This is a genomic window from Streptomyces sp. NPDC046308 (assembly GCF_055588065.1).
Window position 1 is genome coordinate 1 of sequence record NZ_JBVJFB010000010.1, and the last position, 56,022, is coordinate 56,022.

A 56,022-nucleotide genomic window follows, 5' to 3' on the forward strand; every position below is an offset into this window, starting at 1 on the left:
GCCGCATGGCCGGCAACGAGCGGATGACCGCCGAAGGCCACGCGGACCAGGCCAAGGGCAACGCCCGCCAGGCCAAGGAAGACATCAAGGACACCCTCCGCCGCCACTGAACCACCCCCGCCCGCGGCCCTGAACCGCGGCACCCGCTGGGCCCCGACCAACGCCCCCTGGTCGGGGCCCAGCCGCGTACCGGGCCGCACATCCGAGCAGCAGCTGTGCCCGGACGGTCGACTCCTCGTTTGTGAGCCCGACCGGAGAGTCGGACGGGGCCGCAGCGTGGGCCTTGCCGAAGACGGCGTTCAGCAGGCCGAGGGAGGCTGCTGGTTGCTGAGGGCGATGGCCTGCTCGGCGAAGACGTCGGCGATCGGGAGGGCGGCGCCTTCGTAGCCGAGGGCGCTCGCGGCGCGGCCGCGGACCCAGACGCGGGTGGGGGGTGTCGTCGGAAGCGGTTTCCGCGGAAGGCGCCAGGTCCTTCCAGGCCCGCCTGGACCGCCTGGAGTCTTCGGCGGTGACGAACCCTGGTCGCTAGTGCTCTCGGAGCTACGCGAAGGTTCCAACGACAGTGGGCGGGTTCGTATCCGAGGATACGAACCCGCCCACTGTATGTGACATGGCTCACACATTTGAGGCAGGTCGCTGCGAACAACCGGCCTCCGAAGCCCTCCAGGCGAAGGAGTAGCTGTCCCGCCCACTGTCCTACGAGAAAGGGTGCGACGCACGCGAGACGGACGGCCCCGGACAGCGCCGGACGACAGCCGGCTTTGCACTGCATTGCCGTCAGGCTGCCTGAATGCCCCTGCAGGCGCGTGACCAGGACGCCTGCCGATGGAGCCTGCCGGACAGTTTCGGACACCTGCGGACGACTGCGGACTTTCACGGACGCGCCCCGGACGACCACTGGGGTCTGGAGCCTGCTCGACGCGTACCGGACCAGCTGACTCCGGTTGATGAAGTCTCGCTCCTCAGCGCTTCAGACAACTTGCTTCAAATCAAGGGCTATTGCTCTCTATGTGTCCCGTCAGCATGCTTGAAGAAGCACTTCCGTCTACGGAAGGCGTGAAGGTCTGCGAAACCCTCACGCCGCTTCAACACGGACATGCCCATCGAGAAACCCTCCAGGCGACCCACCACACAAGGACTGCTGTCACATGTTTTCGTCTCAAAACTGGTTTCGCCGGCCTGTCGCCGCGCCAACTGGCTGTGTCCCGACACCCGAGGTACCCCGTAGCTTCGGGCTCGCCCACGCGCTCACCCTCATCACCGTCCTCGCGGCTGCGAGCGGCCTAGCGTGGATGTGGGCCGACGGTCACGCTGCAGAAGTCATCGGCGCTGTTCTCGCCGCCGTACTGACCGAGCTCATCGTGGCTCCCGTCCGCCGCAGCATTGGCCACCTGCACCACAGGAGCCAGCGGTGAACACACGCGAGTCCCTGGCCTACGAACTCCGCAAGCTCGTCAAGAAGGACACCACCAACCTGGCGCACCTCGCCTCCATGACGGGAATCCCCCGAGTCTCGCTCAGCAGCATCCTCAACGGTCGAAAGTTTCCCTCCAGCGCAGAGCTCCGCCGTCTCCTTGAAGCTCTCGGAGCCCCTGCCGAACTGGTCATGGAACTGCAAGATCTACATTCCGAGGCGCGGCATGAGGCTCGTGGCCCAGCCACGGCGGGAGCCGCCAGTGCCGGCGAGGGCGGCGTGATCATCACGGGGGCGCAGAACGTCACCGTTAATCCGGCCTCGGGTCAAGGAACCCAGACAACCGGCGCCCACGCCATGTACAGCAGAGAGCCTATGCCGCAGTACGGACGCCCTGACCCGTTGCCGATCCAGACGCCGATGGATTTCATCGCGGCTCTCACAGCTGTTCACGTCTGGGCTGGTGAACCCTCCTACCGTCGGCTGGAGAACGTCAGCAACGGCCAACTCAAGCGCAGCACCATAAGCGACATGCTCAAGGGCACGAAGCTCCCATCGTTCGACCGCTGCATCGCGTTCCTCCGAGCCTGCGGCATTGCCAACATCGATGACTGGGTCTTCACATGGCGTCGCCTCAAAGCCCTCGACCGCCCTGAGACCACCCCATGGCTGCCCGGAACCGCTGGCTGACGGACTGCCAACCGCTGAGGCACCTTCACTGCCCGGTGCTCTGCCACTTCGGTAGTGGGCGCACACGCGGGAGCCCCCGACCGGGGCTCTGTCGCAGGCGGCCCGCCTGCGACATCCGCGGTCATCTGGACTAGCCCGGCCCGTTGTTTTCCCGAGGATGGTCACGCGGGCGTGCCCCGTATCGTCCCTTGTGAGCGACGCGGCCGGGTTTCTAGCCGAGCCAGACGATGTCCAGGACGGACAGGTGCCGCAGCATCCGGTTGGCGAAGTAGATGACGGACAGGCGGCCGGCGGACGCGATCCGTACGTCTTCGCCCTCGATGTCGTCGGGGTCCCACTGGCGGTAGCCCCACGGGTCGGCCGCGGCGGCGTCGAGGAGGTCCCAGACCGTGTCTTCGGCGTGCTCGGGGAGTTCGGTGAGGACCTTCGCGGCCGGCGTCGAAAGTCGGACCGCGTACGGCTGCGGGTTCACCGGCGCCGCCGGCCGCGGAGCTCGGCCATGTCCACGAACCCGGACTCGTCGTGGCCGGAAGCTACGAACGCATCCACCGCCGGGGCGGAGACGAGACGCGCCTGCCACACGTGAACGACCTCGTAGAGGGTGGTCAGGGAGAACGTCCGGCGCGACTCCTCCAGCGCCGCCGCCCACTCGGCCTCGAACGCCGGCACCCACCGCTCCGCCCGCCGATCAGCCCGCAGCTGCGCAAGGAGTTCGGCCGGCGCGCCCGGCGCGGGCGCATACGGGGCCGCGGGGGCAGGGGTGCGGTCGGGCTGGGCGCTCATCGGCTCCTCCTCGTCGGGGTGCTACCCGCCACGGTAGAACGCCGTGGCCCCGGCCGGGGAGGCCCGGACGGATGCCGCAGTCCGGGCCCGCCTGCTGCCGCGCCACGGGACCGGCAGCAGGCAGGACGGAACAGCACCGTCACGCCGAGGTCTTCGCGGCCTCCATGTGAGTCCGCCCGATCACCGGGCCGTCGTGAGGCCGCGTGCCCGGGACAGGGTGGTGCAGCGGATCCCGCCGCCAGGGTGCCACTCCAACACCGCGCCCACCGCGTCACCGTGCTCGACGCACCGGGAGACAGGAACCACCCCGCCGCAGTCGTACCGCGCGCACACGCAGGCCTCCCCCGGGCCCGCGTATGGGACCCCGTGGCGGACCACCCCGCCCGTAGGCCCCGGCCCGGCGGTGCCGCGCAGGCGGGCGGGCCAGGCCAGCGTCAGGCGCAGGCCTTCCGCTCCCGACCTAAACCGCTCGATCACCCGGACCTCCCCCAGCACCGCCAACAGCGGCGTACCCGGCACGGTCAACCGGCTCACCGACGCGCCGAACGTCCCTGCCGTCAGGGCGGCGAGCTCGTCGGCGTCCGTATCGGTGGACCAGCCGGACAACTCGTCCTCCCCTCCGGCGTCGTCGGCCAGGACCAGGTGCGGGTCATCGAGCCGGAACCGGAACGTACGACGCTCGCCGCCGTGGACGACCAGCGAGGCCGCTGGCATGGCCACGGCACGCCGATCTTGTCGTGGTCCAGCAGCCACGCGACCACCGCCGCCCGGTCGAACTGCGGATGCACATCCGTACCGCCGGCCGGGTCGGGAAAGTCGTCGTGCCGACGTCGCCAGTTCACCACCGCGGCCCGCCCGACCCGCGTCATCCGAGCCACCTCCGCCAGCAGCACCCGGTCCTCGCCCGGCACGACCGGAGTGAGGGCGGCGAGCGGGGAGCGGCGCCCCGCGGAGACGGCGCGCACCGCTCGCCAGTCCACCGAGGGCCGGGTGACGGGGAGCAGGGCGACGTCCTCGGCGGAGTAGAGCGGGACCGTGGTGATCCCGCCGTGGTGCTTGTAGTCGATGTCGACCGAGCCGACCGGGGTGACCCAACCGAGGCGGACCACCTGGTCGAAGTCGACGCGGCGGACACCGAGGCGGACCGCGGCCTGGTCCGGGCCCAGGGGCACGTGCCGGTCGAGGAGGGCGGGCAGGTCCCGGCGGCGGGCGAGCGTGTTGACCTGGTCGGGGTGGACGTCGGGGAACGCGATTTCGCCGCCGAGGTAGACCAGCAGGCCGGCACGGACCAGGTGTCCGACCGCGGAGGCGGTCACCCGCGGCCGGCACCGCAACGGCTCCCCCAAGGCTTCCGTCAGCCGGTCCGCCGCCCACCCCGCACCCGCTACCCGCAGCGCAGCCCGCACGGCCTCCGGGTCGGCGGCCTCCACCACCGCACGCGACCACCAGCCCGGCCCGACGTCCGAGGCCGGGACCAGACCTGAACCCGTCGCCCAGCGCCACGCCGCCACCGGCACCCGCAACCGGCCCGCAGCCTCGGACTCGCCGAACACCTCACGCACCACACGCCCCAACGGAATACACCCCGATCCACACCACAACGACCCGACCACCGGACCGCGCCCGAAACATGACGAAAGATCCTTATTGCTGTCAATAGCCATGATTTCGGGGCAAGTTGGAGGCACACCGCACAAGCCGCCTACGCGTACGCGAGGGCCCGGATTCACCCGGGCGGGGGACAGCAGCGGCCACGGAGGGCTGCGGTCGACCGGGTCTGCGCGTCGTCACCGCGCCCGGGATGGGCCTCACGCTGCGGAGCGCACGGCGATGTACGAGACGTTTCAACCTGTCCTGCCATCGGGCGGGCCGGAGGCAAGTTGCCTGCGGCTAGGTCACGTTCATGCAGGTCAGAGAGCTATGGAGACTTCAGGCCCGAGAAGTTCAGAACTTTTTCAGATCTTGTGTGACATTCGCAGGATTCCCCCGCACATGAGCCCGTACAACAAGTCGACTGTCGTCTCCGGCTTACGCGCGACAAACCAAGATCGTCGCCAGTCCGACGCAGTCCAGAACCGGGGAGATTTTTATGCGTACGGACGAGATCACTCAGGCCGTGGACGCCTGCCTGTCCGACCGAGCGGACCGGATACAGCAGGGCGCCGCCTTGGTCGAAGAACTGTCGCACTACGGCTTCGAAGGGCCGGAGTACACGCTGTTCCGTGACGAGCTGTGGTTGCGGAGCGAGCCGATCCTGAAGGGCATGCTCCGCAGCGGCGAGCTCGGTCGGCTCTCGATCAAGTACCACCGCGGGCGGGGCATCACGCTCTGGATCAGCGCCGAGGATGCTGCCGCCCTCAAGGCCGATGCCGCCGCCCGCGACGAGATCCTCGTCGACATGCAGATGAACGCGCTGGAGACGTTCCGGCGCAAGGCGCTGATCGAAAAGGGGTGGGACCCGAACTACAACGGCCCCCGGGGGCCCCGCAGCCTGATGTCGTCCTACATCGACAAGTGCATCTGGGAGTTCGGGCGGCTGTTCAAGGACTGGGCGCAGGAGCGGTTCCGCCGGCACAGGTCGTACGCGCTCAGCGACGTCGGGGAGGAGACGCCGGGCGGGCGCAGGGGGATCGTAGGTCTGCTCCAGGCATCCCGCTACGTGGCCGAGTTCGAGGCAGACCGCTTCGTCACCGGGTTCGAGGAGATCTTGGACCAGCAGAAGGTGGAGACCCAGGCGATCATCCGGCTGACCATCGACGGCTACCCGGACGCCGAGATCGCGGACAAGCTGAAGATCACCAACGGGGCAGTGCGCATGCGCAAGGTCCGCTTCCGGGAGGTCATCTATCAGGCCGCCCGGGAGCGGCGCATCTGGATCCCCGAGCAGCTCCACGCCAAGGCCAAGATCAACCCCGCGAAGCAGCAGGCAGGTGCCGCGTGAAGACCCCTGCCCCGACGACCCCGACTCCGGCTTTGTCTGTGGAGGCCGGACGGTGAACAACATCCTGAACGACTCGCTCGCCGAGCTCATCGGGGGGCTGGCTCTCGCCGTGGTCCTCGCCGGTTGGGCCTGGATCCGGCGCACGCGCCGCGCCGCTCCGCGCCCGCAGGAACAGCCGACCCTGCCTCGGCAGGCCCGCCGTTACACCCTCCTCGACACCCCCGGGGATGACGGGCAGCCCCGGCACCTCCTCAGTACCCTTCCGGCCGGCACGGTCGTCACCTGCACCGCAGGCGGCGGGCCGGAGCGCTTCGAACTCACTGACGCGGTCCTGCCCGACGGCTCCTTCGCCGCCGAGCCGCTCCACCGGTTCCAGTAGCACCATCGGACCCAGCACCGGATCCGACGCATGCGCGGGTAGGCGCTCCGCGGCATCGCGAAGGGCCGCCACCCCACGGGGTGGCGGCCCTCGGCCTGCGCTGCCCTACGGGACCTGGGTGAACTCCACGTCGGTGCCGCCGCAGCCGGCCACGATGTGCCACCAGGGGAGAACGCCATGAGCCTGTCCACGCTGTACGCATTCCTCGGCCACGACCTCCTCGGCGACGTCGTCGCCGCGGTCCTCGTCGCCGGGACCGGATACCTAGCCAAGAAGATCCGCAGCAAGGCCCGCAACCGGAACGACGGAACTGACCAGCCCCGCTCGTAGCCGAAGCGCTGCCGGCTGCTGAGTCCGCGACGTCACGCCGCCAGGGGCGCCTTCGGGCGTTCCGGGCGGCGGTTCGACTGCCACGTCCGGCCGGGCCCCGCGGGAGAGGACGGTCCACGGCCTTCCAACCGGCGTTGCTGCGGGGTTGTCACTCTCCTGGGTGAACGTGAGGGGCCTGGGGGGAGAAGTGGGGGGTGCGCGTCGTCTGGGGGGCGAGGACGCGAGGGTTCCGCGTCCTCGTGTCCCACAGATCATGGAGATCCACGAGATGACGCTGTCGGAGTCGACCGGGTATGCCCCGGCCGTCGTGAGCGCGGTGCCCGCGCTGGGCAGGGTGATGCGTCCGAGCCGACGCGGGGCCGGTCGCCGAAAGTCCCCCGGGGCGGATGCCGCTGAGGATCTGGGCGGCGACACCGTCTCTGCCCGCACCCGCGGTGCGGGCACGGCCGCGCTGACGGCCGCGGCCACCGCGGTGGCGCCGGGTGCGGGCGGCACCGGTCCGGGCAGGGAGCGGGGCCGGTGGTAGGCGAGCAGGCCTCGGAGGAGGTGGTGGTGCTGGCCGTGGACGTGGCGCAGCGGCTGTACGAGGCGTACGTGCCGTTCATGGAGACGGAGCCCTACGAGCTGCGTCAGGAGTTTCGGACGCTGCCGCTGGCGACGTGTCAGGACGTGGCGCAGGAGGCGTATCTGAAGGTGGGCCGTGCCGCCGCGGAGGGGAAGCTGGACGCGGACACGGACGTGATGGCGTACCTGCACACGGCCGCGCGCAACCTCGCGGTGGACAAGTACCGCCAGCAGAAGCGGCTGCGGCGACACACAGTCCTGATGGGCGGGGACGCGATGGACGTGCTCCCTGCCCGGCGGACGCTGGCGCAGGAGGACCGCGAGGTTCTGCGGGAGGTCGTGATTCCGCAGATTCGGAGCATGCGCGACAGCCAACGCCGGCGGGTGGTGGAGCTGCAGAGCCGCGGGCTGAGCGATCGCGAGATCGCGGTCCTGATGGAGATATCGGTGGAGCGGCTGCACAACCTGCGGAACAAGGCCGTCACGCATCTAAGGGGCAAGCTCGCTGGGCATATTCGGGACGAGTACCGCAAATCGAAGAAGAGCAGCGGGGAGAAGGACAGGTGACGGATGTGAGCAGGTACGAAGGCCCCTCCGGCGGGGCCCAGGGCCCGGATCCGGTGGTCCCGGCCGGGCTCGCGGACCTGCTGGACCAACTCGCCGGGCCCAAGGACGCCTGGGATCGGCCCGACGGTGACTTCGGGCCGCTGGACGACTCCTACGGGCTGAGCCAGGAGGAACGAGAGCACGCCAACTCGATGTACCGGCTCGGCTCGAAGGCCCTCGTCCGCGGCGATCTGCTGCGGGCGGCGAACTGGCTGGGCTCTGCGGCCGAAGCCGGGCACCCCGGGGCGATGTTCCGCATGGCCGCGCTGACCACGCGCGCCGGCGGAGCGGTGGACGATGTGCGGTTCCTGGTCGCGGAGGCGGCCCGGCACGGGCACGGGGATGCCGAGCGGCTGCTGGCCGGGACGGTCGGGCGCAGGATCAGCGGCACGTGGACGATGCAGGACCCGGAGTTCTTCGACGAAGTCCGGATCGGGATGGGCAAGCCGCTCGTCCTGCACACCGGCCACGGCGACGAGAACCTCGGCGGTACGGGCGGGAGCACGAGCCGGGCGGACGGTCCGCGGCTCGTCCTGCTGCCCCAGACCCGCGTCGAGCAGCCCGGCCCGCGGACTGTGCCCGGGCGCCCGGCCGGACTTAGGTCGGTCCCCGCAAGCCGCAGCGCCCGCACGGCGGCGGCCCAGGCGCCGGTCGTCCAGCCCGACCCGGCAGAACCGAGCAGGCCGGACGCTGCCACGCCGCCCCCGCACCGGGAGGCGGAAGCGCGCGACAGGAGCGCCGGGGCCTGGGCGGTGGGAGTGCTGCGGCCGGCGGCGCTGACGGAGATGTCCAGGAGCCGTCTCGTGCCCGCCGACACCGCGCAGCAGTGGAAGGCCGCCGTCCGTGCGCTGGACCTGCTGCTCCACATCGAGGCGGTGCAGGGCATCGCCAGTCGGACGCTGCGGCGCCGAGCGCAGCTGTCGGCCGCCGCGCTCGGCTTACTGCTGGAGCTGCTGCGCAGCCAGCAGTTGGTCACCACCGTCTCCGGCGTCCACTTCCCCGGCCCCGTCCTGGCGATGGCCCGCCGTGGCGACCCGCCGGAGCGGCTGATCCAGCAGTCCCTGGACCGGCTGCGCGACCAGACCCGGGCGGCGATCTACATCAGCACCTACGCCGGCGGGCAAGTCGTCGTGCCGCACTACTCCGAAGGGCCGCTGGCCCCCGGGGTGCAGCAGTGGGTGGACTTCCGCGACACCGCGCACGCCAGCGCCAACGGCAAGGCACTGCTGTCCCAGCTCACCTTCGAAGGGCGGATGGACCACCTGACCCGACACCAGCAGATCAAGCTCACCGACCACACCATCACCACCTCCCGCGAGCTGTTCGACGCCCTCGACGGCGGCGGACCCCACGCCGCGCAGTACGACTACCGCGAGTACTCCCGGCGCAACGTGTGCGTCGCGTACTCCGTCGGCACCCCCGGCAGGGCCACCTGCGTCGCCCTGTCCCTGCCCTCCGGCGAGGAACACCGCCTCCGGCAGGCCGCACGGGTCCTGCGGACCCACTCCGCCGGGCTCCTCCTGTCCCTGCTGCTCGCCGAACAGGCCGGCAGCCGCCCTCCCCTGTCCCTGGCGGACCAAGCGCCTCTGGAAGGAGCCGGCGCGCAGGTCCGCCTCCCCGTCCGCCGCTAGCAGCGGCAGACCGGGGTCCGGGCGGGCACCCCTTCTCCAGCGCCCGCCCGGACCCAACACACCGCGGCCACGGCCGGCCTCTGCCGAGGCGAACCGCAGCGCAAGTGCCGCCCAGCAGACGCTTCGACGCGCCGAACCGCCCCGCGCGCCGAGCTGCGGCGAGGTGCGCGAGCAGCCCCTCCATGCCCGCGCGCACGGGTCCGTCAGCGTGCCCTCCGGGCCCCCGGCACCCACGGAGGTCGGGCCTGCTCCCCCACCAGATCCACGTCCAACGAACACCCCTGCGAGGTACAGCGTGTCCCTGACCACCCCCAATCCACCCGCGACCCCGCCTCCCGCCACGCCGGCCGGCCCCCAGGAAGGGGGCGCTCCCGCCCCGAACCCGTCGAAGACCGTCAAGGTCATGGCGATCCTCATCGCCGTCCTCTCCGGGACGCTCGGCGCGCTCCTCGCCTTCATGCTCACGCGTCACCTCGGCGCGAGCGAGCTCGTCGCGATCGGCTCGGCCGGCGCCACCTTCCTCGGCGTCTCCGCAACGGTGAAGTACATCGAGGAGAAGCTCGGCCTCCTGTAACCGCTCACCTGCAGACCTCAACTACCCCGGCGTGCGTCGGCGGCCCGGAGGAACGTCTGGACCCGCGCGTGGCGGTCATCCCTTCAGTGGATCCCCGTACGCGACCGGGCCGCGCAGGGCAGCCTGGACGTCGCGGTCCGGCCGACAGGCGGCCGACCGCGCTGCCGGAAGCAGGTGATCGTGGTGGACAAGATCCTCAACACGCTGAAGGCCGCGCACGAGGGGTCGGTGGGAGTGCTGCTCGCCGACGGCACCGAGCCCGGACCCGTCTACTACGACGTGGGCAGCGGCGCGCACATGCCGTCGACGAAGGAGTGGCACGCCTATGACGGACGGTTCAGCCGCCCCCGCGCCGCCGCCCTGCGGGGCAGCTGCACGTGCGGGTGGCGGGGGGCGGCCGAGTACCCGCTCGACTGGGCCGCCCTGCGAGCGGACCGGCCGCTGTACGAGGCGGACATCGACCTGTCCGGTCCGATCGCGGACTACGGCGCCCACCTGTCGGTGATCCGGGACGCCGCCGTGCAGCTCCCCGCGGACCTGACCGGACTCCTCGCCCAGCTCGTCGGCTAGCTCGGTGGGCTGGCCGACGAGGAGCCGCTGGTGGCGCTGAAGGCGCTCGCGGACCTGCGGTACGTCATCGCCGAGGTCGGCCAGGACGCGGCCTACGAACTCGCCGCCCAGCAGGTGCCGATCGAGGAGATCGCGACCGGGCTCGGCACGAGCGAGGCCGCGGCCCGCACCTACATCAACAGCTACCTCCACCCCTGAGCCCGCCACGGCCGGCCCGGTCCATCACCGGCGGCAACGTTCCGGCCGCGCCATGGAAGTGCTCATCTATACGGGCAGGGCCAGTCGGGAACCGAGGCGGAAACGCATCTCGCCGGCCGCGTGGCGGATCTCCTCGGACTGCGTGCCGTCCTCGAGCACGCCGAGGAGCACCATCAGGGCCCGGGCCTCGTCCCCGCTGATCAGCTTCAGGCGCGGCTCGGTCACGCCGTCGAGGAGCACGTCCAGCATCTCGTCCATGCAGACACCAACGCCCGGCCGCACGCCGGAGTCACCGGTCTGCAGGCCGGCCTCGGTGCCTCACAGCTCGCCCGCGCGATGACGCTCGCGCGACGAGGCGAGGTGCGTCAGCCGCTGCTGTTCTTACAGCGGGCCGACCGGCTCGGCGCGGGGGCCGGCGTCGGGGTGGCGGACGGGCTCGGCGTCGGCGACGCCTCCGGTGTCGGGGAGGTGTCCGGCGTCGGCGACTCCCCCGACATGGAGGAGCTCGACGGCGTCGGGAAGCCGCGAAGCAGCGGATGCCCCGCGGGGACCGTGATGAAGGCGGCCGGCTCGGCAGCGAACGCCACCGATCGGGCCCTGCCGTCGTCGTGGAACGAGACAGCGTCGGCGTTCAGCCCGGCGGCTTGGGTACGGCCGTCCCGGCAGTCGCCGGGTGTCCCGGTGAAGGAGTCGCTCACCAAAATCGTGGCCGCCGCCAGGACCGCGACAGCCAGCACCGCGCCCGCAGGGCGTAACCAGGACGCCCTGCCCAGACCCTGCGGCAAGCCGACGCGTGCACCCCTGCTCTTGGTGCGGTGGGGTTCCGCTCCCTCAGGCGCCGTCGTGTTCCGGGCCCTTTCGAGGAGCTCATCGGCGTCGCGACGGGCCTGCGCACGGATGTCCTCTGCATCGGCGTGCGCGCTCGTACGGATCCGTTCGGCTTCTGCGTGCGCTTCCGTGCGCAGGGCCTCGGTGTCACGGACGGCGGCGTCGTGGGCCTGGCGGGCTGCGGCCCGCGCCCTTCTGGTCGCGGCCTGGGCCCGGCGCTGGAGCAGCTTGGCGTCCTGCCAGTGCCCGCGCCATTCCTGCACGAGGGCGGTGTCGGCGCGGAACTTCGCGGCGGCCGGCTTGTCCAAGCCGCTGGGGGTGGTGACGACCCGGAGGTATTCCAGAAGCGCGTCGAGGGTGGGCAGGCGCTTGCCGGTGAGCATTTCGTTCAGGCCGGTCGTGGTCAGGCGTGGCCGCACCGAGGCGGCGGCGACCGTGTTGTAGGAGGGGGTCCCGCCGGATATGTGGACCAGGTTCAGCTTCTCGGCGAAGGTGTGCAGCGCGGTCTCGTACTTCTCGATCGCCTCACGGTCCTGCGGCTCGACCCCGGGTGCTTCGGTTGCCATCAAACCCCCCTGCCTGTGCGGAAAAGCCACGCTAGAGGGCGGTGAAGCCGTACGTATGCGGATTGCGCCGAACGCTTCCGGCCGCTGCGCCCCGTCCGAGAACGGCCCGCTTCCCGACGGCCGAAGCACAAGATCATCCGGGTCCGGGCGGGCACGTACGGATCACTGGGAAGCAGGGCTTCAGGGCGCTCTCCTGGAGTCATGACCGACACCGGAACCACCCCGCAGACATCCGAGCCCTCCCAGCCCCCGGCCACCCGCGAACCGGACCCCGGTACGCGCTGTGTCCCCGACGCCGTGGTCCTGGTCGCGCTCCTCGCCACCTGCGCCGGCATCTACCTCACCGTGGGCGAGGCCGGCTTCGCCGGCGTCATCAGCGCCGTCGCCGCCCTCTACGGCACCTGGCGCGCACGCCGATGAACCCGGTCGACGGCCTCCGCGTAAGCCCTCGCTCAGAAGCCGACGGCGACGCGCTCGCCGACCGCGACAGCCGCACGTCGGCACCCCGCCCGCACGGCGGCCAGATCCGCCCGTACGTCAGGCCTCCGCCGCGATCGGGCGGCCGCGGCCGCCCGATCGGCGGCCGCGTGCAACTCGGCCCGCGCGGCCGCACCGTCACCGGGGAGCACCGTGACCTCGGCCGCGTCCGCGACCGTCGCCACCAGCCGCGCCAGCTCGGCCGGCCCGGACGCCATCTGGTGGATGTGCACGCCGAGCAGCCGGGGCGCCCATCCTGCGAGGGCGCCCCGGATCTGCTCACACAGCCCGTCCATCCCCGCGTGCGGGCCGTCGGGCGCGATACCGGCGCTCATCTCCCCATGGTCACCGCCACCACCGACAACACGCCTCGGCCCGTGCTCGACCGCCCCTACGGGGCGGGGGTGAACTCCACGTCGGTGCCGCCGCAGCCGGCCGCGATGTCCAGCAGCCGGTCCCGCTCCATCTCGTCGACCGCGAGGCCCCAGCGGAGTTTGGTCGCGGTCCACTCGGCGCCGTACCGGCACAGCGCGTCCGGAGCCGGCGGCAGCCACTCCGCCGGGTCCTGGTCAGCCTTGCTCCGGTTCGAGCGGGCCGTCACGGCCACCAGCGAGGCCGGCTGGCCCTGGTCGTTCGCGTACGCCTCCCGCCGCGCGGCCGTCCACGCCGACGCCCCCGAGTCCCAGGCCTCGGCGAGCGGGACCATGTGGTCGATGTCCAGCGCCCCGGCCGGCGTGACCTCCCGCTCGTCGTAGTACGACCACCAGACCCCGCCGGTCAGGGTGCAGCCCGGGCCGATCTCCGGGTACACGATCGCCTCGGCCAGCAGGACCTCGGCGCGGGTGTTGCAGCCGTCGGCCCGAATGTCGCCGGCGTTCCAGTGCCGGAAGGAGGTGCGTTGGTAACCGGTCCGGTCCTCCACCGCGAGCGGGAGCGCGGACACCGCCACCCCGATCGGCAGAACCTGCGGCACAGCAGCAGCCGGAGCGGCCGGGTGTGCGCTCGCCCGCACAGCGGCCGGGAGCGAAAGAGTCATTGCGAGGACAGCGGCGGCCGCGACAGCGGACCGCTTCATGATCATCATGGGCTGGTTCTACCGGCACCCATCCCGTCCGGGACAGCCCGAGCCGGGCGATTCACCCGCCCGCGCAGGGCAGTTCACCGGCGAAACGCCACTGCACACCCTCCTCCGGCAGCAGTGCGGGCCGCCGCCCGATGGGGCGACGGCCCGCACTCGCGGCCGGTATGCGGCTGTAGCTGCATGCTCCAGCTACGGGTGGGTCCTCGCGCAGGCTCTCCGGCATGGGTGCCCGAGCTGCGCGCGGGGGTTAGCGGCGGCGGCCCCAGGTCTCGGTGTCGACGGTGCGGCCGCGGTCGTCGCGGAGGGTGGCGGTGTCGGAGCGGTTGTCCCAGACGTAGTCGCGGCGGTCCTGGAAGAGGTCGGTGCGGGTGTCGCGGCCGTTGCCGGTGTGGATGCGGATGGTGTCACGTGCACCGATGCGGACGTTGTCGAAGCGGTAGCGGTTGCCGTCGCTGTCGCGCAGCGTCCAGCCGCGGAGGTTGATCGGGTTCCGGGTGGTGTTGCGGATCTCCACCCACTCCGCGTTCAGGGAGCGGTTCGAGCGGTCGTCCCGTCCGGGGCTGTCGGCCTGGACCCGGCTGATCTCCACCCGCGGCCGCTGCTGGTGGTGACGGTCACCGTCATGGGCGGCCGCCGGCAGCGCGGCGGCGGAAACGATGGCGCCGGCGGCCAGGACCGTGGCAGCGACACGGCGCACGGAGGAAGAAGCAGAAGACATAGGTGGCGCTCCCTCAAGAACAGCCCTCCACCAGCCGAAACACAGTGGTGAAGCGCTTTCGGTGTCGACCCGGTTGAGCCGAGGACCCACACTCTCGACCCGACACGACCCCGGGCGCACCACCTGAAGACGCCGGTTAACCGGACACAGACATCTCCGTCACAGTCGTCTGCATACGGCACATATTCCGCCGAACGTGGCCCTGACATTCACTGACTGCTACACCCATCCACCCTGGGAGCCACAACTCCCCATCTTGCGCTCCGGCGCACCACCGGGCGCACTTCTCCGCCGCCTCACCCGGCCGGACCAGTGGATCAAGTAACAGCTGTTCTGCGGGATTCTTCGCGCACGGGCCCGAACTTCGCACACACTCGCGCCCTCGTGTAGCCGATCGTGATCGGCGGGAGAGTGGTTCGGCTGCGGGGCGGGACGCCGCCCGTTCGGTGGCGGGGTGCGTCCCGGCGGTTAGCCGCCGGCCGCGGCCGGGCCTCGCCGGACCGCGGCACGTCCGCCGCACCCACATCCAGGCGCAGCCGCTGGAGCCTGAGCGGGTGGCGGAAGACACCGCCGTGGTCGATGGCCCGGTCGGCTCTGACCTCGGCGACCAGGACAGGGTGGACAAGGGTGGCGTCGAGGGCGTCACGGCTCCCCCATGGCGCCGACTGCGCCCCCGTCCACGGATGCCCGGGGCTGGCTGCGGTGAGGTGCTCGGCAACCTGCCGGGCCCTATCCGGGCGCAGGGGGGCGGTCCGACCGACGAGTCGTCGTCCCTGTGGCCGCCTCCGGATCTTGGCTCACCCCTGATACCCCGGTAGGTAGCGGCCGTTCAGGGGCTTGCCCACTATCCCCTCCACGCGCCTTTGCAGAGATGGCCCCCGGAGCGGGGGCCTTCCTTCCCCCTAGATCTGACGGCCACCGATGTGCGTGGGTCGGAGTTCAGCAGAATTCTTCGCGTCAGCGTCGCCTTCACCTGTTGCGTGTTCGCAGGCGGACGGAGCTGAGTGGTGGAAGTAGGCGCGCGAGGCATCCCATGCCAGGGTCAGAGCCACAATCGCAACAACGGCTACAACCTGCACCGTTCCCCGCGCGAAACCGCCTACTACGGCCCCCAACCCTCCGAGGCTGATCAGAATGGCCCCAGCCGCCGGAATTTTGGGCACTTTCACATAGTTTGCATCTAAGGTCATATTTGCCCCACCTATCCCGAATGGCGTCAATGTTCGTTTGCATTCGACGCTACCCGGGGCACTGAAAAGCAGAGGGAACCGTTCACCCGACCGGATGGCATATTCCATCCAGGTCTTCTGCGCGGGGCGGCTTCGGGTGTACCGTCCTGACCCTTTTCCGACAAGCGACCTTCCTCAATCTGGGTAGATGTTCGCTCTATCGCTTGACCTCGTCCGCTCGCATCTCCAGCCGCCGGCGAAGACCAGGTCAGCGCGGCAGCGGCCATGGGCATCGTCGTGGTCGTGAATCACGCTCCGGCACGGACCGGCTTCTGCTGGCCCTCCTGCAGCGCGGCACGGCAGGGCACGCAGAGGGAGTTCGCGCGGACTCCGTAGCGGCAGCAGGGCTGCCGGCACTTCGCGCAGGGGCCGATCTGGGAGGGGGCGCAGGTGAGGGCGGGGATCCTGCTGGAGGGCTGGGGTGTGCTCATCGGGGTCCTTTCAGCGGGTGCCGGTGGCGGCATGAACGTTTTAGCGTCGGGCTGGCCTGTTTGTGAGGGTGGCGGGGCGGAGTGTTCCGGGGCCGTAGCGGGCGCGGGCACGGTCGGTGACCGCTTCGAGGGCGAGGGCTCGGCCGTCTGCGGGGTCGAGGGTGAGTTGCTGGGTGGCTTCATGGGCGGGGCGGAGGTCGTGTGCGCGCAGGCTGATGGCGCGGACGCGGGCGCGTTGGAGGCCGAGCTGGGCGTAGAGGTCGTGGGTGGTGGTGGCGATGGGCCGGGTGTGGGCGGTGGCTTCGGGCAGGGTGCGGGTGCGGGTGCTGTGGGTGCGGTCGGCGTAGCGGACGGTCAGGGCCAGCCCGCCCGCAGTCTGCTGGCCGTCGCGCAGGCGGGCGGCGACTTCTTCGGCGAGGGAGAGCAGCGCCTGGCAGTGGGTGGCGGGGTCGAGGATGTCGTGGTCGAAGGTGCGGTCGGCGCCGAGGGACTTGGGGATGGGCTGTGCCTGGACGGTGCGTGGGTCCTGGCCGTGGGCGTGGGCGTGGAGGGTGCGGCCGGTGGCGGCGCCGAGGAGCCGGACGAGGGCGGTGAGCGGGGTGTCGGCGAGGTCGCCGATGGTGTGCAGGCCGTACGCGCGGAGCTTGCCGGCGGTGGCCGGGCCGACGCCGTGGAGGGCCGCGACCGGGCGCGGGCGCAGCCACTGCTCGATGTCACGCTGCTCGATGACGGTGGTGGTGCCGAGCGGGGTGACGGTAGCGGCCATGGTGGCGAGCATGCTATTGGAGTTCCGTCGGGTTCCAGATCGGGCCGAGGTAGGTCGTTCGGGCTGTTCACCCTGGTCAAGGGCCTGTCGGGGCAGTGCACACTATCGTGTGAAGATTCGCTAGTTCCTCCTGGATTCCAGGAGTCCCAGTCGTAATTTGCGTGCTCGTGGCGGATTCCAAAACCCGTCGCTTCACGCTGATCGGCCGAGGCGACGCCCCCAGCGAGCCGGTCGGGCTGGAGCCGGGACTGGCTGATGTGCTGACCTTGCAGCGCCGGGCAGCGACTGGGGTGTTGCAGGACGATGCTCGGGCGCTGTTCCAGGACACGCTCGCGGAGTACTGCTGGGCGCGGGACGTCGCTGGCCTGGCCGCGACCACGCTGAACCGGTTGGTGCAGCCTGTGATCGAGGTCTGCTCCTTCTATGACGTCGTGCCCTGGGAGCTGACCTCGCGGGCCCTGGACCAGTACTTTGCCGGGCCAGGCAAGCGGGCGCATTCCACCAACCGCCGCAAGGTCACGCTGATCGACCACTACTTCGCGTTCCTGGAGCAGCGCTACGCCGGGGAGATCGCGCGCCGGTTCGGAGCGGTCGTGGAGTCGCCGGTCGACGCGTTCAACCGGCCGCGGCATCGGGGTGACTTCGGGCTGCGGATCCCGCCATCGCCGGCGGAGACGAAGGCGTTCTTCGCGGCCTGGCGCCAGGAGCTGGCCCGGGCGCGGAAGTACCCGGTGGCCGTGCGGAACTACGTGATGTCCAAGACCGCGTACATCTCGGGCGTGCGGGCGACGGAGCTGTGCCTAGTCCGGTTGGGTGATCTGTTCTGGGACCAGGGGCAGTGGGGCCGCTTCCTGGTGCGGGGTAAGGGCGCGCGGGGGTCGGGGCCGCGAGAGCGGATGGCGTTCATGTTCGCCGAGGGACGCGAGCTGCTGTGGTGGTACGTGGAAGAGATCCGGGGCCTGTTTCCCGATGATGCGTTGGACCCGTATGCGCCGCTGTTTCCCTCGGAGCGTTTGCCGTCGTCGCTCGCGGATGTGGCGGTGGCGGCGCCGGTGCATCCGGACACCTTCCGCCGGGCTCTGAGGGCGGCGTCGTTGGCGCACCTGACGGGCACGGTGACGGTGCTGTTCCCGCATCTGCTGCGGCACGCGTGTGCGACGCACAACTACCAGGCCGGGATGCCGTTGTGGGATGTGCAGGTGCTGCTGGGGCACGAGTGGCCGACCACGACAGTCGGCTATCTGGCCAGTGCCCAGGGGGATCCGGAGCGGGCCAGCCTGGAGTCATCCCGGCGAGCGGTTCGCCGACTGAGTGGGGAGACGTGAAGCGGTGAAGTGGAATCTGCGGTGGGTGGCGGCCCAGCGGGACATCTGGCGGCCCAGCCAGCTGAAGATTGCGTTCGAGGAGGTCGGGTTCACGCCGTCGCTGAGCAAGGTCGCGGCCTTGTGGTCGGGTAAGCCCGTGACACTGCGGCTGGACGACCTCGACATGATCTGCGCTGCGCTGGGATGCGAGGTAGCGGATCTGCTGCACGCCGAGCCGGTCGCAGGCGCCGACGCCGGACAGGAGACGCTGCAGCAGGCGGCTGGACAGAACCCGCGGGCCGGCAGCGGCAGCCGCCCGATGCCCCGCCAGGGCGTCCCCGGGGCCGTCCGGCGCGCCCTCCCTCCGAACTAACACCTGGAGGCCGGGATGGGGACGGGTTCGTGCGGGTTGTGTGCGATGTGGGGCATGATCACGACCATGGGGGTGTGCCGGGAGTGCCGCCGGGAGACCTACGTGATGCGCCAGGGCCGCCTGCGTGAGGGGGAATGTCGACGGTGCGGGTGGGCAGCGATGGTCGGATCGGATGGCACATGCCGGTGCTGCCGTATCGCCGTCCGCCTGGGGCAGGATGAAGAGTGGCTGGCCGCAGAGCTGAACCGCGAGGCACTGACGCCCGGCCGACCGCTCCAGCTGGCCGTCGAGGTCGACGGGCTGCGCCTGAACGCCTTCCCGCTGCGTCAGCCCCGAGGACATCGGCCGGTGAAGCGGCCGACATGGGCACGTAAAGCCCCACCCGTGCCGGAGAACGATGCGTCCGTGTGCGTGGAGGAAGTGCCCGGCCAGCTCGGCCTGTTTACCCCCTGGCCCCGCACCTTCACCCGCGAGCACGCCCGCCGGATCGCCGGCCGCACCCTCCCAGACCTCCCGGCCGTGGTCGCCGAGCTCAGGAAGTTGGCGGCCGAACGCGGGACCGGAGGGACATGGATGGAGCACACCAGTGGAGGCGCCGGCCTCGCTCTCGCCTCCCGGCCGCCCGACGAGCACCTGGTTCGACCCGAAGCCCTCGTCGACCTGCCGCAGATGCGGCCCACCATCCACCTCGCCCTCCAGCGCGCCGGACTCCTGGCGCCGGCTCGGCCGCGGCTGGTGCCCGGCTGGATGTCGAAGCGCAGGGGCAGCTGCACCGACTGTCTGGCCTGGACGAACGACGACGACCAGCGTTGTGCCAAGTGCCTGAACTGGCGCCGCACCCACTCGGCCCACGCCTGCGATCGCTGCGGGCGCCTGCTGCCGGTGCGCGACGGACACTGCCGCAGGTGCCTCCTCCTGCTCGCAGAGACTGAGTACGACCTCGACCGCATCGCCCTCGACGGCGCTGATCAGCTCTGGTTCGGCGGCGTCTTCGCACCGCGCCTGCGGACGAGCGTCGACCGTACCGGGCGGATGGCCGGGATCTACGGCCGGCGCCGCCTGCAGACCAAACGCCTCGCACTGGTCCGCGCCACGCGGGCCGCCCGGCCGGTCTCCGAACACCTCGCCGTACCGGGACAGTTGCCGCTGTTCGTCATGGACCGGGACTGGTCCGCCTTCCTCGCCAGGCCGATGCCCGCACTCACCCCGGCCGCGACCCGCCTCGTGGACGGCTTTGCCGCCCACATCCGCACCCGCAGCTGGAACAAAGACAGCCTCCAGGCCAGCCTGCGCGCCTTGCGGATCCTGACCGCCCACTTCGGCGCCGACGCCCCCCTGCACGAGGCCGAGATCCGCCACCTGGCCCGCTACACCCACCTCGCGGCGCCGCGCGTCATCAACTACCTCCGCAGCGCCGGCCTCCTCGCGTCGGACGCGAAGTCCGACGCGCACCTGGCCGGAGCCCGCCGCCTCGCCGACCAGGCGCCCGCCCCGTTCCGGGCAGGCACACACCAGTGGATCGACGTGCTGTGCGCCGCCGGACCTCGGCCGAGCTGGCCCCTGGCGCCCTCAACCGTTCGCAGCTACGTCCGCAAGACAGCCCCCTGCCTGAAAGCCTGGCACGCCGCCGGAGTCGACGACTTCCGGGCCGTCACCGTCGACCACGTCCAGCAGGCCCTGGCGCCCCTGCGCGGCGAGGCCAGGAAGTCACTGCTCACAGCCCTGCGCTCACTCTTCCGCGCCCTCAAACGCGAAAAGCTGATCTTCCGCGACCCCACCCGCACCATCGCCGTCACGACCGCCCGGCCCCTGCCCCGTCCCCTGGCGGACGACCAACTCGTCGGCGCCCTTGACCGCCTGACCTCAGCCCGCGACCGGCTGACCCTGGCCCTGGCCGCCGTACACGCCCTGAGCGTTCACGATCAGCGCGGCCTCCTGCTCGACGACCTCGACCGCACCCGCGGACTCCTTCTCGTCCGCCGCGCCGGGGGAGCCAAGCACGTCGTCTATCTCGACGAACTCACCCACCAACTGGTGACACAGTGGCTGGCCGAAAGGCACCGCCGCTGGCCTGCCAGTACCAACCCCTATCTCCTGATCACCGCGCAGACCTCCGCCGACGACAGCCACCCCAAGGCGCATTCCAACGCCATCAACAAGCCTCTGAGACGGATCGGCCTGCAGGCCAGCCGCTTGCGAGCCGACCGAATCCTCGACGAGGCCAAGCACACCGCCGATCCCGTCCAGCTCATCAAGCTCTTCGGCCTCTCGCCGGCCACTGCCTGGCGGTACGTGCGCGCTGCACACCCTGACCGCATTCACCGGGGAAAGGGGCTCCGGCCAGCGAGCCGGCCGACCATGCCCTCGGACGGTCCCGGGGCGGGCTGACCACGAAGATCCACCTCGCCGCCGACGGCCGCTGCCAGCCGCTGGCCTTCGTCCTCACGCCGGGCCAGGCCGGTGACGCGCCCGGCGTTCCCCCGGGTCGTGGCCGCAATCTGGGTCATGAGGCCGAAGGGCAGGTCGTGAACCCGTCCGGTGATTGTGCTGGCCGACAAGGTCTATTCGTCGCGCGTGATCCGCGAAGCTTCTGCGCAGACGCAAGACTTGCGTCAAAGATATTCGTCCGGAGGCGGGCATCGGGGAAACAGCTTCCCCTCCCCGCGCTTCTTTGCATCCCGTCGAATCTCCTCGACGTAGTGGACGGCATCCGTCTTTTGCAGGAAGGACCTGGCCTCAAGGCCCCAGTAGTCAAGCCCTGCAGGGGTAGGACCGAAGAGACGGGCGAGACGGTCGCCAGCCTTCTCAGCCCAAACATCTCGGTAGCCTCTTTGGCTGGGTTGGGGTTGGGGCCTTGACTCAATGAGCCCCAAGGCGGCTGCCAGGTAGCTTACTAGCAGAGCCATTCGACGGTGCCGTCCCGCGGTGTCGATACCCGGGATCCGCGGGCGCTCCTCGATGGCCTGGGGCAAAACGATTGAGGTACCGCGACCGAGCATGTAAACCAAATCGGTGGGGATCCATGAAAAGGCGCTGGTGTCATCGTTCCAACGCGCGACGAAGGCGACTTCCGGATCGGTGAGAACAGACTGACCGGAGGATAGGTGGTGCAGGGCACGGTGTACTGCCCCACCCGCCGACGGCATGGTCGCGGGTGTCGAGTCAACCGAGCCATCGATCACCGTCGCCAACCGGTGGCTTCTTCCCGTCCACGCCGGGTCCCCGGCCAACTCGCGGGAAACTTCTTGCGCCGCCACTGTGGCTGCGGTAGCAAGGGTGGCCGGATACTCGGCATTGCCGAGGAGGACTGATGCAGGTGTCCGTTGCAGTTCGTCTAGCGCTTCAACGGCGTCGTCCAAGGGGAGCCCTTGCTGCCAGGTGAGATCCGCTGTAGCGAGTAGGACCCAGCCGAAGGGGTGAAGGAACGCCTCCAACAGCGGCCGTTCGAAGGAGGACACCTTGAGGCCTGCGCGATGCCGCAACGGCACCATGGCCTTCCGCAGCCTCTCTGCCTCATCGCGATCACTGGGGCTGTCAGGACTGAGTGGGTGCAGATCCCGGCGCTCCGAGACCTTCGACCAGAACTGCCACTCGACTTTATTGCGATCTACAGGAATCTCAAAGGGCAGTGTCACGTCCAGGGAGCGTATGGGTTGGAGATCGCACAGACGGCTGACGAAGGCACCGGGCAGTTGGATCTCAGGAGGCACCTCCTCGTGGATGTGGGTCTGCAGGTAAGAGACCCGTAGCCGGTTGACCAGGATCTGAGTCTCGCTGACCATCTCCTTCTCCTTCCGGTCTCCGTGCCGCTTCGACTACAATGATCCGTGGTGCATCGGGCGCACGCCTGCGGGAGTAACGGAGGTATGCGGATCGCAGGGCGCGAACGGATAGGGCCTATGGTCTGTCTCACAGCTGACCTGTCTAGACGTTCGTTTCACCTGTCCCGACCACCAAGCTCCCTACCTACGGGGTGGGGAGCGTAACCAGAATCGCGCTAAGCGGTTTTGGCCTGCAATCTCTCTCTGACCCTTCGTGAGCACACGTCTACTCGTAGTAGACGAGGATCGTCTGCGCCTGGTGGGCCTCCTCAGGGTTGGCAATCACCATGGGGTGACTGATCCATTCCGATCCAGGGGCTTCGCCGTAACTCCCGTCAAATGTGCTGTCCTTGGCTGCTTCGAGTGCAGCGGCTTTCAGATCACCTGAACCCTCTGTCTCCACTTCCTTCTGGACGATCTCAATAAGACGGTCCGGCTTGGCGAAGCGGATCGGCGGCGTCAGCACCACGGCCCCTCGGTCATGGTGCACCAGCAACCCGAACCGCTCCTCAGGCACCTTGAAGACTGTCCGTTTGAAGCTGTTCTCGTGTCGAGCTGCAGCGCGGAGAACGTCTGAAGGCTGACTGTCCCAATTAATACGCGGTCGGCGAATTCTGTACAGGAACCTCGCCATCAGAGCCAGCACTCCAGCAACTAGGGCAGCCCCCAGGCTCACGAAGAGCAAGTCCGACCAGTCATAGGCTCCCTGAAGGTTGTTTAGGTTGAACCACTTCGCACCCGCCCAGGCGGCGGCGAACGAGATGATTGCCGCTAACAGTAGCCAGAGCTTGTTGTCCCAAACGGTTGAGAAGGGATTCGTTGCTGGTAGACCAAGTTTTTTGCGATCGTCAACCCAAACCCACAACCAGGCCAATACTGCTAGTACACCTGGAATGATGATCGTCAAACCGCCGCCAACTACACCCGATACAGAATCGCTCCCCGCCATATCAACGTTAATTTCACGTGTGGCGACAACCTCAGTTGCGCCGGCCTCGGTCTGGCTGGCGGGCCGGATTTCTGCCACCACGACTACTGTGGTTTTCCCGCGATGGACAGGTCGCTTTGCGTAGACCGCGATGTGCACCCACCTTGAATGCCCCGGCGCCACATCCAAGGTAATAGATTCTCTTGCCTGATCGCCCTCAAGGGCGTCGGGGTTCGTTGCGACCTTGGAGACATTACGACCTGCGTCCACCGTCACGTTTGCCTTCACGGCCGCAGCGGACGCATTAGTCAGCACGGCAACGATTTCAGCCGGCCTATGATCGGTCATGCTATCTGAGCCGCTAAGAGATAAGGTTACGCCGGACTTCTCGGGGCTCGGTGACGGAGCTTGTGCCGCCATAGCGGCAGCGGGCAGCAGTAGGAAAACGGTCAGCACCAATCCAGCGGTAACTTTTCGCACAGTTCGCGCGTGTCGATTCCTCAGATTTGACAAGCCATTTGAGTGCACATCTGTACCATAAGTGCTTCTTGAGGGTCTCACCGGCGCGACACAGGCCTGCGTCGCTAATAAGGGCGAGGGCAGTTGGTGTGTGGGGCGGTGGTTGAGCTGGGGGGTTGTAGTTCGTCTGGAACTGCTTTTGCGGCGCCGGTTGCGGGGTGTTCTTCGACCGTGAGGTGGCCGTGCGCACGGACGCGGTGCCGGTGGAACCCTTCGCGATCACGCCTCTCCATCCCCGCTGCCCGCGACACCGACAAGAGCGTGCTTCTGCAGCGGCAGGCCGCGCGGGAAGAGCGAGCCCTGTCGAGGCAACCCGCCGCACTGTTGTCAGATTCTCAGCGACCCTGCGGCGGGTTCGAGGGCCAGCTCCTCCAAGAATCACGGAACCTGTCGGATTCGGTTGGGGGCGACAGCACATGTGGTCTGGATGCCGTGGAGGGCCAGGGTCCGCAGGCGCAGCAGGGCGGCGAGGCCTGCGGGGTCGCGTTGCCAGTAGCGCAGGGCGCCGGTGATGTCGAGGTGGGCGGCGTCCGGCTCGATGACCTGCACGCGCGGGGTGATGTCTTCGGCGAGGGCCAGGAGCTGTTCGTACAGCTCGGGCGGGGCGCCGGGGGTGAGGTGGAAGTGGGCGTTGAGGATGCGGCGTTCGGTCATGGTGGTCACCCGGGGCTTCCGGGGCTGGTGTAGCCGAGGGTGGTGAGGTCGGCGGAGCGGGTGCCGGCGGGCTGGAGGTCGGCGTAGGGGTGCAGGCGGGCGCCGCTGGTGCCGTTCGTGAGGGTCCGCCGACGTTCGGGGGTGCCGGCGGGGGTGGGGGCGAGGTGGTCCTGGCCGAGGAGGTTGAGGACGGCTTCGGGTCCGTGGTCGCGGCGGGCGGCGGCGAGTTCTTCCAAGTTCCAGACCATCTGGCCGACGACGGTGCGGCGGGGGCCGCGGGCTTCGACGGTGCCGCGGACGAGCAGCAGGGCGGAGTGGAAGACGGTGTGGGCGACGGCGTCGTGGCTGTCTTCGAAGAACGCGAGGTCGACCAGGCCGGAGCCGTCTTCGAGGGTGACGAAGATGACGCGCTTGCCGGACGGGATCGGCGGGGTCTGGGTGGAGGCGCGCACGCCGGCGACGAGGACTTTCTGTCCGGGGTGCATGGTCGCGAGGTGGGCGGCGTCGGTGGCGCCGATCTCGCGGAGCAGCCGGTGGTGGTGGGTCATCAGGTGCTGGGAGACGTCGATCTTCAACACGTCGATCTCGGCGGTGAGGGCTTCTCGGCTGGTCATCTCCGGCAGCCCGGACGGCTCCGCGGTGACGAGTTCACCGCCGAGGGGGAGCTGGCCGTCGGCGGGGCGGGCGCGGGTGTGGGAGTGGAGTTCGGCGGCCTGCAGGAGGAGGTCGCGGCGGGTCAGCGGCCCGCGCAGAGGGTCGAGGGCGCCGATCTGGATGAGGCGTTCGGCGATGGGCAGCGCGGGGCGGGCGCGGGTCCAGAAGTCCTGGAGGCCGTTGTAGGGCTGGCCGGCGGCGATCCGGGCGACCTGGTCCTCGCTGATGCCCCGCACCGAGGACAGCGACAGCCGCACCCCCCACCTGCCGTCGCCGGTCTGCTCGATGCGGTAGTCGGCGGCGGAGTGGTTGATGTCGACGGGCAGGACCGGGATGTCGTGGCGGCGGGCGTCGGAGACGATCACGCGGGGCGGCCACATGCCCGGGTCGTGCTCGAGGAGGCCGGCGTAGAGGGCGGCGGGGTGGTGGGCCTTGAGCCACGCCGACTGCAGCGCGGGCACCGCGAACGCCACCGCGTGCGCGCGGCAGAACCCGTACGCGCCGAACCCCTTGATCACCTCCCACACCTCATCGAGGACGGTGGGGGTGTAGCCGCGGGCGCTGGCCTCGCGCCGGAACCATCCCTCCACGGCGGGCAGGCGGTCTCTGTCGGCGAGGGCGCGGCGGGCGATCTCGGCGAGAGCTCGGTCGCAGCCGGTCAGGACGGCGAACATGTCGATGATCTGCTCGTGCCAGATCGTCACCCCGTACGTCGAGGCGAGGACGGGGATGAGGTCGGGGTGGGGGTATTGGGGGGCGGCGCCGTGGCGGGCGGCGATGTAGAGGGCGGGCATGCCGCCCTTGACCGGGCCGGGGCGGAAGAGGCTGATGTCGGCGATGACGTCCTGGACGTCGCGGGGCTGGAGCCGGCCGACGAGGTCCTGCTGTCCGGGTGATTCGAGCTGGAACATGCCGACGGTGTCGGAGGCGCGGATCAGGTCGAAGGCGTCCGGGTCGCCGAGGGGGACGTGGTCGGGGTTGTCGAGGTCGATCTGCCGGCCGGAGGTCCGGCGGATCTCCTTGACCGCGTGGGCCATCGCGGACTGCATCCGCACCCCGAGCACGTCCAGTTTGAGCAGGCCGAGGTCCTCGACGTCCTCCTTGTCGGCCTGGACCATCGGGTACCCACCCGGCGTCGGCTGCACCGGCAGCCGGTCCAGCAGCGCGGCATTCGACAGGATGACGCCGCACGGGTGCATGGCGATCCCGCGGGGCAGCTTGTCGAGGCCTTCGGCCAGCTCCCACAGCGGCCCGAACTTCTCCGCCTCGGCCGCCAGCTGCTTCAGCTCCGGGAGCGTGGTGAGCGCGTCGCGGATGTCGCACGCGCGGATGTGCGGGAAGGCCTTCGCGACCCGGTCGATGACCTGCGGGGCAATACCGAGAGCGAGACCGGCATCGCGCAGGGCGTGCCGAGCCCGGTAGGTCTCCGGCATCCCCGTCACCGCAACCCGGTCGGTACCGAACCGCTCAATGATCCGGTCGTAGACCTCCAGGCGGCGCGCGGACTCCACGTCCACGTCGATGTCAGGCAGCGACCGCCGGCGGACGGAGAGGAACCGCTCGAAAAGCAGGTCGTGGTCCAGCGGGTTCGCCGTCGCCACGAACAGGGCGTGGTTGACCATCGACCCGGCCCCCGAGCCGCGGGCCGCGACCCGGATCCCCATCGCCCGGACATCGGCGACAACCTGGGCGACCGCGAGGAAGTACGCCTCGTACTCCAGCTCCCCGATCACCGACAGCTCGTACTCCAGCTGCTCCACCGCCCGCCGGTCGCCGTCCAAACCGCGCGCGAACATGCCCGCCTCGCACCGCTGGCGCAGCAGCCGCATCGCCCCGCCCGGGCCCGGCTCGGCGCCGACGACCTCCGGCTCGGGAAAATGCGGCCGCCCCAAACCCAGATCCGCCACCGGGTCGACCACGCACGCCTCGCCGGTCCGGACGGTCTCAGCGAGCAGGCCGGCGGCCCGCCCACGGCCGGCGCCGGCCGCTTCGGCGATCCGCTCGGCGGCGGCCGCCATCTGCTCGGCGCCGGTCAGCCACCGCCGGCCGCAGTCCAGCCGGCGCCGGTCGATCGGCCGCAGCAGCCGGGCGGCGTCCAGGACATCGGCGATCCGGTGCTGGCCCGGATCGGCGTAGCGGACCGCGTTCGTCAGCACCACGGGAACGCCGAGATGGTCGGCCAGGCCCAGGGTGCGGGCGGCCAGCCGGACCGACCCCGGCCCCGTGCCGGGAACGCCCCAGCACACCGTCTCCAGCCGCAGGTTCCCGCCCGCGAGGTCCCGCCACGGCGCGAGCAGCCGCTCGGCGACATCGGGGCGCCCCGCGGACAGCGCGCGCACCGGCTCCGACACCGGCCCCAGCAACACCACCAGCTCCTCGCCCGCGTACTGGCGCAGCACCTCCCAGGACACCACCGGCGCTCCCCCGCCGGCACCCGCGTGCGCGGCGGACACCAGACGGCATAGCCGCCCCCACCCCGCGGCACTGCGCGCGAGGAGGGTGACGCGCAGCGCAGGCTCCACCACGTGCGCACCGCCGCGCGCGGGAGTCCGCGGCCGGGGCGCGGAGACGGGGCGGGCCGGGGTGTGGGGAGCGACGGCGACGTCGACGCCGAAGACGGGCCGGATCCCGGCCTCCAGGGCGGCCTTCGCGAAGCGCACCGCGCCGGTCACCGTGTCCCGGTCGGTCAGCGCGAGGGTGTCGATGCCGCGCTCGGCGGCACGACGCACCAGGTCATGGGGGTGGGAGGCGCCGTAGCGGGTGGAGAAGCCGCTGGCGACGTGGAGGTGCACCCCACAGCCCATGGCACACCTCCCGCGAACGCACAGTTTCAGCCGTTATGGCTGGATTCCCCTCCTCCAAAGTATCGAACGGAAATCGAACAAGGCGAATCGGTTACTCCGCCGTAGTCATGCGCCCGGCAGCTGGGACGGAGCACGGGGAAGCTGACGCCCGAGCGGGCCGCTCGTACGGACCTGCACTTCACGCGGCAGGACCGGCGCGGTGCAACGCTGGAGGGAGGGGGCTCGTGCGTGGAGGTGCGTATGCGTCCGATCTGGTCCGGTGCGATCTCCTTCGGCCTGGTCACTTCTCTGAACTAGCGATCGCTACTCGAGGCTCTGTGTAAACCGCTGGCAGCTGGGTCCTCGCCGGGCAAGGATGCAGCCATGCGCTATGCCAGCACCGATCCCGAGCTCATGGACCTGGTCCGGCGATTCGTCGCGCCTGGCCGGCGGTACATGCTGCTGGGCGGAAGCTCACTGCGGTTGAGCGGACCTGAGCGCGACCTGTTCGTGAGGGAGCTGGTCCAGGCTGCCGGGGAGATCACTCCTACGGAACTCGGCATCCTTCTTGAGGGCGGGTGGCGAGAGCGCACGACTGCCTCCTGGCTGGTTGCCGTGGCCGGGAGGACCGAGTTCCGGAGCCGCATCGGCGAACTGCTGCTGGCCAGCGGAGGCCCCTACCAAGGTTCTCTCTGCATCGCTCTTGCCAGCTTCAGTACCAGCGCAGACGCCGATCTGCTCTGCGAATACCTTGATCGCTACCTGCCTGAACCCGACCTCCGCTGGGACCAAACCGCGGTATTTAGCACCCTGCTTCACCTCGATCGCGTCCTTGGGACCGAGCGGGCAGCGCCATACCTTGCGCCCGGCGGACTATGGCAGCAGTGGACTGCTGCCACGCCGAACCCGGTGCGGGATCCGCAGGAGTACCGGCAGGTCGTAGACCAGCTCTGTTCCTTCGCCAGCGAGTGCGCCGAACTCTTCGCCAGAACGGAACTCAGGTGACCTGACGGCTGGAAGCCGTCTGCTCTGCTCCCTTCTTCTGGGCGGGGTGAGCCGGGGCCTTGCGCGGCATGCCGAGGTTGATCGCCACGCTGCCCGGCGCGGAGTCGATCTGGTCGATCTTGGATTCGGCGCCGTCGAGGCTGACGCGCAGGCCCTCGATTTCGCCGAGCCAGCCCTCTCGCTCGGCTTCGGCGATCCGGTCGAGGAGGTTGTCGCGGATCTCCACGAGCCGGCCGCGCTGGGCGGGGTCGGGGCGCAGGAGGGAACAGCGGACGCAGGCGTGCTCGTGGATGCAGGCGGTGCCGTAGGCGCGGGCGCAGGTGCCGACGGAGAGTTTGCGGCGTTCGAAGTGGCCGAGGAAGTCCTCCCACTCGGCGTCGGTGGGGGTGCGGTACTCCTCGGCGGGGCGCAGTGTGCGGCGCCGGGTGATGAAGGCGCGGTGGGCTTCGATGGTCTCGGTGGGGTAGACGGCGTTGTAGCCCATGGTGGTGTTGATGTTGGCGTGGCCGGCGATGACCTGGGCGATGTGGGGTGGCAGGCCGGTGCGGATGGCGTCGGTGATGAACATCCGGCGGAAGTCCTGCGGGGTGAAGACCAATGGGCGGCCGGTGGCGTCGGTCAGCCGCATGAAGGCGACGGTCTCCTTGAGGATCTCCCGGATGGTTTGGGAGTGGATGACGGAGGGTTCACCGCCGCGGTTGTACTGGAAGAGCAGGGGTGCGGGCGGGTCCCACTGGCGTTCTTCGCTGTCGTAGCGAGTGACCAGGGGGATCAGGCCGGTCTTGGGGTCGCGTGCGCGGCGGATGATCGTGGCCAGGACGTCGGCGAGCTCGGGGCTCACGAGCAGGACGCGCTCGGCGTCGTTCTTGGAGGGGGCGATCTGCAGGAGGGGGACGATCTCGCCGGTGGTGGGCAGCCGGTACTGGATCATCGCGTGGTGGGTGGTCTCCAGCATCTCCTCGACGCGGGCGCCGGTGTGGCGCAGGAACTCGACTGTCGCCCAGGCCCAGAAGGCGCGGTGCTCAGCGCGGTCGAGATGCACGAGGCGGCCCTGCTCGTCGCGGGCAGCGGCGCCGGCTGGATTCGCGCCCCGAATGTAGAGGGCGCCGTCGAGGGTGAAGCGGGCGCCGGGCGGGGTGGCGCGGGCGATCTCCAGGTGGGCCGCGCGCAGGCGGTGGTGGTCGGCGGCAGCCCGGGCGAAGGCCTCCAGCACCGGTAGGCGTTCGCGGGTGCGCTGGTCCATGCGGGCCTTGGTCCGGGTGACGCGCTTGCGGTTGGCGGTCTCGGCGACCTTGATCGGGCAGGGCGCCACCCACGGCCCCCAGCGCGTGGGTTCCTCGGTCGCCCAGCGGGCGATGTCCAGGTAGAAGGCGCGGACGTAGATGAAGACCATCGTGCGGTCGGCGCGTTCCACGACGGTCTCCTCAATGGAGCCGTCCGGGCGCCGGCGTCGTTGGACGCGGGTGCGCAGGCGTTCCTTCCAGTCGGTGACGGCCTCGGCCGGCAGGCGGAGGGTGTCGATGCCGGGGTGGTGGCGTTCGATGTCGGACCAGAAGTTCCTGGTCAGGTGCCGGGCGAGGTTGTCGAGGGTGGAGTAGTCCAGGCGGGGACGGCGTTCTTCGAGGTAGTCGATCAGCAGGGCCCTGATCCCCGGGGAGGCAACGGGGTGGCGGTCGACGAGCTGGACGCAGGTGAGCTGGCCGGTGACCTGCTCCAGGAACCGCAACGTGGTGGGGGCGTCGGCTGGCAGGTGTCCCAGCTCGCGCAGCCACGCGTAGTAGAGGGTGCCGCCGCTGCCCACGCCGTGAGTGCTCGCGCGGAGGCCGGCGTCGTATTCGAGCGCGTCGCCGACGGTGATGTCCGCCAGCCCGCCGCCCTTGGCCAGCATGATCCGGGTGAGCGCGCGGCGGGCCCGGCCCCCGCCTGGTGACGCCCACCGTTCATCGCCGGCCACCTCCCTCAGACGGGCGAAGCCCTCGGGGTCGCGGCACACGAGCCGGGTTGCGGCGCGCTGGAAGGCCCGGGTGGCCGAGCAGCGCCGCTCGTCTCGCCCGCACCTGCGCCCCTGGCTTCATCGAACGCTCTTGGTGGCTCCGGCGGTGGGACTGTTCCGCCCGTACCCCGAAACATGGAGGGCCCCTCCGGCCGCCGGCCGGAGGGGCTTCGAGTGGGCGCAGGCTACTGGCGCCAGCGGTTCTGACCTGGTCCCTTGCAGGTGTACGTCTTCCTGTTCGCCGTGCCGACCGCTCCGGCCGGCGAGCAGAACGCCCCCGGATGCACGGTCTTCGCACCGCCCCCCGTCGACCCGCCCTGGCTCGACGAGTCGTCATCGCCTCCCGAGGGCTCGGGACGCTTGTAGTCGGGATCGTTCGCCGGGATCTGGTAGGTGGTGCCCTTCGCAGCGGGGCACGTCTTCACCAGGGATGCGTCGCTCCACCGGCCCAGGTCCAGACGGACCGTCGTGGTCGAGGTGACCTTGCCGTCCTTGCCTGGGTCCTGGAAGCAGACGTGCCACTCCTCGCCGTCCTTCGCGGCCTGCTCAGCGGTGGGCGTGTCAGTGTCCAGGTAGACGTCCTCGAGCTTCACCCGCTCGAGCGGCACACCTGCCGCCGTGAGGTCCGCCACCGCCTTGTTATAGGTGGCGCCCACCACGTTCGGCAGCACGGGCCAGGGCAGGGCGCCGCCGTCCTCCTTCGGACACGGCTCGCCCTCCTTGACCACGGAGAAGTCGACGCCCTTCTTTCCTTCGGCCAGGTCGGAGATCTTCTGGAAGCACACGGTCCAGTTCCCTGCCAGGACGACCTCACGGGACTCGTTCGAAGCATCACGGTTGCCGACCGTGTACCCGGCCGCCTCGGCGCCCTTGCGTGCCTCGCTCAGCGCCTTGCCCGCGTAGTCCCCCAGCTGTGGCGCAGCCGCAGGTGCGGGAGTCGCCGGTGCTTTCGACGTGGCAGCCGCCGTTGGTGCCGCCGCCGGCTTCGCATCGTCCTTCTTCTTCACCGGGTGCGCGATGCCGGCCACGATCAGGCAGAGCAGCAGGGTGCCGACCGTTGCGGCGATCCGCTGCCACACCTTCCACGGATGCCGCAGCCCGCCCGTGCTAATCCAGATCATAGCGATGGAGGCGAACATGAGGAGGATGCCGAGTCCCTCGACGATCGCCATGGTGACGGCCGCCGCGCCAATGAACGCGAGACGGGCTTTCGAGGTCTGCCACCAGGGGCGTATCGGGGCAGGTGGAGGGGCGTAAGGGTAGGGCGGCTGGCCGTAGGCCACTGCAGACTCCTCAGTAACAGAAAGTATCGATGCACTGCCGGATCGTAGCGAGAAAGACGAACCGCTTCCGCGCCGACCGACATACGAACCCTCCGCCCAGGACGGGCGTGGGCCCGTCGGGATGTCGAGACCGGCGAGCAAGCGCCGTGATTCAACCCTGGCGCCCCCTGCAAACAGACAGGTGAGGACTCAACGGTGCTCGGTCACCCGGGCCTGCCCGGCTGCGTCTGCCTGCTCTCCGCTTCGGGGATGGCCCGATGCGCCGCTGCTGAACCTCTGCGGCGAACGCGAACAGCGAGGCCGACTGAGCCGGCCGGGGCTGCGGCCTCCCTTGTGAGCAGAGAGTCCAGGCGCGGCGTGGCCGCTCCGGAATCCGCACAGCTGGCATTCGGCGAACATCGCCGCGGCCGCCCCGGTGCGGGGTGGCCGCGGCGCCGTGCAGGTGGCTCGGCCGGGCGGTTCAGCTGTGGTGGTTAAGGGCAGGTTTCGCCGAACTTGACCACGCCTACGGAGATCTTTTCGGTGACGGAGACGGCCTTGTTCTTCGGGTCCTGCTCGCAGATCTTCCAGTTGGTCAGGAGCAGTACCGTGCGGCCCTGGCCGCTGACGTCGTGGAACGAGGTGGCCTTGTAACCGTCAGCGAAGCCGGCCGTCTTGAGGGCTTCCACGAGCAGGTCACCGGACTTACCGGTCATGTCAGGGACTTGCGCCGTCTGCGGCGCTGTTTCCTGCGTCGGCGAGGGCGACGGCTCGGGGGCCTTGGCCGCCACGGGCGGAGGTGCGGTGACCGTGACGGTTGCGGTAACAGTGACGGTGACGGTGGGAGCGGGCTTGGCCTCGGCCGACTTGGCCTCGGGGGGTGACACAGCAGCAGCGACCACCGCGGCTATCAGGAAGAAGGCAACCATGCCTCCGCACCCGAGGACGGTCTTCTGCTTGGCGTTGAGCTGCCCATCGACCTTGCCTGGGCCAGCCTCCGGCCGCGGAGCAAAGGGAGGGTGGGCTCCCGGTGCTGTGGGGGCGGGAGCAGCGTCGAGCTGCTGCGGGTAGCCGGGCGCAGGGGTGGGCGCAGTCATGGATTGCTCCAGTCGCAAGCGAGAGGTGGCCCCAACTTGGTGCGGTGAAGTGGGGTTCTCACACTGACGCCGGGAGCTGGCGGCGCTCAACATACACGTTGAAAGCCGAACAACACCAGAGCCCACGATCAAGGCACTGCAGCAGCGTAAAGGGCCGCTGACCTGCGTTCGCGTGCCTTCGCCTCCCCGGACGACGGCCTCTGCCGACCCGTAGGACGATGCCGGACCCATCCTGCCCACCCGGCGCGTCGGCGCCTGCCCCGCCGGGTCTTCAGGGAGAGACTGTTGGCGTCCGGGACGAGCAGATGCAGCGCCCCGGCGCATCCGCAAGGCGATTGTGCCGACCGGTACTTGTGGGCCTCGTTGTTGGACTCCGCCACGCATGGAGCCGGGGAGCAGTGGACGACACCTCGACACTTCACCGGACGCCCAGCGGCGAGGGCCATGCCGTCGAACAGTGACCCGACGCAGTGCGCCCCCGCCCCGATGGAGTCAGTCCCAGCAGCAGAAATAGCGCGGGTTCGGAATACCGCATCTCCACCAGTGGAACTGGCGGATACCGCATGACTGGAAGACCCCTTGACTACGGGTGCTGGTAACACGGGGGAAGTTCAGTGATCAGTGGAATGACTCGAGGTAGGTTATAGCTGCGCGAAGCGAGTCCATGGAGTCTTTGAATTGCCCAAGCCCGGTGTTGCAGCGACCGCAAAGCAGTCCTCGCACGCATTCTCCACACGACTTCTTTCCTGGACAGCAAGAGTGATCATGGTCGATGTGCGGCCGGTTATCTTCAGCGAACCCTGATTTGCATACAGCGCAGCAGTTGCTCTGAATCTCCAGCATCCTGAGGAATTCTTCAGGCTCTGTGCCGTACATAGCTCGCCGTCGACTGTCGTTGTTGCATTTCTTGCATCCGCGCGCGCCGTCCGGCTTGAAGAAGGTGTTTTCCTCATCAAACGGATGCCCCTGAGCGCAGTGTGTCTTGTCTCGGTTCCATACCCCTATCGTGTCAACTGGAGCGCTTCCCTGGCGTGCGTGGTTCCAGTTGACTCGACAGACCTTGCATACCTTCTTTCCCGGATAGGAACTCTCCTCCGGGTAGAAATACGTTGTCTCGGGCAGCCACGGGTGTCCGTTGTCGCAGACGTCACCTCGCTCGATCGCCCGCATGCGTTGCTGGCCCGCCCGCGTCTTCGTCGTAGTGTGGGGCATTACAACAACCAGGTGTTCCGGGAGAACACAGGATTTGCTGTCACAGGTGTCCTCAACCTGTTTACCCTCGACGTCCTGGCCGTGTTCCTGCATCACCCAGCGGCGTACATTGATCAGCTTCTGGCCCTCGGTCACGTAGAAGCGGGGGTACCCCGTGGAGTCGGTGGACCCACTCCACAGGTGGCAGCCGTTGCCAGAGATCACGGTGTTGGCAGCAACTACCTGCAGGGTCAACACCTTTGGCCCTTGTTTCTCTACGGTGCCGGTTCGACGCTTCCGGCGGTAGCACGCCTGGCAGAGAGGACCCTTGCCGTGGACCTTCCTACCATCCCCTCGCTGCACAACGTCTGCGCTCTCTCCGTCATGGCCGCTCCCCCCGCAGCACCATCGCCAGCATCGATGTGCGACACAGGCTACCGACACGTTCTCAAGCGAAGCCGCCCCGGCCGCACGGTCAGTGGGGTTGGGATTCGATCAGTTGCAGTTCAGTGGTGACGGCTGGCTGGCCGGAGCGTGACGGGGCAGCGTGCAACATCGCTGCCACGGGAATAGCGCAGGTTCGGAATACCGCCTCTCCGCCAGTGCTGGTCGAGGACGGGCCCCAGGGCGAGCACACGGTGCGCTCCTGGACACGGGAGCGCGGCGAGGTGGAAGGGCCCTGACGGCCCAGGTGAAGGCTTCCCTGTCCCGCCGAAAGAGGGTCTGAGCCGCGGGGCCGGGCCGGCGTTGCCGGTGGGGGTGATGGGGCGTGCCGGCGCAGGGTGGATAGACGCCCTGGTGGACCTCGTGAAGGGTGGTGCGGGCGATGGCCAGACCGGTGTGGACGGGGGTCTTGGCGTTCGGGCTCGTCTGTCGGTGGGTCTCTACACGGCCACCGACAGCCACACGATCCGCTTCCATCAGCTCCAGCGCGGGACCTCGGACCGGATCCGGAACCGGCGCGTGAACGAGCGCACCGGCGGCGAGGTGGACCTGGCGGACATCGTGAAGGGGTTCGACACCGGAGGCGAGTACGTGATCGTCGAGCCTAAGGAGCTCGACGAGATCGCTCCCGGCCGGTCCCGGTCGATCGACGTCGCCGGCTTCGTCGACCTGGACACCGTCGACCCTGTCTTCTTCGACAAGACGTACTTCCTCGGGCCCCGGGAAGCCCAGTACGGGAAGGTCTACGCCCTCCTGGAGCGCGCCCTGGCCGAGTCGAACAAGGCTGGCATCGCCACCTTCGTGATGCGCGGGCGGGAGTACCTGGTCGCCCTGAAGGCGGAGGAGGCGGAGGGCCTGTTGACCCTCCACACGCTGCACTGGGCCGACGAGCTGCGCGATCCGCACGCCCAGGTGCCCGACCTTCCGGGGAAGGTCGAGGCGACGGCGGCGGAGGTGAAGATGGCCATGCAGCTGATCGACGCCCTGGCCATGGAGTGGGAGCCGGAGGCCTTCCACGACTCCTTCCGCGAGAAGGTCGAGGCCCTGGTTAAGGCGAAGGCCTCCGGCGAGACGGTGGAGAAGGCCGAACCCGCGGCGCAGCCGACCGGTGCCGTCGACCTCATGGAGGCCCTGCGCGCCAGCGTCGAGCGAGCCAGAAGCCCCAAGGACACCGGCGACAAGGCCACCTCGCCCGGCTCCCGGGCGGCGGCCGGGAAGAAGGCGCCGGCCGCGAAGAAGCAGGCGCGCTCCGGACCGGCGGCCAAGGGCCGGGAGCTGATGGCACTGACGAAGGCGGAGCTGTACGAGAAGGCAGCCGCGGCCGGCATCCCAGGCCGCTCGTCCATGAACCACGACCAGCTCGTGCAGGCCCTCTCCCACCCAGGCCGCAGGAAGTGACCGACGGGATTCGATTCAAGGCTCCTGCCTGAGGTAGCCGGTGACGGCGATCGGCGCCGTCACCGGCTACACGCGCGTCACCCGCGCCAGCACGCTTCTTTCCAGGCATCGCCTCGTTGTCCTGGGCATTCGACCTGTGGAGGCGCACCCATGCTCAGGACACTTCCCGCCGTGCGACTCTCGGCGGTGCTGGTGGCGGCCACCATTACGGCGGCCATTGCCGGGGGCGGCCCCGCGTACGCGGTGGAGCGCTGCAAGGTGTCGTCCAAGACCGTCGACAACCCCGCCTACAGCGGCCCCCTGCCCGACAACTGGGACTTCACCGTCAAGGCGTGCGTGACCGAGTCCGGGGCGAACATCCGGCACTGGGCGACGATCTCCTGGGACCTGCCCGAGTCCTCCAGTGACGCGGGTTCCATCTTCAACGCCACCGGTACGAACGCCGAGGTGACCGCGATGATCGAGGGGGGCGGTGTGGCCGTGACGCGGCGCACCGATCTGGCCCAGCGCCTGAACAAGGCGAAGGACGGGTCCATCACTCCCGCGTCCTACTCCTCGCACTGGCCAAGCCGCGAGCGCCTCTTCACCGACGTGATCGTGTTCCTTGACTGGAAGGGCGACGGGAAGGGACCCCAGAAGCTGCACTTCGCGCCCTCCCCCTCCCTCCTCGGATCGGCCCGCTGAGGCCTGCCGCCCAGGTGGTCCATGCCCCATACCTGGCAGACGGCCGTCCCGGGAGGTCCTGGGGTCAGGCCACCGTCACGCGCAGGACGTACGGCTCCCCCGTGCTGATGGCCTCGGCCTGCTCGCGCAGATCCACGTCCGTGAAGCCGAGCAGCGCGTCCTCAGCGGCGCGACGCAGCAGCGGAAGGATCTCGGCGACAGGCCGGCCCCGTCGCGCTTCGGCGAGTTCGGCGAAGGCCCGCTGGTAGGGGGCGCCATACGTGCTCGCGCTGTCGGCCAGCAGCCGGTCAAGATGCTGCCGCTCGATGCTGATCTCGCCCATGGCCCGCTCCTTCGCTCCTCCGGGGCCCCGTCCGGTCCGGACCCTCGCCATCGACGCTACGAGGCCGGTCTGACAACGACCCCCGCCCCGGCACCGGGCACGTCCCGGCTGATGAGGTCCTGGAGAAGCTCGCGCATGGGCGGCGGCATCAGCCCCTCAGTGGCGAGAAGGTGCCACTGGCAGCCGGCAACGAGGCGGTCGAGCCGCCGGTACTCCCCGAGCTGGTAGACCAGCACCAAGCTGTCGAGGGCGTGCTGGGCGAGTGGCCAGTCGCGCTCTTTCAGCGTGCTGAGCACCGCCAGTCCGGCCATCGCGTAGCGTCCGTTCATCCACTCCCCGGCCGCCTCGCCCAGCTGCCCGGCGGCGAGTTCCTCCTCGACTCGGCCACACAAGTCCAGGGCCCACTGCCGTACGCCCTCGGCGGTCTTCCAGGCCCGCGCGAGGTCCTGCAGCGGGGCCGTGGCGGTACTCGGCCTTACCGACCTCCTCGGAGGGAACGGGTCGCCAGCCTGCTCGGTCGGGTTTGGGCCGCCGCGGCTTGCTCGGTTTCGGTGAACGCGTGGTCGAACGATGCGGCATCCCGGCGAAAGGGGTCGTCGGGTGCGGCGCGCTGCCACCATGAGTGGCGGCGAATGATGTTGTGATGGTGCGATGTCAGCACTTCTGCCCCGCCGTCGGCCGGGACAGCAGCGCCGCCTGCGCCTTTGGCCGGTCCGCCGACGCCGCGAGCCGGAACCGCAAGGCCGCCCAGGGTTGTGGCCGATCCACAGCGTGCTTGTTCTGGCCTTCGCCGCCGCGATCCTCGCAGCCACCGTGACGTTCTACGCCGGGTGGAAGCTGCTCGGCGTCCAGGGGCTGGCACCCGAGCAGCGCATCGGCTCCAGGGAGCTGTTCGATCTTGTGAAAGTCTCCTTCGGTGTGGTCGCGGGCGCCGGAGCCCTGGTCGCCTTGGTCAATGGCTATCGGCGTCAGCGCGTTGACGAGGCCGGAGCCCTGCGCGAAGACACTCGCCTGCATACAGAACGCTTCACCAAGGCTGTCTCCCAACTCGGCGAAACGTCCGAGGCCGTCCGGCTCGGCGCCGTACATGCCCTGGCCAGCCTCGCTGACGACGCCCCCACCCCCGACCTACAGCAGACCTGCATCGACGTGCTGTGCGCCTACCTTCGCCTGCCCTACAGTGCTGAGGCTGACCTGTCCGACGGCGAGGCTGAGGCCCGGCACGCGTACCTGGCCCTGCGGCAAGTCCGACACACGGTCATCCGTCTCATCCGCGACCACCTGCGTCTGGTATCCGACCATCCACACTCGTGGCAAGGGCTTCGCTTCGACTTCACCGGTGTCGTCTTCGACGGAGGCGATTTCAGCGGCGCAAAGTTCTCCGGCGGCAGGGTCGATTTCAGGGACGCGACCTTCTCTGGTGCCCGAGTCGACTTCAAGGACACGAAGTTTTCCGACGTCAGGGTCGACTTCAGGGGTACAACGTTCTCCGACGGCGAGGTCACATTCCGCGGCGCCACGTTTTCCGACAGCGAAGTCGACTTCAGGGACGCGACCTTCTCAGGCGCCCTAATCGACTTCAGCGCGAACTTCCTCGACACCTCAGCCTCCTTCCGTGGCGCGCGGTTCTCTGCCGGCACGGTGACCTTCAACGACGCAAGGTTCCTCGGCCGCGGGGTCGACTTCTGCGGCGTGTTCTCCGGCGGCACCGTCCTCCTCGGCGCGGCGTTCTCCGGCGCCACGGTCTCCTTCCGCGGCGCAGAGTTTTCCGGCGCCACGGTCTCCTTCGGCGGCGCGGCGTTCTCCGGCGCCACGGTCTCCTTCCGCGGCGCAAGATTTTCTGCTGGCGTGGTGGAGTACTGCGGCACAAAGTTCTCCGACAGCCAGGTCACTTTCCGGGGGGCCGGGTTCATCGGCTCAAAGGTCTCCTTCCTTGGCGCGGCGTTCTTCGGTGCCAAGGTCGACCTGTCGGCTGCGAGCGGGCAACCGCCATCGGGTCTTGTGCCACCGTCCGACAAACCCCTGCCCGACGGGCTGATCCTGCCTCCCGAGTGGTACCCGCGAAGGCCTGAGCCGGGAAGGTTGTCCGCCCGAACGTGGCGATCCGGGGGTTGAGGAACATCGACGTCAAACCGCAGTGATCCCGCAACGGCGCAAATAGGTGCGGATCATGCGGGAGGAGTACGTCCGGTCCGCGCCCACGCTGTCCGGTCTCGTCCTAGGCCTGCCGTTTCCGATCCTGGGACACGCGGATGCCGGCCATGACGGCCTCGAAGTAGAGAGAGTCATGGCGGCGCCTCGCTGCGACCAGCAGTGACAACGGACGGCACCGGCCATCGGCTGCCAGGTGGACTTTGGTGGTCAGCCCGCCGCGGCACCGCCCCCAACAGCCGAACCTGCACCGCAGCCCAGCAGCCGGCCGCTGAGCGCACCGGGTGGGGCACTCGATGTCCGTCTCTCAGATGGGTTGCGTCGGCAGCCACCCGTGCTGCACCGCCCGTACCCCTGCCTCGAAGCGGCTGCGCGCTCCCAGTCGTTCCATCAGGTCGGTGGCGATCCGCCGCGCTGTGCGCTGCGAGACGCCGAGCCGCTTGGCTATCGCCTCGTCGGTGAAGCCCTGGGAGAGCAGTCGGATCGTGGTGGCTTCCGGCCCGCTCAGACCCTGGGCATCCCGGGCTCCCGCTTGCCCGAGTGGCTGTGCGGCCGCCCAGGTGGTCTCGAACAGCGCGCACAGCGCGGTGAGGGTGCCCTGCCCGGTCAGGACCACGGCCCCGGCGGCGGTGTCGTCGCTGTTGACGGGAATGACGGCGGCCGTACGATCCGTGATGATCATCCGGGTGGGCAGGACGGGCACGGTGCGGATCTGCGCCCCCCGCTCCGACAGCCAATTGACGTACTCGACGGTGTGCGTGCTGTTGCGGGCGCTGTCGAGGTAGATCGTCCGCATCCGGATCCCGCGCTCCAACAGCTCATCGTTGAGCGGACGGGCCGCCGCGATGGACTCCGGCGTGTGGGCTCCGTCGGGTGCGAAGGTCATCACCTCGGTGGTCATCTCCCGGGTGAGGCGGGCCAGGCATTCGCGGATCTGGTCCAGGCCGACCAGTTGCTGCACGCCCGGGCTGGGCGCCTGCGGCCGCAGATCGGCGAACTCGGCGATCAGCTGTGCCGCGGCGGCTCGCGAGGTCTCCACCCGCTGCTGCTGGGCGGCGAGTTCGGCTTGCTGGCGGGCCATCAGGATCTCCATGCCGATGTCCGGCGAGACGGCCCGCAGCCGGCCCTCCTGTTCGGCGGACGGCCGTACGAGCGCCAGCTCGCTCAGCAGGTCGAGCGCGTCGCGCACCTGCGCCTCGTGGAGACCCGTGGACTGGGCCAGAGCGGCCACGCCGCCCTGCGGACCTGCCAGCATGGCGCGGTAGACGGATTCCGCATGTGTGTCGAGACCCAGTGCGGCCAGCATCTCCAACCCCCCCCGTAAGAGACTTCCCCAGCAACCTCGTGCAGGTTTCGTGATCATGCCATAGCGGTTCGTGAGCGATCACCCTCCCGCCAGGTCCTGGCCGAAAGGGTCCAGGGCCCAAAGAGGCCTTCTTCCCGTAGTGACGTGAGGCTGGCAAACCTGTTTGAGTCGGCACATGTATCTCATCCACGCGAGCCTGAAGGCGCTCGGTGGCGCCGCAGTCCTTCCCCCTGACACCCATGCTCTCGTCCTGGGCCAGGCCCTGCCTGAGGAGCGTGTCGAGCACGTGTCCGTCCACGAACACGTACTGCCCCATCCCGTCCTCGGGCTGTACCTCCTGTCGGACCGACTGCTGGAGGCGGAGGCGGCGGCGCGCAAGGTGTGCCTGCGCGCCCTGCTGAACTGCCCCGAACTCAGCGGCTGGACCCTCCTTGAGGCCCAAGCCCCCCTGCTGGCACCCGCCTTCGAGTAGATGACCTGTGGTTCCGGACCCCGCCGCAAGTAGCGATGGACGGAAAGGGCCACGGCCCATTTGGTCCACCCGGAAGCTCTTCCAACGCCTCTGACCAGCGACGAAAGTAGTGATCACCGGAAGGGAACACCGACCGGCAGGCAAGAACCGAGGACGCATCACCGCGGGATGCAGACCGGTTCGGGCCACCCGAATGCTCCGACTCAGCAAAGGACTTCTGCCGTGATCCGCACCCGTATCGCTCTGGCCGCCGCGGTCGCCTCCCTCGCTCTCGCCGCTCCCGCCGCCGCCCTGGCCGCAGACTCCGCCGTCGGCGCGGCCACCACGAACTTCACCGCGGCCGCCCTCTTGGGCGAGAAGCCTGTCGCCGGCGCTACCGACGACATGATCTGGCAGTAGGCCCTCCACGGGCCCCAGCCCGATCCGGCTCCATCCCCTCTTTCGCTCCGGTTCACCTCCCGACCGCTGCTCCTGCAGGGCAGCAGTCGCACGAACCGCGCGGCCCCACCACCTTCTCCCAGCAGTACCCGACCCTAGGATCTGTCATGTCCACGTCCGTTCGTGCTCGCCGTAACCTTTCCGCCGCCGGTGTCACCCTCGCCGCCATGGGCTACGCCTTCACCATTGCCGCTGCCCCCGCCTTCGCCGACACCACCAGCCAGGCCGCTGCCCTGGCCCGGGCTCAGGTCGGCGACAACGCCTGCTCCACCAACAGCCTGGGCGGCAGAGGCTTCCTGACGAGCTGCAACACCTCCACCGGTACCGAGGCGGAGCCCTGGTGCGCGGACTTCGTGAAGTGGGTCTGGAAGAACTCGGGTTTCAATGTCAACGGGACCGACGCCCGAGCCTCCTCGTTCTACTCCTACGGCCAGGCGAACGGCACCCTGCACACCTCGTCCTCTTACCAGCCGCAGGTCGGAGACGCCGTGGTCTTCGAGTACTCGAACAGCTGGGCCCGCCACGTCGGGATGGTGACTGCCGTCAACTCGGACGGCTCGATCATGACCACCCACGGCAACTGGAGCGACCGGGTAGCCGACGTCGCGGTGAGCGCCTCGCAGAAGCAGGTGGGCGACACACCCAGCTCCATCGGCCAGCGCATCAGCGCCTACGTCAGCCCGCTCGGCGCAACCCCGACCTCGTACAGCAAGGGCGACCGGGACTTCACCAACGATCTCAACGACGACCTGCTGGGCGTGAGCGCGAGTGACAACAAGCTGCGCATGTACGCCGGCAACGGCGACGGCGAGTTTGCCTCGCACGAGGTCGGCGCCGGCTGGGGCGGCATGGACAAGATCAGGGCGGCCGACTTCAACAACGACGGGGACGGCGACCTGGTCGCCCGCGACGCCTCGACCGGCGACCTCTACCTCTACCTGGGCAACGGCAACGGCGGCTTCAAGTCCACCACGAAGATCGGCAACGGCTGGAACAGCATCTCCGACTTCGTCGCGGGTGACTTCACCGGAGACGGCAAGGCCGACATCGTCGCCGTCCGCAAGGACGACGCCACCCTCCAGCTCTACTCGGGCACCGGCACGGACGTGAACTACACCAAGCAGATCGGGCAGGGCTGGTCTGGTATGTCCAAGCTCGCCGCCGGTGACTTCAACGGCGACGGGCGCGCCGACCTGGTGGCGCAGGTCAACGCCACCGCCGACCTGAATCTCTACGTCGGCACCAGCACCGGAGTCGCCCCCGCCATCCAGATCGGCCAGAACTGGGCCGGCATCGACAAGCTCACCCTGGCCGACATCGACAGCGACGGGCGCGCCGACGTCGTCGCCACCGTCGCGAGCACCGGCGACTTGTACCTCTACAAGAGCCAGAGCAACAGCCTCAAGGCCGGCGTGAAGGTCGGCCAGGGCTGGGGCGGCATGAGCCACCTCATCTAACCGGCGTCCAGCCAGCGCTCGGGGGCCCGTCCTTCCGGAACGGGCCCCCGAGCCCCCGCACCCACCCCTGCTTCCCGCCTGCCCGCTTCCACGCCACACCAGATGAGGTCCGCCGACATGCCCCAGCACGCCCTGCGCCGATCCGCCCTGCCACTTTTCGCCGCCTCCGCCCTCAGCGCCCTGATCCCCCTGGCCGCCGCAGCCCCCGCCTCCGCCGCCTCCGTGGCCACCTGGGACAAGGTCGCCCAGTGCGAGAGCAGCGGCAACTGGTCCATCAACACCGGCAACGGCTACTACGGCGGCCTGCAGTTCTCCAAGTCCACCTGGGACGCCTACGGCGGCGGCACGTACGCCTCCTACCCCCACCAGGCCTCCAAGAAGGAACAGATACTCATCGGCGAGAAGGTCCTCGCCGGCCAGGGCGAGGGCGCCTGGCCCACCTGCGGCCCGGCCGCCGGCCTCGGCTCCGACAACCAAAACCCCTACCCCACGCAGCCAGCCGTCCAGCACGACCACGACTTCACCAGCGACGGCAACGGCGACCTCCTCGGCATCACCCGGAGCGACAACAAGCTGCGCATGTACGCGGGCAACGGTTCGGGCGACTTCGCCTCGCACGAGGTCGGCGCCGGCTGGGGCGGCATGGACAAGGTGAAGGCGGCCGACTTCAACAACGACGGCGACAGCGACCTGATCGCCCGCGACGCCTCGACCGGCGACCTGTACCTCTACCTGGGCAACGGCGGTGGCGGGTTCAAGTCCACCACGAAGATCGGCACCGGCTGGAACGCCATGTCTGACTTCGCCGCTGGTGACTTCACGGGCGACGGCAAGGCCGATATCGTCGCCGTCCGCAAAGACGACGCCACCTTGCGCCTCTACACGGGCACCGGCACGGACGTGAACTACACCAAGCAGATCGGGCAGGGCTGGTCCGGTATGTCCAAGCTCGCCGCCGGTGACTTCAACGGCGACGGCCTCGCCGACCTGGTGGCGCAGGTCAACTCCACCGCCGCTCTCAACCTCTACGTCGGCACCAGCACCGGAGTCGCCCCCGCCATCCAGATCGGCCAGAACTGGGCCGGCATCGACAAGCTCACCCTGGCCGACATCGACAGCGACGGCCGCGCCGACGTCGTCGCCACCATCGCTTCGAGCGGCGACCTGTACCACTACGCCAGCATGAGCAACAGCCTCAAGAGCGGCGTCAAGATCGGCCAGGGCTGGGGCGGAATGAGCCACCTCATCTGACCAGCCCCGCGCCAAACCCCGACAAGCCGCCCGGCCGTCAGGCCGGGCGGGCCGCCTCACGAGCTGAGAATTCAAAAACGCAGATCCAGGCCCTGGACCGGTCCCAGCCGCTCCTGCCGATAATGGCCGCCCCGCCTGGCCAGCACCTCAGATGCGATGAGGTGTTCCGTTTTCACGCGGCCAGGATGACGACCGCAGGGTTTGGACTGTGCGGAGAAGCCGCAGGTGGGCGTGCGCTCCGCACACCAACTGTCCTGATCACGAGCAAGTTTGATCAGCTTCGCCGAATTGTCGCGGAGCGACCCTGGCCCTGGGACAACTGGACCGATACCGACGGGACGCCGCTCCAGTCCTGCCACGTTCCAGCCGACTTGGCGCAGCAGGGGCGACGCGTCTGATGCGACTCCGGCCCGCCCGCACCGGTCGGCACACCACCGCGGACCCCCCTCAAGGATGCCGAACCCCCGGGCCCCGGCGCTAGCGATCCAGCATGGGTCAACCATCGGTCCCCTCGCCATCGCGTGCGTCACGAAATATCCGCCACAGCCAAATTCAACGAGCCTCATCACCACGTGGTGCACGAGCGTACGGCCCGCGACGAAAGGCCCGCCGTGCTGCTCTACGTTCGTCGCCCAGTCCAGCGGATACTCAGCCGCGCCGCGCCAGCCGCATGCGCACACCGCGCGGAGGGCCTCGGCGCGAGGGCGGCGCGATCGGCCGTCGTAGGCCGTCCAGTGCGTCGTCGACAGCACGTGCGGACCGCTCCCAACGTCGAAGAAGACCAGGCTCGGTTCGCTCCCCCCGATCAGGGCCCCTGCGGCCCACGAAGGAAAAGTTTCAGCCGATATGGCCGGAATCTCTCCCTTCAATATATCGAACTAAAATCGAACAACGCGAATCGGTTACTCCGAAGTAGGGATGCGATCACCGGGAAGAGGCCTTCAGCTGGAATGACGAGGGGCCGACTGGAGGAGGTGGCGACCGTGGCTCGTCCCGTATGGGCCGGAAATCTGTCGTTTGGCCTGGTCAGCCTGCCGGTAGGCCTCTACACAGCCACCGACAGCCACACGATCCACTTCCACCAGCTGCAGCGCGGCACCGCCGACCGGATCCGCAACCGCCGGGTTAACGAGCGCACCGGCGACGAGGTGGACCTGTCGGACATCGTGAAGGGCTACGACACCGGCGAGGAGTACGTCCTGGTCGAGCCGAAGGAGCTGGACGAGATCGCACCCGGCCGCTCGCGGTCGCTGGACATCGCCGGGTTCGTCGACCTCACGGAGGTCGACCCGATCTTCTTCGACAAGACCTACTACCTCGGGCCGCGGGGCGCCGAGTACGGCAAGGTCTACAGCCTCCTCGAGCAGGCCCTCGCGAAGGCCGGCAAAGCCGGCATCGCGACGTTCGTCATGCGCCAGCACGAGTACCTGGTCGCCCTCAAGGCCGAGAACGGCATCCTCACCCTCCACACCCTCCACTGGGCGGATGAGATCCGGGACCCGAAGAAGGAGATCGACAACCTTCCAGGCAGGGCCATGGCCTCCGACAAGGAGCTGAAGATGGCCGAACAGCTCATCGACGCCCTGAGCATGAAGTGGGACCCCGACGAGTTCCACGACACCTTCCAGGAGAAGGTCACCGCCATGATCGACGCCAAGCAGGCCGGCGAGACCGTCGAGAAGGCCGAGCCGGCGGCCGAGCCGACCGGCGTGGTCGACCTCATGGAGGCCCTGCGCGCCAGCGTCGAGCGCGCCGGCAGCCCCAAGACCGCGGGCGGGAAGGCCACTGCCTCCGGAAAGACCGCGCCCGGCAAGAAGCTGGCGACGAAGAAGCGGATCCGCTCCGCCCCGAAGGAGGACCTGAGCGGCTTGTCGAAGGCAGACCTCTACAAGAAGGCGGCCGCCGCCAACGTTCCTGGCCGCTCGAACATGACCCGCGACGACCTGGTGAAGGCACTGTCCCGAACATGACCCGGGAAGGCCACGACGAGCACGGCCCGTCCACCTACGCGACCGCCCGCGCACGCCTCGCAGCAGACCGCGCCGACACCCTCGCGCGGGCGGCCGCCCTCAACCGCGACTACGACGCAATCGTCGCAGCGAACGCCCTGGTCGCCGTCGATGACGAGCACGACCCCGACGGCGGCAGCACCGCCTTCGAGCGCGCCCACCTGGCCGCCCTGATGGCGCGGACACGCGACCACCTGGAAGAACTGGACCAAGCGCTGGAACGACTCGAACAAGGACAGTACGGGCAGTGCGAAAACTGCGGCGGCACGATCCCGCCCGAACGCCTGGAGATCCGTCCGGCCGCCACCACCTGCGTCCGCTGCGCCCGGTCCGATCCGCACCCGCCATCGCACCCTGCCTGAGACCAGCCGGTGTGCGCGCACCGACCGAGTGGCGACCAGCGGTCGCAACCTCGAGTGGTCCGCAGCCTTCGACAGGCTGCCGTAGCGACGACCAGTTGCCTTGAGTAAGAGAACAATGCCGACACCATCGGGTGACTGCGCCTGGTCCGGAGATCCTGGCGGCCGTGCGCGCCAGGTCGGTGCGGTCCCGCGCGGGGTGCGGCCGGGCACAGAACGGTCCAAGCAGCGCCAGGTCCTCGCGCATCCCGGTCAGGACCGTGTCGGGGGCGCGCGGCCCCCGTAGGTTCGGGGGCAACACCGGCAACACGGAGTCAGCGCCCGAGCCCGTGGCCAGACCCGGGGCGTTTCTTCGGACCTGAAGACTTCAACCCACGAGGTCACGCCAGAACGGGACGGTCGCCTGGTGGGCACAGGCCTCGCCCTGACGATCCGGCTTGGGCCCGCCGAACTCCTGATGGACGTAGTCGATCAGATCGGCGCCGTAGTAGATGATGTCGGTCTGATACATCGACAAGACGGGGTGGCCATAGGTACCACGCCCCGCAGGCAGGTATCGATGCGAACAGATGGGCACCATCTTCGGCACTTCAGCCAGACGTGCACGGGCCAGCACCAGGGCATCGGTCGGCGCTCCAGGCTTGGCCCCCCAGTCTTCCGACCAGAAGTCGTTGTGCTCAACGTCAAAGAGCACTCCGTCAACCGGCCAGGCAAGCCGGTCACGGAGCTCATCAGGATCACCGTTGCGCCAGTCAGGCCACCTTGGCGAGACACGCCCCTGCCCTGACGGTCGACCGATGGGCAGGCCTGCCGCCAAGAACGCGCGGTGGTCGTCACTGAACTCAAAACCGAACTCCTTTTCGATGCGCCCGAACTCCGCATCCGACAGGCCCGGCGAAATATCGAAACGCCCGAGTTGAGACAAACGGCGGGCGGCTTCCGCCCCCAACAGGGCACCTTCACTCGTGATCACGCCGCGATGGTAACGACGGCTTGTCGCGGCCCTCCATGAGATTTGCGTTGCCACCTCCACACAGGAGGTCCCACCCCTTCGTGCGCGCTCCATGCCCCATGCCATGCCTGGATCACAGACAGGCAAGGTTGGGCTCAGAGCTGCTCGATCTGATTTCCCACCCAGATCTCGGACGCCTCCGTACAGGCGTCACAGCGGAGGCCGGGCACGGGTTGTGGTCAGCGTTGGGATTCTCGGCGACCATTGCCGAGGCGGCCGGAGACAAACCCGACCAAACTCTTGCGGAGGGGGCTGAAGATCACGCCCAAGGCTGCGAGCACTGCACCGGCGGCAATGATCCACTCCTTGGCCTCGCCGACGCGATACCAGAAGGTGTTGTTCACGGTCAGAGCGATATGGATCGGTGGTGCCGTGCGGGCGAGGACGTTCTCGGTATCACCCTGGTACGTCTCGACCACCAGGCTCAGCTGGTACTGGCCGGGCTTGCGCGGGGTGAGGTTCCAGCGCCACTCCACCCTGTCCTGCCGACTGGCGAGCAGCTGGCGGCTCGATCCGATCGGATCCACTTTGACGTCCCCGCGAGGATCGGACAAATGTGCCCCCTGGACTCCGCCAACGGGCAGCTCGCGAGTTTCCTCGGCCCCTCCAGGCTCTTCGCGGGGTGATGGGTTCAGGTCGGGGAGGTCGGACGATCGGAACGGGTCGGGGCCGACGGGCAGCGATGGGTCCGGGTCGGGGAGGTCAGCCTCGGCCTCGGGGCCGGCGAGGGTGGCAGAGAATTCCACGGAGTCGCCGACGTCGACCGAGCCCGGCGGTACGTATGTCAACTCCCCAGTAAACAGAGCGGTCCGGTCGCGAGCAGCCTTCTGTTGAAAGACAACTTGGTCCTCGTCCGCCGGTGCCGGCTGCAGGAAAGGCTCCGATGGTGCTTGTAGCAGCACGGAGCCAACCACGACGGTAATCGTTAAGGCGGCTGCCGCTACCCACAGCCAGAACTGCCGTGTCGCCCAGGGCATAACCCGACCTTAGCCCGCGACATTGCCAGGCTCCTTCCAACCGGGCCGCACGGCCAGTCCGGCCATCGCGTATCGGCCGTTCATCCACTCCCCAGCCGCCTCGCCCAGCTGCCCGGCGGCGAGTTCCTCCTCGACCCGGCCGCACAGGTCCAAGGCCCACTGGGACGGCTCCTCCAGACCTCCAGCATCTTCGCGGTCACGGTGAACCCCTGCCGGAACGCGTGGTCGATCAGCAGCTGATCCGCAGGACTCGGGGTGTCAGTGGACACGCACGGGAAGGTACCGGCGCCGCGCACCGCCGCGACCGGGCTGTCACCCCATCCGGTGACGGCCCGTGGAACGGCAGCCGGATGCCAACGCCATGACGTAGTGGTGGCGCCTCTCGATAGAGCCCCCCTACCTCATCCGGCTCACCGCGCGGTCCTCCCGCTCAAATGGCGTCACGGGGACCGCACGGCACCCCTCGCAGTTGATCTTTAGCAGCTTTAGCAGGGTTCGCATGCCTCAGGGGGTACCGGCCTCACGCCTGCCGGCGGGAGGCTCAACAAGGCCTTGCCCGGCAGGGGGTTGCGGGGCTAACACCCCGCTCCCGCGCTGTGCCGCGCAGGCCTCGACGTCAGCGGCTCGGCCTCTTCACGCTCCGCCCGTCATCACACAGAAAAGGACACCACATGCTCACCGGCTGGACCGCGGAGACCCTGGGCGGCCTCACCCTGCTGGCGGGGGCCACAGCATGGGGCTGGCTCCGCCAGCGCCGGAACCCGGCCACCCCCGGCGCGACCCCGGCCAGCGGGACCGCGCGGCCGGTCCGCACCTACACCCTGCTCGGAGCCCGGGCAGCCGACGGCCAGCCGGTTCACTGGCCCAGCAGCCGCCCCGCCAGCACTCGGGTCACCTGGAGCGGCACAGGGAAGCGGGAGCAGTTCGAACTGACCGACGCGGTGCTGCCGGACGGCACCTACGCAGCGGAGCGCGTATCGGTGTACCCGGAGCGCGGCGCCCTGTGATCACCTGGAGCCCGCGCCAACGCCCGCCTGGCGACAGCCGAGGCGCACCCTCCGCACGGCGTAGCGCGGTCCTTCGACGAAGGGCTCGGGCACGTCGCCGAGGCGCGAGAGCCACATCGGGGTTAGGGCCTGTCCTGGCGATCTTCGACGTCAGTACACTCTTCGGGAGACCAGGACCTGACGCCCCAGGTCGGTGATCAACGGGGAAGGCCAGTAATGCGGGTCGAGTACGACGCATCGGCGAATATGGCGTACATCTACCTTGTCGACACGATCGCCCCAGGAGAGGCCGTCCGGCAGGTCCCTGCCGAGGACGACACAGCGATACTCGACTACGACTCACACGGACGGCTTCTGGGCATTGAGCTGTTCAGCGCCAGACGCCGGTTGCACCCGGAACTGCTGGCCAGCGCCGAGAGGATCGACCGTGAGCCGCGTCCGCCGAGCACGTGATTCGTTGAGACGGCTGGAATCGGGGCGATCCGACGGATGCCCAGTGGGAGCGGCTTGATCCGCTTCTGCCGGTTAGCAACGGCCGTTGTGGCAGGTGGCGGGACCATCGGCAGGTGGTGAACAAGGTCTTGTACCGGATTCGGACGGGCGTGCAGTGGCTTGGATCTGCCGGATCGGCACGGGCCGTGGAAGACGGTCCACGAGCGGCATCGCCGCTGGTCGGCGGACGGAACGTGGGAGCTGCTTCTCCAGCGGGTCCAGGCCGAGGCGGACGCGGCTACGTCTTCCTCGGAACCGTCACCGCAGCCTCACTCGTCATCTGGCTTCGCTCATGATCGCCAGGACACTGCCTATGAGGTGAAGCGGAGCGTCAGTTCGCGGAGCCGGCGCCTGGTGGTGGTGATGTCGTACCGACACACGTTGATGAGTGCTGCTTCTGTCAGCGCCTTCCGGCGGTGAACGTCCCGGCCCAGCTCATCGAGGGCCCCGGCCAGCGACTGCGGGTCTGCGGGGGTATAGGGGACGCCGGTGTTTCCGAGAATCTCCCTCATCTCGGGAAGGTTGGAGTAGGCCACTGGCAGTCCGTGGGCTTGGGCCTCGATGAGGACGAGACCGAAGGCTTCGAGGCCCTTGGTGGTGCCGACGAAGGCGTCGAAGTGTGGCAGGCGGCGCCACAGCTCAGCGCGAGGCAGGAAGGGCTCGAACTGGACACGGTCCCGTACTCCGAGCTCGACAGCTTGCTGTTCCAAGTGCTCCCGTAGAACACCTTGACCGATCACGGTCAAATGGTGCGGCTGGTCGGTCAGGGCGAGGGCTTCGACGGCGGTGATTGTGGACTTGTTGTCGTCGAGCCGGCCTGCGTGCACCAGCGCCAGCGGTCCGGCTCCGGTCGCCGGGTGATCGCGTACGCGGGCATCGCTCAGCCGGATACCCCACGGGATGACGGTGAGCCGGTCGGTGAACTGGTGTCCCGTGAGCCGGTCGATGCGGTCCGCGAGGGCGAAGGTGGGGGCGACGATCGCGGCGCTGGCAGCAGCAACTTCGCACAGGCCTTCGCGCTCCCACGCACTGCGCTCGGCGACCAGCACATCGGGGCCGTGGGCGATGGCGATGATCGGGATGTTGCCGGCCGTTCGCGTGAAGGCCTGGCTGAGAGCGAACCCGAGGTACTGGGCGTGAATGGCTTGCGGCTGGATCTTCTCGATGAGTGCACCGACCTCGCTGGTCAGCTCGTCAACGTACGCCTCGAAGTCGGGGCCATGGGGGCGCTTGACCGTGGAGAGGGCAATCAGGTGACCGAACGCCGCCTGCCAGGCCTGATCGGCCGGTTGCCTGCCGAGGAAGGTGGTGTGGGTGTCAGGCATCACGCCGTAGAGATCGTTGACGAGAATCATGCTTCCTGACGAGGGCGCGGAAGGGCGGTTGATTCCGGTCAGGATGTTCAGGAGTTTGGCGGTCATGCGGCACCCCAATCTACGTTCACCTTTGGGTTGGAATTGGAGATCCCGACTCTTGGCTCGATGCGTGAACTATTCGCGCGCCTAGATCACGCCCTGGCGGGGAGGCGCCCACCAGGACGCCAGGTGTGGTGCGACGACGGCCATCAACTCTTCGACTGGATGTAAGTGGCCCTTACCGTCTGGCTCTGCGACCCAGACCCTGACCGATGATCGGGGGTAGACGGGGTGTATGCCGATTTCACCCTTGGGAAGGAGCCCATTGAATGGTGTGGGTATTCCTTCGCCGTTCCAGTATTCCCACGCCTCAAGGGCTTTGGATTTCTCGAAGCAGTGGTACAGCTGGCGGTAGCGGGTCATGTACCGGATTTCGCGGAATATCATCTGGCCGATCAGTCCCGGCGCGGTCTTCTGGAGCGTATCGAGCTCGGCGCCCTGGAAGGTGACGGCGGAGGCGTCCTGGGACGGGTCCAGCGCAGTCCGGGCGAGCAGGTGGGACAGCCTTCGCCGGACGTATTGGGCGACGCCTGGGCCGAGATCCGGCTCCAGGCTTTCGATGAGCTGGAGGAGCCGGTGGTGGCGCGGCTTGAAGCGGGCCAGGTCGAAGAGCTGGTCCATGCCGTCCACGGCAGCGAAGGCGAGTCGCTTGTAGAGCCAGTTGTTCAGCTCCCCCTCCTCGGCGTAGGTCTTCGTCTCCGGCGTGACCGAGTGGAGCATCAGGTACTCGGACAGCACCTCGAAGTACAGGTAGCCGAGGAACGGCACGTGGGGAACGGCGTCGGCCAGCTGGTCGATGTACTCGGGTGCCGGCGTGGCGTTGCTGGTGGCGTTGCGCAGGGCGACGTCGAGGAACGGGGCCGCGGCGCGCAGACCGGTCAGGACAGCACGGTCGAGCCGTTCGGTCTCGTCCGCGGTGAGGAGGTTCTGGTAGCGCAGGTAGGTGCGCAGGTGGATGGCGCCGAGATGCAGATAGTCGATGCCCTTGGGCCGCACCGGGGCGTCCGAAGTGATCTCGAAGACCAGGGGGGTGGTGCACGACTTCGTCTGCATCAGGTAGGCGCCGAGGTTGTGGGGGCGCAGTCCCTCGCCGTGAGGGGTAAGGGGCGAGCAGTAGAGGGCCCCTACGAGGCAGCCGGCGGAGACGTGTACCTGCCCGCTGGCTCGGATGGCGTCGAGGCCCCGGGTGAGGTGCAGCAGGTGCAGCGGTCGGCCGCTGACGAGCGCTTCGGTCATGGCGCTGTTCCGGATCAGCCAGCCGTTGGGGGTCGAGTGTTCCAGGTAGTCGCGCCAGTCGGCCTCGCTGTCGACGAGCGAGGCCGGGCTGCGGCGCTGCGCGGGCAAGGTGTAGTCCGTGTGGGCGTGCTCCCATTCGTCGCGCAAGGGGAACTCCTGGGGGAAGGAAGGGGCCGGTCAGGGGGATGGCGCGCTAGAGGACTTCGACATTCGCGCCGGCCATGCGGTTTCGGCAGTCGAGAACCCAGGTCGCGTGCTGCTGGATCATCGGGAGGTCGAAGCGGGCGTGGTCCATGAGGAGCACCACGGCGTCGGCGGCCGCGACCTCCTCCGGGGTCGCGTCCACCCGGCGGACTGGCAGCTCGGTGTCGGCGCCGTCCGGGATGTTGGGTTCGGCGCCGCGGACGTCGGCGCCCAGGTCGGTCAGGAGTTCGGCGACACGTTCCGACGGCGAGTTGCGGAGGTCGGTGGCGTTGATCTTGTAGGTCAGGCCGAGCAGCAGGATTCGGGCTCCGGCCACGGGCACGCCGCGGTTGTCGAGTGCCGCCACGACGCGTTGGACGACGTAGGCGGGCATGTGCCGGTTCACGTCTGCAGCGACTTCCACGAACCGGAAGGGGACGCCGAGGTCTTCCCGGATCTTCCAGGCGAGGAACAGCGGGTCGACAGGCAGGCAGTGCCCGCCGACTCCCGGCCCCGGGGTGAACCGGGTGAAGCCGAAGGGCTTGGTGCCGGCGGCGTCGATCGCCTCCCAGATGTTCACGCCGAGGCGGTCGGTCAGCATCGCCAGCTCGTTGATCATGGAGATGTTGACGAGCCGGAAGGTGTTCTCGATCAGCTTGGCCAGTTCGGCGACCTTGGGCCCGGACACCGGCACCGTGGTGTGAAAGATGTCGTCGTAGAACCCCTTGATCACTTCGAGTGACCGACCGTCGATTCCGGACACCAGTTTCGGCGTCCCTTCGAACGACCACCGCTTGTTCCCGGGGGCGATGCGCTCGGGACTGAACCCGACCCGGAAGTCCACCCCGCCCTTGAGGCCAGAGGCTTTCTCCAGGATCGGCAGCAGCAGTTCCTCGGTGGTGCCGGGGTACGTCGTGGATTCCAGGACCACGGTCGCGCCGGGGCGCAGGTGCTCGCCCAATGTCCGGGCGCAGGTCTCGATGTAGGTCAGGTCGGGCACGCCGTCCCGCAGCGGGGTCGGCACCGTGATCACCGCGAAGTCGTAGCCGGCCAGCTCTGCGGCGTCAGCGGTCGCGGAGTACGCGCCGGTGTCCAGGACCGCGCGGAGCCGCGCGGAGGGCACGTCCTCCACGTACGAATCGCCGGCGGCGAGCTGCTGGACTCGGTGCGGATCCACGTCGTAGCCGACGACGCGGTGACCCACTTCTGCGGCACGTACGGCCAGCGGAAGACCTACGTAGCCCTGACCAGCGACAACGATGTGCATGGCAGTTCCTCCTCGATTGCGGTGCTTGAATGGACCGTCATTCCTGGTCTGGCAAGGAGAAGCGCTGTGCCCTTGGTGTCTGTCGTGATGCCCGTGTATAACTCGGCAGCCACGTTGAGCGCAGCGGTCCGGTCGGTGCTCACGCAGACCCACAGCGACCTGGAGCTGCTGGTTACCGACGATCAGTCCTCCGATGGCTCCATGGACCTGCTCCGCGAGTTCGCCAAGTGGGACGAGCGTGTCCTGCCGGAGACGGCGCCCCAGCGGGGTGGTGCGGGCCGGGCCCGCAACCTCGCGATGGAGCGGGCCCGCGGGGATTTCATCGCCTTCCTCGACAGCGACGACATGTGGCTGCCGGAGAAGACCGAAAAGCAGCTCGCCTTCGCCGCGGAAGCCGCTGCGCCTTTGACGTTCACCTCGTACTTCAAGATGGACGCCGACTACGACGGCGAGAGCACCGACTGGGTCCCTAACGGCCGGGTGGTCCGCGCGCGGGAGCACGTGGACTACCGCGCGATGCTGCACCAGGACCACATCGGTGCTCTCACCGCCATGTACGACCGCAAGGTCCTGGGCACGAGGCTGATGCCGGAGATGCGCAAGCGGCAGGACTACGCCCTCTGGCTCTCGATCATGCGGGACGGCTTCAACGCCCGCGGCCTGGCCGAGCCGCTCGCGGTGTACCGAGCCCACCAGTCGGGATCGTTGTCCTCCAACAAGCTCTCGCTCGTGCCCTACAACTGGGCCCTGTACCGAGAGCACGAGCACCTGTCGGTGGCGCGGGCGACGCGGGCGCTGGCCGGCGCCGTGTGGCAGTCGCTGCGCAACTCGCGCATCTAGATCCGGCGCAGGCCCTGGGGCGTCCCGGTGTGCGACCTGTCCCCGGCTGGGGCCCGGCCGGGGAACCGCTCCGGGGCCCGCCCGCAGGCTCAACGGCTAGCTGGTGCCATCGGCCGGCTGCGAAACCGGGCCGGTGCTGATCGGCGCGCGCAGGAACAGCTGGAGGAGGAGGCGCCTGTCGGCGTCCGGTATGGCCTCCTGACCGCTGTGGAGTGCCTCGCGGCCGTGCAGGAAGCGGCGCTGGTCCACGATGAGGTAGTCCCCGGGTTGCAGCATGAAGGTGACCTGGCCCGCGACGAGTTCCTCTGCGAGCTCCCTGGCGGCATTGGCGTGTACCTGGTCGAGCCGCGACCTCTTCAGCATCTTCGCGGTGAACCGGAGGAAGCCCTCGCCCGGGCCGGAGCCGTCCAGGATCGGGAACGGGTTGTACTCCTCGCCGACGCCGTGCAGGTCGAAGAAGGTGCCGTAGTGGTAGGCCTTCTCGGCCAGGAGGGCGCGGCTGCTCTGCGTCAGTCGCGCCACGGCTGCGTGGGCCTCGGAGAGAATGCTGGAGCCGCCGCCGAGCGGGTCCCGGCGGACGCACAGGAGCGTGGTGTAGTCCGGGGGCAGGGTCCCGTTCACCAGGTCCATGTGGAAGGCGTTGTACCCGATGCCGCTGGACTTGCCGGGGTCCTTGTCGATCTTGACCCCGATGTCCTTCCACAGGGGCCACCGCGGGAAGGGGGAGAAGGGGACGGCCACCTGGGCCGCGAAGGCCGTTGCCACCCGCAGGAAGCGGTCGTCGTCGGCCCCGCCCAGGGCCTGGGCCACGTTCCCCAGGCGCAGCACGGCGTATCCGCTGCCCTGCCCGATCAGTGCGCGGCGCAGCATCGCGAGGGTCTCCTCGGACTGGGGGGCCTGGGTCAGCTCGGTCCGGTACCGGGCCATGGTGGACTTCGCCAG

Annotated in this window: 55 protein-coding genes and 3 pseudogenes (1 of these 58 only partly in view); 29 read left to right on the forward strand and 29 right to left on the reverse strand. The window is 69.0% G+C overall.

What is annotated here, in order from left to right:
• The coding region (locus tag ACZ6JT_RS31480) for a CsbD family protein (RefSeq protein WP_469215503.1) at positions 1-110 on the forward strand (110 nt) is incomplete at its 5' end.
• 1,301 nt (positions 111-1,411) lie between these two features.
• Complete coding sequence (locus ACZ6JT_RS31485; protein WP_469215036.1) at positions 1,412-2,104, forward strand: helix-turn-helix domain-containing protein; 693 nt, start codon at positions 1,412-1,414, stop codon at positions 2,102-2,104.
• A gap of 211 nt (positions 2,105-2,315) precedes the next feature.
• On the opposite strand, the gene ACZ6JT_RS31490 is transcribed toward ACZ6JT_RS31485, so the two are convergent.
• The 4 genes from ACZ6JT_RS31490 to ACZ6JT_RS31505 form a co-directional block, all read right to left on the reverse strand.
• Positions 2,316-2,576, reverse strand: coding sequence for a hypothetical protein (locus ACZ6JT_RS31490; protein ID WP_469215038.1), 261 nt, complete (start codon positions 2,574-2,576; stop codon positions 2,316-2,318).
• On the reverse strand, positions 2,573-2,887 hold the full coding sequence (locus tag ACZ6JT_RS31495) for a DUF6247 family protein (protein ID WP_469215040.1): 315 nt from the start codon (positions 2,885-2,887) through the stop codon (positions 2,573-2,575). Before ACZ6JT_RS31495 ends, ACZ6JT_RS31490 begins: the two co-directional genes overlap by 4 nt.
• A gap of 180 nt (positions 2,888-3,067) precedes the next feature.
• On the reverse strand, positions 3,068-3,493 hold the full coding sequence (locus ACZ6JT_RS31500; RefSeq protein WP_469215042.1) for a hypothetical protein: 426 nt from the start codon (positions 3,491-3,493) through the stop codon (positions 3,068-3,070).
• Complete coding sequence (locus ACZ6JT_RS31505) at positions 3,445-4,452, reverse strand: hypothetical protein (protein ID WP_469215044.1); 1,008 nt, start codon at positions 4,450-4,452, stop codon at positions 3,445-3,447. The genes ACZ6JT_RS31500 and ACZ6JT_RS31505 overlap by 49 nt, the downstream gene beginning before the upstream one ends.
• A gap of 524 nt (positions 4,453-4,976) precedes the next feature.
• Between ACZ6JT_RS31505 and ACZ6JT_RS31510 the strand changes: the two genes are divergently transcribed.
• The 8 genes from ACZ6JT_RS31510 to ACZ6JT_RS31545 all read left to right on the forward strand — a co-directional run bounded on the left by ACZ6JT_RS31510 (position 4,977) and on the right by ACZ6JT_RS31545 (position 10,680).
• Positions 4,977-5,828, forward strand: coding sequence for an RNA polymerase sigma factor (locus ACZ6JT_RS31510; protein ID WP_469215046.1), 852 nt, complete (start codon positions 4,977-4,979; stop codon positions 5,826-5,828).
• Positions 5,829-5,880: 52 nt separating this feature from the next.
• Entirely contained in the window at positions 5,881-6,207 is a 327-nt protein-coding gene (locus ACZ6JT_RS31515; protein ID WP_469215048.1) for a hypothetical protein, read from the forward strand.
• Between the two features lie 177 nt (positions 6,208-6,384).
• Positions 6,385-6,537 carry a hypothetical protein gene (locus ACZ6JT_RS31520; RefSeq protein ID WP_328741319.1) on the forward strand — a complete coding sequence of 51 codons (153 nt, stop codon included), beginning with the start codon at positions 6,385-6,387 and terminating at the stop codon, positions 6,535-6,537.
• Positions 6,538-7,056: 519 nt separating this feature from the next.
• The gene (locus ACZ6JT_RS31525) at positions 7,057-7,668 is read left to right on the forward strand and encodes an RNA polymerase sigma factor (protein ID WP_469215050.1); all 612 of its coding nucleotides are present in this window, start codon (positions 7,057-7,059) and stop codon (positions 7,666-7,668) included.
• Positions 7,669-7,673: 5 nt separating this feature from the next.
• Positions 7,674-9,338, forward strand: a complete 1,665-nt coding sequence (locus tag ACZ6JT_RS31530) for an IclR family transcriptional regulator domain-containing protein (protein ID WP_469215051.1) — start codon at positions 7,674-7,676, stop codon at positions 9,336-9,338.
• Positions 9,339-9,633: 295 nt separating this feature from the next.
• Positions 9,634-9,912, forward strand: coding sequence for a hypothetical protein (locus tag ACZ6JT_RS31535; RefSeq protein ID WP_469215053.1), 279 nt, complete (start codon positions 9,634-9,636; stop codon positions 9,910-9,912).
• 180 nt (positions 9,913-10,092) lie between these two features.
• Positions 10,093-10,482: a hypothetical protein gene (locus tag ACZ6JT_RS31540; RefSeq protein WP_469215055.1), complete on the forward strand. Its 390-nt coding sequence runs from the start codon at positions 10,093-10,095 to the stop codon at positions 10,480-10,482.
• Between the two features lie 30 nt (positions 10,483-10,512).
• Positions 10,513-10,680: a hypothetical protein gene (locus ACZ6JT_RS31545; RefSeq protein WP_469215056.1), complete on the forward strand. Its 168-nt coding sequence runs from the start codon at positions 10,513-10,515 to the stop codon at positions 10,678-10,680.
• Positions 10,681-10,746: 66 nt separating this feature from the next.
• Here the strand turns inward: ACZ6JT_RS31545 and ACZ6JT_RS31550 are convergent, their stop codons facing one another.
• The gene (locus tag ACZ6JT_RS31550) at positions 10,747-10,938 is read right to left on the reverse strand and encodes a hypothetical protein (RefSeq protein ID WP_469215058.1); all 192 of its coding nucleotides are present in this window, start codon (positions 10,936-10,938) and stop codon (positions 10,747-10,749) included.
• A gap of 107 nt (positions 10,939-11,045) precedes the next feature.
• On the reverse strand, positions 11,046-12,074 hold the full coding sequence (locus ACZ6JT_RS31555) for a hypothetical protein (protein ID WP_469215060.1): 1,029 nt from the start codon (positions 12,072-12,074) through the stop codon (positions 11,046-11,048).
• A 201-nt stretch (positions 12,075-12,275) separates the two neighbouring features.
• Between ACZ6JT_RS31555 and ACZ6JT_RS31560 the strand changes: the two genes are divergently transcribed.
• Positions 12,276-12,494 carry a hypothetical protein gene (locus tag ACZ6JT_RS31560; RefSeq protein WP_469215062.1) on the forward strand — a complete coding sequence of 73 codons (219 nt, stop codon included), beginning with the start codon at positions 12,276-12,278 and terminating at the stop codon, positions 12,492-12,494.
• Positions 12,495-12,526: 32 nt separating this feature from the next.
• Here ACZ6JT_RS31560 and ACZ6JT_RS31565 read toward each other — a convergent pair whose 3' ends face one another.
• The 5 genes from ACZ6JT_RS31565 to ACZ6JT_RS31585 all read right to left on the reverse strand — a co-directional run bounded on the left by ACZ6JT_RS31565 (position 12,527) and on the right by ACZ6JT_RS31585 (position 16,776).
• Positions 12,527-12,886 carry a hypothetical protein gene (locus ACZ6JT_RS31565; RefSeq protein WP_469215064.1) on the reverse strand — a complete coding sequence of 120 codons (360 nt, stop codon included), beginning with the start codon at positions 12,884-12,886 and terminating at the stop codon, positions 12,527-12,529.
• Positions 12,887-12,942: 56 nt separating this feature from the next.
• Positions 12,943-13,626, reverse strand: a complete 684-nt coding sequence (locus tag ACZ6JT_RS31570) for an HNH endonuclease family protein (protein ID WP_469215505.1) — start codon at positions 13,624-13,626, stop codon at positions 12,943-12,945.
• 253 nt (positions 13,627-13,879) lie between these two features.
• A complete protein-coding gene (locus ACZ6JT_RS31575; protein WP_469215065.1) occupies positions 13,880-14,350 on the reverse strand; it encodes a lamin tail domain-containing protein in 471 nt (156 codons plus the stop codon).
• Positions 14,351-15,827: 1,477 nt separating this feature from the next.
• Positions 15,828-16,010 carry a hypothetical protein gene (locus ACZ6JT_RS31580; RefSeq protein WP_469215067.1) on the reverse strand — a complete coding sequence of 61 codons (183 nt, stop codon included), beginning with the start codon at positions 16,008-16,010 and terminating at the stop codon, positions 15,828-15,830.
• A 40-nt stretch (positions 16,011-16,050) separates the two neighbouring features.
• Complete coding sequence (locus tag ACZ6JT_RS31585) at positions 16,051-16,776, reverse strand: DNA polymerase Y family protein (RefSeq protein ID WP_469215069.1); 726 nt, start codon at positions 16,774-16,776, stop codon at positions 16,051-16,053.
• A gap of 167 nt (positions 16,777-16,943) precedes the next feature.
• Here ACZ6JT_RS31585 and ACZ6JT_RS31590 point away from each other — a divergent pair, with 167 nt between their 5' ends.
• The 4 genes and pseudogenes from ACZ6JT_RS31590 to ACZ6JT_RS31605 all read left to right on the forward strand — a co-directional run.
• Entirely contained in the window at positions 16,944-18,101 is a 1,158-nt protein-coding gene (locus ACZ6JT_RS31590; protein WP_469215070.1) for a tyrosine-type recombinase/integrase, read from the forward strand.
• Between the two features lie 4 nt (positions 18,102-18,105).
• Positions 18,106-18,453: a helix-turn-helix domain-containing protein gene (locus ACZ6JT_RS31595; protein WP_469215072.1), complete on the forward strand. Its 348-nt coding sequence runs from the start codon at positions 18,106-18,108 to the stop codon at positions 18,451-18,453.
• A gap of 384 nt (positions 18,454-18,837) precedes the next feature.
• Positions 18,838-20,841 (forward strand): hypothetical protein, encoded by a 2,004-nt coding sequence (locus tag ACZ6JT_RS31600; RefSeq protein WP_469215075.1) that lies wholly within the window; start codon positions 18,838-18,840, stop codon positions 20,839-20,841.
• Positions 20,781-20,918: pseudogene (locus tag ACZ6JT_RS31605) on the forward strand (IS5/IS1182 family transposase); the annotation flags it as partial. The gene ACZ6JT_RS31600 and the pseudogene ACZ6JT_RS31605, both read left to right, overlap by 61 nt.
• 147 nt (positions 20,919-21,065) lie before the next feature.
• Here ACZ6JT_RS31605 and ACZ6JT_RS31610 read toward each other — a convergent pair.
• The 4 genes from ACZ6JT_RS31610 to ACZ6JT_RS31625 form a co-directional block, all read right to left on the reverse strand.
• Positions 21,066-22,235 carry a hypothetical protein gene (locus tag ACZ6JT_RS31610; protein WP_469215077.1) on the reverse strand — a complete coding sequence of 390 codons (1,170 nt, stop codon included), beginning with the start codon at positions 22,233-22,235 and terminating at the stop codon, positions 21,066-21,068.
• A gap of 265 nt (positions 22,236-22,500) precedes the next feature.
• The gene (locus ACZ6JT_RS31615; protein ID WP_469215079.1) at positions 22,501-23,658 is read right to left on the reverse strand and encodes a hypothetical protein; all 1,158 of its coding nucleotides are present in this window, start codon (positions 23,656-23,658) and stop codon (positions 22,501-22,503) included.
• 441 nt (positions 23,659-24,099) lie between these two features.
• A complete protein-coding gene (locus ACZ6JT_RS31620; protein WP_469215081.1) occupies positions 24,100-24,375 on the reverse strand; it encodes a hypothetical protein in 276 nt (91 codons plus the stop codon).
• A 5-nt stretch (positions 24,376-24,380) separates the two neighbouring features.
• Complete coding sequence (locus tag ACZ6JT_RS31625) at positions 24,381-27,833, reverse strand: DNA polymerase III subunit alpha (RefSeq protein ID WP_469215082.1); 3,453 nt, start codon at positions 27,831-27,833, stop codon at positions 24,381-24,383.
• A 363-nt stretch (positions 27,834-28,196) separates the two neighbouring features.
• Here ACZ6JT_RS31625 and ACZ6JT_RS31630 point away from each other — a divergent pair, with 363 nt between their 5' ends.
• Complete coding sequence (locus ACZ6JT_RS31630) at positions 28,197-28,817, forward strand: DUF6000 family protein (protein WP_469215084.1); 621 nt, start codon at positions 28,197-28,199, stop codon at positions 28,815-28,817.
• On the opposite strand, the gene ACZ6JT_RS31635 is transcribed toward ACZ6JT_RS31630, so the two are convergent.
• The 4 genes from ACZ6JT_RS31635 to ACZ6JT_RS31650 all read right to left on the reverse strand — a co-directional run bounded on the left by ACZ6JT_RS31635 (position 28,810) and on the right by ACZ6JT_RS31650 (position 34,618).
• The gene (locus ACZ6JT_RS31635) at positions 28,810-30,771 is read right to left on the reverse strand and encodes a tyrosine-type recombinase/integrase (RefSeq protein ID WP_469215086.1); all 1,962 of its coding nucleotides are present in this window, start codon (positions 30,769-30,771) and stop codon (positions 28,810-28,812) included. The genes ACZ6JT_RS31630 and ACZ6JT_RS31635 overlap by 8 nt on opposite strands.
• Positions 30,772-30,995: 224 nt before the next feature.
• Complete coding sequence (locus tag ACZ6JT_RS31640) at positions 30,996-31,982, reverse strand: PASTA domain-containing protein (protein ID WP_469215088.1); 987 nt, start codon at positions 31,980-31,982, stop codon at positions 30,996-30,998.
• Positions 31,983-32,566: 584 nt separating this feature from the next.
• Positions 32,567-33,169, reverse strand: coding sequence for a hypothetical protein (locus ACZ6JT_RS31645; protein ID WP_469215090.1), 603 nt, complete (start codon positions 33,167-33,169; stop codon positions 32,567-32,569).
• Positions 33,170-33,787: 618 nt separating this feature from the next.
• On the reverse strand, positions 33,788-34,618 hold the full coding sequence (locus tag ACZ6JT_RS31650; RefSeq protein WP_469215091.1) for an endonuclease VII domain-containing protein: 831 nt from the start codon (positions 34,616-34,618) through the stop codon (positions 33,788-33,790).
• Between the two features lie 618 nt (positions 34,619-35,236).
• Between ACZ6JT_RS31650 and ku (ACZ6JT_RS31655) the strand changes: the two genes are divergently transcribed.
• Positions 35,237-36,202 (forward strand): non-homologous end joining protein Ku, encoded by a 966-nt coding sequence (ku, locus tag ACZ6JT_RS31655; protein WP_469215093.1) that lies wholly within the window; start codon positions 35,237-35,239, stop codon positions 36,200-36,202.
• Positions 36,203-36,352: 150 nt separating this feature from the next.
• Positions 36,353-36,886, forward strand: coding sequence for a hypothetical protein (locus tag ACZ6JT_RS31660; RefSeq protein ID WP_469215095.1), 534 nt, complete (start codon positions 36,353-36,355; stop codon positions 36,884-36,886).
• A 64-nt stretch (positions 36,887-36,950) separates the two neighbouring features.
• Here ACZ6JT_RS31660 and ACZ6JT_RS31665 read toward each other — a convergent pair whose 3' ends face one another.
• Positions 36,951-37,208 (reverse strand): hypothetical protein, encoded by a 258-nt coding sequence (locus ACZ6JT_RS31665; protein ID WP_469215097.1) that lies wholly within the window; start codon positions 37,206-37,208, stop codon positions 36,951-36,953.
• 56 nt (positions 37,209-37,264) lie between these two features.
• Positions 37,265-37,600 carry a hypothetical protein gene (locus ACZ6JT_RS31670; protein WP_469215099.1) on the reverse strand — a complete coding sequence of 112 codons (336 nt, stop codon included), beginning with the start codon at positions 37,598-37,600 and terminating at the stop codon, positions 37,265-37,267.
• 259 nt (positions 37,601-37,859) lie between these two features.
• Between ACZ6JT_RS31670 and ACZ6JT_RS31675 the strand changes: the two genes are divergently transcribed.
• Entirely contained in the window at positions 37,860-39,323 is a 1,464-nt protein-coding gene (locus ACZ6JT_RS31675; RefSeq protein ID WP_469215101.1) for a pentapeptide repeat-containing protein, read from the forward strand.
• 15 nt (positions 39,324-39,338) lie between these two features.
• On the opposite strand, the pseudogene ACZ6JT_RS31680 reads toward ACZ6JT_RS31675, so the two are convergent.
• Together ACZ6JT_RS31680 and ACZ6JT_RS31685 are read right to left on the reverse strand one after the other, a co-directional pair.
• Positions 39,339-39,591: pseudogene (locus ACZ6JT_RS31680) on the reverse strand (IS5/IS1182 family transposase); the annotation flags it as partial.
• Positions 39,592-39,666: 75 nt separating this feature from the next.
• Positions 39,667-40,665, reverse strand: coding sequence for a helix-turn-helix domain-containing protein (locus ACZ6JT_RS31685; protein ID WP_469215103.1), 999 nt, complete (start codon positions 40,663-40,665; stop codon positions 39,667-39,669).
• A gap of 175 nt (positions 40,666-40,840) precedes the next feature.
• On the opposite strand from ACZ6JT_RS31685, the gene ACZ6JT_RS31690 reads away from it, so the two are divergent.
• The 6 genes from ACZ6JT_RS31690 (at position 40,841) to ACZ6JT_RS31715 (ending at position 46,654) form a co-directional block, all read left to right on the forward strand.
• Positions 40,841-41,137, forward strand: coding sequence for a hypothetical protein (locus ACZ6JT_RS31690; protein WP_469215105.1), 297 nt, complete (start codon positions 40,841-40,843; stop codon positions 41,135-41,137).
• A gap of 222 nt (positions 41,138-41,359) precedes the next feature.
• Positions 41,360-41,536, forward strand: a complete 177-nt coding sequence (locus tag ACZ6JT_RS31695) for a hypothetical protein (RefSeq protein WP_469215107.1) — start codon at positions 41,360-41,362, stop codon at positions 41,534-41,536.
• Between the two features lie 146 nt (positions 41,537-41,682).
• Positions 41,683-43,032, forward strand: a complete 1,350-nt coding sequence (locus ACZ6JT_RS31700; RefSeq protein ID WP_469215109.1) for an FG-GAP-like repeat-containing protein — start codon at positions 41,683-41,685, stop codon at positions 43,030-43,032.
• A gap of 117 nt (positions 43,033-43,149) precedes the next feature.
• Positions 43,150-44,283, forward strand: coding sequence for a transglycosylase family protein (locus ACZ6JT_RS31705; RefSeq protein WP_469215111.1), 1,134 nt, complete (start codon positions 43,150-43,152; stop codon positions 44,281-44,283).
• Between the two features lie 983 nt (positions 44,284-45,266).
• On the forward strand, positions 45,267-46,253 hold the full coding sequence (ku, locus tag ACZ6JT_RS31710) for a non-homologous end joining protein Ku (protein ID WP_469215113.1): 987 nt from the start codon (positions 45,267-45,269) through the stop codon (positions 46,251-46,253).
• Positions 46,250-46,654, forward strand: coding sequence for a TraR/DksA family transcriptional regulator (locus ACZ6JT_RS31715; protein ID WP_469215115.1), 405 nt, complete (start codon positions 46,250-46,252; stop codon positions 46,652-46,654). The genes ku (ACZ6JT_RS31710) and ACZ6JT_RS31715 overlap by 4 nt, the downstream gene beginning before the upstream one ends.
• Positions 46,655-47,018: 364 nt before the next feature.
• On the opposite strand, the gene ACZ6JT_RS31720 is transcribed toward ACZ6JT_RS31715, so the two are convergent.
• Together ACZ6JT_RS31720 and ACZ6JT_RS31725 are read right to left on the reverse strand one after the other, a co-directional pair.
• Positions 47,019-47,624: an SMI1/KNR4 family protein gene (locus tag ACZ6JT_RS31720; RefSeq protein ID WP_469215118.1), complete on the reverse strand. Its 606-nt coding sequence runs from the start codon at positions 47,622-47,624 to the stop codon at positions 47,019-47,021.
• Between the two features lie 218 nt (positions 47,625-47,842).
• Positions 47,843-48,640: a hypothetical protein gene (locus ACZ6JT_RS31725; protein WP_469215120.1), complete on the reverse strand. Its 798-nt coding sequence runs from the start codon at positions 48,638-48,640 to the stop codon at positions 47,843-47,845.
• Positions 48,641-49,311: 671 nt separating this feature from the next.
• On the opposite strand from ACZ6JT_RS31725, the gene ACZ6JT_RS31730 reads away from it, so the two are divergent.
• The 3 genes and pseudogenes from ACZ6JT_RS31730 to ACZ6JT_RS31740 all read left to right on the forward strand — a co-directional run.
• Positions 49,312-49,647 (forward strand): hypothetical protein, encoded by a 336-nt coding sequence (locus ACZ6JT_RS31730; RefSeq protein ID WP_469215122.1) that lies wholly within the window; start codon positions 49,312-49,314, stop codon positions 49,645-49,647.
• A 216-nt stretch (positions 49,648-49,863) separates the two neighbouring features.
• On the forward strand, positions 49,864-50,100 hold the full coding sequence (locus ACZ6JT_RS31735; protein WP_469215124.1) for a DUF2283 domain-containing protein: 237 nt from the start codon (positions 49,864-49,866) through the stop codon (positions 50,098-50,100).
• Positions 50,101-50,165: 65 nt separating this feature from the next.
• Positions 50,166-50,376: pseudogene (locus ACZ6JT_RS31740) on the forward strand (transposase); the annotation flags it as partial.
• A gap of 74 nt (positions 50,377-50,450) precedes the next feature.
• On the opposite strand, the gene ACZ6JT_RS31745 reads toward ACZ6JT_RS31740, so the two are convergent.
• The 3 genes from ACZ6JT_RS31745 to ACZ6JT_RS31755 form a co-directional block, all read right to left on the reverse strand.
• A complete protein-coding gene (locus ACZ6JT_RS31745; RefSeq protein ID WP_469215126.1) occupies positions 50,451-51,560 on the reverse strand; it encodes a glycosyltransferase family 4 protein in 1,110 nt (369 codons plus the stop codon).
• 81 nt (positions 51,561-51,641) lie between these two features.
• Positions 51,642-52,937 (reverse strand): hypothetical protein, encoded by a 1,296-nt coding sequence (locus ACZ6JT_RS31750; protein WP_469215128.1) that lies wholly within the window; start codon positions 52,935-52,937, stop codon positions 51,642-51,644.
• Between the two features lie 46 nt (positions 52,938-52,983).
• Entirely contained in the window at positions 52,984-54,240 is a 1,257-nt protein-coding gene (locus tag ACZ6JT_RS31755; protein ID WP_469215129.1) for a nucleotide sugar dehydrogenase, read from the reverse strand.
• A 66-nt stretch (positions 54,241-54,306) separates the two neighbouring features.
• Here ACZ6JT_RS31755 and ACZ6JT_RS31760 point away from each other — a divergent pair, with 66 nt between their 5' ends.
• Entirely contained in the window at positions 54,307-55,080 is a 774-nt protein-coding gene (locus tag ACZ6JT_RS31760; protein ID WP_469215131.1) for a glycosyltransferase family 2 protein, read from the forward strand.
• 96 nt (positions 55,081-55,176) lie between these two features.
• On the opposite strand, the gene ACZ6JT_RS31765 is transcribed toward ACZ6JT_RS31760, so the two are convergent.
• Positions 55,177-56,022 carry the 3' portion of a TauD/TfdA family dioxygenase gene (locus ACZ6JT_RS31765; protein WP_469215133.1) on the reverse strand. 81 nt of this gene lie beyond the right edge of the window, so the window shows 846 of its 927 coding nt (coding positions 82-927); the start codon falls outside the window, past its right edge — the gene reads right to left on this strand; its stop codon occupies positions 55,177-55,179.

What these genes read in the sequence shown, in the direction of transcription:
- ACZ6JT_RS31495 (WP_469215040.1), bottom strand. Translation starts at nt 2,887, where the DNA reads ATGAGCGCCCAGCCCGACCGCACCCCTGCCCCCGCGGCCCCGTATGCG.
- ACZ6JT_RS31510 (WP_469215046.1), top strand. Translation starts at nt 4,977, where the DNA reads ATGCGTACGGACGAGATCACTCAGGCCGTGGACGCCTGCCTGTCCGAC.
- ACZ6JT_RS31520 (WP_328741319.1), top strand. Translation starts at nt 6,385, where the DNA reads ATGAGCCTGTCCACGCTGTACGCATTCCTCGGCCACGACCTCCTCGGC.
- ACZ6JT_RS31550 (WP_469215058.1), bottom strand. Translation starts at nt 10,938, where the DNA reads ATGGACGAGATGCTGGACGTGCTCCTCGACGGCGTGACCGAGCCGCGC.
- ACZ6JT_RS31555 (WP_469215060.1), bottom strand. Translation starts at nt 12,074, where the DNA reads ATGGCAACCGAAGCACCCGGGGTCGAGCCGCAGGACCGTGAGGCGATC.
- ACZ6JT_RS31560 (WP_469215062.1), top strand. Translation starts at nt 12,276, where the DNA reads ATGACCGACACCGGAACCACCCCGCAGACATCCGAGCCCTCCCAGCCC.
- ACZ6JT_RS31565 (WP_469215064.1), bottom strand. Translation starts at nt 12,886, where the DNA reads ATGAGCGCCGGTATCGCGCCCGACGGCCCGCACGCGGGGATGGACGGG.
- ACZ6JT_RS31570 (WP_469215505.1), bottom strand. Translation starts at nt 13,626, where the DNA reads ATGAAGCGGTCCGCTGTCGCGGCCGCCGCTGTCCTCGCAATGACTCTT.
- ACZ6JT_RS31575 (WP_469215065.1), bottom strand. Translation starts at nt 14,350, where the DNA reads ATGTCTTCTGCTTCTTCCTCCGTGCGCCGTGTCGCTGCCACGGTCCTG.
- ACZ6JT_RS31580 (WP_469215067.1), bottom strand. Translation starts at nt 16,010, where the DNA reads ATGAGCACACCCCAGCCCTCCAGCAGGATCCCCGCCCTCACCTGCGCC.
- ACZ6JT_RS31585 (WP_469215069.1), bottom strand. Translation starts at nt 16,776, where the DNA reads ATGGCCGCTACCGTCACCCCGCTCGGCACCACCACCGTCATCGAGCAG.
- ACZ6JT_RS31610 (WP_469215077.1), bottom strand. Translation starts at nt 22,235, where the DNA reads ATGGTCAGCGAGACTCAGATCCTGGTCAACCGGCTACGGGTCTCTTAC.
- ACZ6JT_RS31620 (WP_469215081.1), bottom strand. Translation starts at nt 24,375, where the DNA reads ATGACCGAACGCCGCATCCTCAACGCCCACTTCCACCTCACCCCCGGC.
- ACZ6JT_RS31625 (WP_469215082.1), bottom strand. Translation starts at nt 27,833, where the DNA reads ATGGGCTGTGGGGTGCACCTCCACGTCGCCAGCGGCTTCTCCACCCGC.
- ACZ6JT_RS31630 (WP_469215084.1), top strand. Translation starts at nt 28,197, where the DNA reads ATGCGCTATGCCAGCACCGATCCCGAGCTCATGGACCTGGTCCGGCGA.
- ACZ6JT_RS31640 (WP_469215088.1), bottom strand. Translation starts at nt 31,982, where the DNA reads ATGGCGATCGTCGAGGGACTCGGCATCCTCCTCATGTTCGCCTCCATC.
- ACZ6JT_RS31645 (WP_469215090.1), bottom strand. Translation starts at nt 33,169, where the DNA reads ATGACTGCGCCCACCCCTGCGCCCGGCTACCCGCAGCAGCTCGACGCT.
- ACZ6JT_RS31660 (WP_469215095.1), top strand. Translation starts at nt 36,353, where the DNA reads ATGCTCAGGACACTTCCCGCCGTGCGACTCTCGGCGGTGCTGGTGGCG.
- ACZ6JT_RS31665 (WP_469215097.1), bottom strand. Translation starts at nt 37,208, where the DNA reads ATGGGCGAGATCAGCATCGAGCGGCAGCATCTTGACCGGCTGCTGGCC.
- ACZ6JT_RS31675 (WP_469215101.1), top strand. Translation starts at nt 37,860, where the DNA reads ATGTCAGCACTTCTGCCCCGCCGTCGGCCGGGACAGCAGCGCCGCCTG.
- ACZ6JT_RS31685 (WP_469215103.1), bottom strand. Translation starts at nt 40,665, where the DNA reads ATGCTGGCCGCACTGGGTCTCGACACACATGCGGAATCCGTCTACCGC.
- ACZ6JT_RS31690 (WP_469215105.1), top strand. Translation starts at nt 40,841, where the DNA reads ATGTATCTCATCCACGCGAGCCTGAAGGCGCTCGGTGGCGCCGCAGTC.
- ACZ6JT_RS31700 (WP_469215109.1), top strand. Translation starts at nt 41,683, where the DNA reads ATGTCCACGTCCGTTCGTGCTCGCCGTAACCTTTCCGCCGCCGGTGTC.
- ACZ6JT_RS31705 (WP_469215111.1), top strand. Translation starts at nt 43,150, where the DNA reads ATGCCCCAGCACGCCCTGCGCCGATCCGCCCTGCCACTTTTCGCCGCC.
- ACZ6JT_RS31715 (WP_469215115.1), top strand. Translation starts at nt 46,250, where the DNA reads ATGACCCGGGAAGGCCACGACGAGCACGGCCCGTCCACCTACGCGACC.
- ACZ6JT_RS31725 (WP_469215120.1), bottom strand. Translation starts at nt 48,640, where the DNA reads ATGCCCTGGGCGACACGGCAGTTCTGGCTGTGGGTAGCGGCAGCCGCC.
- ACZ6JT_RS31730 (WP_469215122.1), top strand. Translation starts at nt 49,312, where the DNA reads ATGCTCACCGGCTGGACCGCGGAGACCCTGGGCGGCCTCACCCTGCTG.
- ACZ6JT_RS31735 (WP_469215124.1), top strand. Translation starts at nt 49,864, where the DNA reads ATGCGGGTCGAGTACGACGCATCGGCGAATATGGCGTACATCTACCTT.
- ACZ6JT_RS31745 (WP_469215126.1), bottom strand. Translation starts at nt 51,560, where the DNA reads ATGACCGCCAAACTCCTGAACATCCTGACCGGAATCAACCGCCCTTCC.
- ACZ6JT_RS31755 (WP_469215129.1), bottom strand. Translation starts at nt 54,240, where the DNA reads ATGCACATCGTTGTCGCTGGTCAGGGCTACGTAGGTCTTCCGCTGGCC.